Annotated in this window: 55 protein-coding genes (2 of these 55 cut by a window edge); 44 read left to right on the forward strand and 11 right to left on the reverse strand. The window is 50.0% G+C overall.

The window, feature by feature from the left end; genetic code table 11:
• From FGS84_RS14345 to FGS84_RS14355, 3 genes are all read right to left on the reverse strand, one after another.
• Nucleotides 1-208, reverse strand: the 5' portion of a protein-coding gene (locus FGS84_RS14345) for a (2Fe-2S) ferredoxin domain-containing protein (RefSeq protein WP_002568573.1). It extends 170 nt beyond the left edge of the window; the window shows 208 of its 378 coding nt (coding positions 1-208); the start codon lies at nt 206-208; the stop codon falls past the left edge of the window.
• Nucleotides 209-389: 181 nt separating this feature from the next.
• A complete protein-coding gene (locus tag FGS84_RS14350) occupies nt 390-947 on the reverse strand; it encodes an ATP-binding protein (protein WP_002575933.1) in 558 nt (185 codons plus the stop codon).
• A 4-nt stretch (nt 948-951) separates the two neighbouring features.
• Complete coding sequence (locus FGS84_RS14355) at nt 952-1,446, reverse strand: NAD(P)H-dependent oxidoreductase subunit E (RefSeq protein WP_138309225.1); 495 nt, start codon at nt 1,444-1,446, stop codon at nt 952-954.
• 214 nt (nt 1,447-1,660) lie between these two features.
• Here FGS84_RS14355 and FGS84_RS14360 point away from each other — a divergent pair, with 214 nt between their 5' ends.
• The 11 genes from FGS84_RS14360 (at nt 1,661) to FGS84_RS14410 (ending at nt 10,182) form a co-directional block, all read left to right on the forward strand.
• The gene (locus FGS84_RS14360) at nt 1,661-2,008 is read left to right on the forward strand and encodes a DRTGG domain-containing protein (protein WP_138309226.1); all 348 of its coding nucleotides are present in this window, start codon (nt 1,661-1,663) and stop codon (nt 2,006-2,008) included.
• An 81-nt stretch (nt 2,009-2,089) separates the two neighbouring features.
• Nucleotides 2,090-2,512, forward strand: coding sequence for an ATP-binding protein (locus FGS84_RS14365; protein ID WP_138309227.1), 423 nt, complete (start codon nt 2,090-2,092; stop codon nt 2,510-2,512).
• Between the two features lie 35 nt (nt 2,513-2,547).
• Entirely contained in the window at nt 2,548-3,942 is a 1,395-nt protein-coding gene (locus FGS84_RS14370; RefSeq protein ID WP_138309228.1) for a [Fe-Fe] hydrogenase large subunit C-terminal domain-containing protein, read from the forward strand.
• Nucleotides 3,943-4,032: 90 nt separating this feature from the next.
• Nucleotides 4,033-4,365 (forward strand): hypothetical protein, encoded by a 333-nt coding sequence (locus FGS84_RS14375; protein WP_138309229.1) that lies wholly within the window; start codon nt 4,033-4,035, stop codon nt 4,363-4,365.
• The gene (locus tag FGS84_RS14380) at nt 4,362-5,072 is read left to right on the forward strand and encodes a PHP domain-containing protein (protein ID WP_138309230.1); all 711 of its coding nucleotides are present in this window, start codon (nt 4,362-4,364) and stop codon (nt 5,070-5,072) included. The genes FGS84_RS14375 and FGS84_RS14380 overlap by 4 nt, the downstream gene beginning before the upstream one ends.
• Nucleotides 5,073-5,247: 175 nt before the next feature.
• The gene (locus FGS84_RS14385) at nt 5,248-6,267 is read left to right on the forward strand and encodes a phosphate ABC transporter substrate-binding protein (protein ID WP_138309231.1); all 1,020 of its coding nucleotides are present in this window, start codon (nt 5,248-5,250) and stop codon (nt 6,265-6,267) included.
• Nucleotides 6,268-6,320: 53 nt separating this feature from the next.
• Nucleotides 6,321-7,190 (forward strand): phosphate ABC transporter permease subunit PstC, encoded by an 870-nt coding sequence (gene pstC / locus FGS84_RS14390; protein ID WP_138309232.1) that lies wholly within the window; start codon nt 6,321-6,323, stop codon nt 7,188-7,190.
• Nucleotides 7,191-7,203: 13 nt separating this feature from the next.
• The gene (gene pstA / locus FGS84_RS14395) at nt 7,204-8,046 is read left to right on the forward strand and encodes a phosphate ABC transporter permease PstA (RefSeq protein ID WP_138309233.1); all 843 of its coding nucleotides are present in this window, start codon (nt 7,204-7,206) and stop codon (nt 8,044-8,046) included.
• Nucleotides 8,031-8,780: a phosphate ABC transporter ATP-binding protein gene (locus FGS84_RS14400; protein WP_138309234.1), complete on the forward strand. Its 750-nt coding sequence runs from the start codon at nt 8,031-8,033 to the stop codon at nt 8,778-8,780. The genes pstA and FGS84_RS14400 overlap by 16 nt, the downstream gene beginning before the upstream one ends.
• A 31-nt stretch (nt 8,781-8,811) precedes the next feature.
• A complete protein-coding gene (locus FGS84_RS14405; protein ID WP_138309235.1) occupies nt 8,812-9,279 on the forward strand; it encodes an HAD family hydrolase in 468 nt (155 codons plus the stop codon).
• A gap of 309 nt (nt 9,280-9,588) precedes the next feature.
• A complete protein-coding gene (locus tag FGS84_RS14410; RefSeq protein WP_138309236.1) occupies nt 9,589-10,182 on the forward strand; it encodes a hypothetical protein in 594 nt (197 codons plus the stop codon).
• A 130-nt stretch (nt 10,183-10,312) separates the two neighbouring features.
• Here the strand turns inward: FGS84_RS14410 and FGS84_RS14415 are convergent, their stop codons facing one another.
• The gene (locus tag FGS84_RS14415) at nt 10,313-10,546 is read right to left on the reverse strand and encodes a hypothetical protein (RefSeq protein WP_138309237.1); all 234 of its coding nucleotides are present in this window, start codon (nt 10,544-10,546) and stop codon (nt 10,313-10,315) included.
• 287 nt (nt 10,547-10,833) lie between these two features.
• Between FGS84_RS14415 and FGS84_RS14420 the strand changes: the two genes are divergently transcribed.
• From FGS84_RS14420 to FGS84_RS14465, 10 genes are all read left to right on the forward strand, one after another.
• A complete protein-coding gene (locus FGS84_RS14420) occupies nt 10,834-11,976 on the forward strand; it encodes an exonuclease SbcCD subunit D C-terminal domain-containing protein (RefSeq protein WP_138309238.1) in 1,143 nt (380 codons plus the stop codon).
• The gene (locus FGS84_RS14425; RefSeq protein WP_138309239.1) at nt 11,973-14,909 is read left to right on the forward strand and encodes an SMC family ATPase; all 2,937 of its coding nucleotides are present in this window, start codon (nt 11,973-11,975) and stop codon (nt 14,907-14,909) included. Before FGS84_RS14420 ends, FGS84_RS14425 begins: the two co-directional genes overlap by 4 nt.
• A 93-nt stretch (nt 14,910-15,002) precedes the next feature.
• Nucleotides 15,003-15,467: a pyridoxamine 5'-phosphate oxidase family protein gene (locus FGS84_RS14430; RefSeq protein ID WP_138309240.1), complete on the forward strand. Its 465-nt coding sequence runs from the start codon at nt 15,003-15,005 to the stop codon at nt 15,465-15,467.
• A 25-nt stretch (nt 15,468-15,492) separates the two neighbouring features.
• Nucleotides 15,493-15,747: a DUF3795 domain-containing protein gene (locus FGS84_RS14435; RefSeq protein ID WP_138309241.1), complete on the forward strand. Its 255-nt coding sequence runs from the start codon at nt 15,493-15,495 to the stop codon at nt 15,745-15,747.
• Nucleotides 15,748-15,765: 18 nt separating this feature from the next.
• Nucleotides 15,766-16,368, forward strand: coding sequence for a pentapeptide repeat-containing protein (locus tag FGS84_RS14440; RefSeq protein WP_138309242.1), 603 nt, complete (start codon nt 15,766-15,768; stop codon nt 16,366-16,368).
• Nucleotides 16,369-16,428: 60 nt separating this feature from the next.
• On the forward strand, nt 16,429-17,055 hold the full coding sequence (locus tag FGS84_RS14445; protein ID WP_138309243.1) for a cyclodeaminase/cyclohydrolase family protein: 627 nt from the start codon (nt 16,429-16,431) through the stop codon (nt 17,053-17,055).
• 29 nt (nt 17,056-17,084) lie between these two features.
• Nucleotides 17,085-17,930 carry a bifunctional 5,10-methylenetetrahydrofolate dehydrogenase/5,10-methenyltetrahydrofolate cyclohydrolase gene (locus FGS84_RS14450; RefSeq protein WP_138309244.1) on the forward strand — a complete coding sequence of 282 codons (846 nt, stop codon included), beginning with the start codon at nt 17,085-17,087 and terminating at the stop codon, nt 17,928-17,930.
• 137 nt (nt 17,931-18,067) lie between these two features.
• Nucleotides 18,068-18,937 (forward strand): basic amino acid ABC transporter substrate-binding protein, encoded by an 870-nt coding sequence (locus tag FGS84_RS14455; protein ID WP_138309245.1) that lies wholly within the window; start codon nt 18,068-18,070, stop codon nt 18,935-18,937.
• A 161-nt stretch (nt 18,938-19,098) separates the two neighbouring features.
• Nucleotides 19,099-19,791 (forward strand): amino acid ABC transporter permease, encoded by a 693-nt coding sequence (locus FGS84_RS14460; RefSeq protein ID WP_138309246.1) that lies wholly within the window; start codon nt 19,099-19,101, stop codon nt 19,789-19,791.
• Nucleotides 19,781-20,539 (forward strand): amino acid ABC transporter ATP-binding protein, encoded by a 759-nt coding sequence (locus FGS84_RS14465; protein WP_138309247.1) that lies wholly within the window; start codon nt 19,781-19,783, stop codon nt 20,537-20,539. The genes FGS84_RS14460 and FGS84_RS14465 overlap by 11 nt, the downstream gene beginning before the upstream one ends.
• A gap of 98 nt (nt 20,540-20,637) precedes the next feature.
• Here the strand turns inward: FGS84_RS14465 and FGS84_RS14470 are convergent, their stop codons facing one another.
• Nucleotides 20,638-21,132: a MarR family transcriptional regulator gene (locus FGS84_RS14470; RefSeq protein ID WP_138309248.1), complete on the reverse strand. Its 495-nt coding sequence runs from the start codon at nt 21,130-21,132 to the stop codon at nt 20,638-20,640.
• Nucleotides 21,133-21,347: 215 nt separating this feature from the next.
• Between FGS84_RS14470 and ftsH the strand changes: the two genes are divergently transcribed.
• The 6 genes from ftsH to FGS84_RS14500 all read left to right on the forward strand — a co-directional run bounded on the left by ftsH (nt 21,348) and on the right by FGS84_RS14500 (nt 29,030).
• Nucleotides 21,348-23,228, forward strand: a complete 1,881-nt coding sequence (gene ftsH / locus FGS84_RS14475) for an ATP-dependent zinc metalloprotease FtsH (RefSeq protein WP_138309249.1) — start codon at nt 21,348-21,350, stop codon at nt 23,226-23,228.
• Between the two features lie 201 nt (nt 23,229-23,429).
• Entirely contained in the window at nt 23,430-23,714 is a 285-nt protein-coding gene (locus FGS84_RS14480) for a DUF6809 family protein (protein ID WP_138309250.1), read from the forward strand.
• A gap of 251 nt (nt 23,715-23,965) precedes the next feature.
• Nucleotides 23,966-25,249: a BMP family ABC transporter substrate-binding protein gene (locus FGS84_RS14485; protein ID WP_138309251.1), complete on the forward strand. Its 1,284-nt coding sequence runs from the start codon at nt 23,966-23,968 to the stop codon at nt 25,247-25,249.
• Nucleotides 25,250-25,384: 135 nt separating this feature from the next.
• Complete coding sequence (locus FGS84_RS14490; protein ID WP_138309252.1) at nt 25,385-26,917, forward strand: ABC transporter ATP-binding protein; 1,533 nt, start codon at nt 25,385-25,387, stop codon at nt 26,915-26,917.
• Nucleotides 26,910-28,037, forward strand: coding sequence for an ABC transporter permease (locus FGS84_RS14495; protein WP_138309253.1), 1,128 nt, complete (start codon nt 26,910-26,912; stop codon nt 28,035-28,037). Before FGS84_RS14490 ends, FGS84_RS14495 begins: the two co-directional genes overlap by 8 nt.
• A 12-nt stretch (nt 28,038-28,049) precedes the next feature.
• On the forward strand, nt 28,050-29,030 hold the full coding sequence (locus FGS84_RS14500; RefSeq protein ID WP_138309254.1) for an ABC transporter permease: 981 nt from the start codon (nt 28,050-28,052) through the stop codon (nt 29,028-29,030).
• Nucleotides 29,031-29,120: 90 nt separating this feature from the next.
• On the opposite strand, the gene FGS84_RS14505 is transcribed toward FGS84_RS14500, so the two are convergent.
• From FGS84_RS14505 to FGS84_RS14515, 3 genes are all read right to left on the reverse strand, one after another.
• Nucleotides 29,121-30,596 carry a glycoside hydrolase family 1 protein gene (locus FGS84_RS14505; protein ID WP_138309255.1) on the reverse strand — a complete coding sequence of 492 codons (1,476 nt, stop codon included), beginning with the start codon at nt 30,594-30,596 and terminating at the stop codon, nt 29,121-29,123.
• Between the two features lie 122 nt (nt 30,597-30,718).
• The gene (locus FGS84_RS14510) at nt 30,719-32,626 is read right to left on the reverse strand and encodes a beta-glucoside-specific PTS transporter subunit IIABC (protein WP_138309256.1); all 1,908 of its coding nucleotides are present in this window, start codon (nt 32,624-32,626) and stop codon (nt 30,719-30,721) included.
• A gap of 136 nt (nt 32,627-32,762) precedes the next feature.
• Complete coding sequence (locus tag FGS84_RS14515; protein ID WP_240305573.1) at nt 32,763-33,608, reverse strand: PRD domain-containing protein; 846 nt, start codon at nt 33,606-33,608, stop codon at nt 32,763-32,765.
• Between the two features lie 521 nt (nt 33,609-34,129).
• Between FGS84_RS14515 and uvrA the strand changes: the two genes are divergently transcribed.
• A complete protein-coding gene (uvrA, locus tag FGS84_RS14520) occupies nt 34,130-36,955 on the forward strand; it encodes an excinuclease ABC subunit UvrA (protein ID WP_138309258.1) in 2,826 nt (941 codons plus the stop codon).
• A 132-nt stretch (nt 36,956-37,087) separates the two neighbouring features.
• The gene (locus FGS84_RS14525; protein ID WP_138309259.1) at nt 37,088-37,825 is read left to right on the forward strand and encodes a GntR family transcriptional regulator; all 738 of its coding nucleotides are present in this window, start codon (nt 37,088-37,090) and stop codon (nt 37,823-37,825) included.
• A 100-nt stretch (nt 37,826-37,925) separates the two neighbouring features.
• On the opposite strand, the gene FGS84_RS14530 is transcribed toward FGS84_RS14525, so the two are convergent.
• Nucleotides 37,926-38,999: a DegT/DnrJ/EryC1/StrS aminotransferase gene (locus tag FGS84_RS14530; RefSeq protein ID WP_138309260.1), complete on the reverse strand. Its 1,074-nt coding sequence runs from the start codon at nt 38,997-38,999 to the stop codon at nt 37,926-37,928.
• Nucleotides 39,000-39,353: 354 nt separating this feature from the next.
• Here FGS84_RS14530 and FGS84_RS14535 point away from each other — a divergent pair, with 354 nt between their 5' ends.
• The 8 genes from FGS84_RS14535 (at nt 39,354) to guaA (ending at nt 49,045) form a co-directional block, all read left to right on the forward strand.
• Nucleotides 39,354-40,301, forward strand: a complete 948-nt coding sequence (locus FGS84_RS14535) for an ABC transporter permease (protein ID WP_002568537.1) — start codon at nt 39,354-39,356, stop codon at nt 40,299-40,301.
• Nucleotides 40,302-40,310: 9 nt separating this feature from the next.
• On the forward strand, nt 40,311-41,219 hold the full coding sequence (locus FGS84_RS14540; protein ID WP_138309261.1) for an ABC transporter permease: 909 nt from the start codon (nt 40,311-40,313) through the stop codon (nt 41,217-41,219).
• 48 nt (nt 41,220-41,267) lie between these two features.
• Complete coding sequence (locus FGS84_RS14545; protein WP_138309262.1) at nt 41,268-42,236, forward strand: ABC transporter ATP-binding protein; 969 nt, start codon at nt 41,268-41,270, stop codon at nt 42,234-42,236.
• A gap of 17 nt (nt 42,237-42,253) precedes the next feature.
• Entirely contained in the window at nt 42,254-43,228 is a 975-nt protein-coding gene (locus tag FGS84_RS14550; RefSeq protein WP_138309263.1) for an oligopeptide/dipeptide ABC transporter ATP-binding protein, read from the forward strand.
• A 79-nt stretch (nt 43,229-43,307) separates the two neighbouring features.
• On the forward strand, nt 43,308-44,912 hold the full coding sequence (locus FGS84_RS14555) for an ABC transporter substrate-binding protein (RefSeq protein WP_138309264.1): 1,605 nt from the start codon (nt 43,308-43,310) through the stop codon (nt 44,910-44,912).
• Between the two features lie 24 nt (nt 44,913-44,936).
• Nucleotides 44,937-45,698 (forward strand): creatininase family protein, encoded by a 762-nt coding sequence (locus FGS84_RS14560; RefSeq protein WP_138309265.1) that lies wholly within the window; start codon nt 44,937-44,939, stop codon nt 45,696-45,698.
• 248 nt (nt 45,699-45,946) lie between these two features.
• On the forward strand, nt 45,947-47,038 hold the full coding sequence (locus tag FGS84_RS14565; RefSeq protein ID WP_138309266.1) for a M20/M25/M40 family metallo-hydrolase: 1,092 nt from the start codon (nt 45,947-45,949) through the stop codon (nt 47,036-47,038).
• Nucleotides 47,039-47,503: 465 nt separating this feature from the next.
• Complete coding sequence (guaA, locus tag FGS84_RS14570) at nt 47,504-49,045, forward strand: glutamine-hydrolyzing GMP synthase (RefSeq protein WP_138309267.1); 1,542 nt, start codon at nt 47,504-47,506, stop codon at nt 49,043-49,045.
• A gap of 89 nt (nt 49,046-49,134) precedes the next feature.
• Here the strand turns inward: guaA and FGS84_RS14575 are convergent, their stop codons facing one another.
• Both FGS84_RS14575 and FGS84_RS14580 read right to left on the reverse strand, forming a co-directional pair.
• Entirely contained in the window at nt 49,135-51,618 is a 2,484-nt protein-coding gene (locus tag FGS84_RS14575; protein WP_171042635.1) for an SIR2 family protein, read from the reverse strand.
• A gap of 13 nt (nt 51,619-51,631) precedes the next feature.
• Nucleotides 51,632-52,186, reverse strand: coding sequence for a helix-turn-helix transcriptional regulator (locus FGS84_RS14580; protein WP_138309269.1), 555 nt, complete (start codon nt 52,184-52,186; stop codon nt 51,632-51,634).
• Nucleotides 52,187-52,531: 345 nt separating this feature from the next.
• Between FGS84_RS14580 and FGS84_RS14585 the strand changes: the two genes are divergently transcribed.
• The 7 genes from FGS84_RS14585 to FGS84_RS14615 form a co-directional block, all read left to right on the forward strand.
• Nucleotides 52,532-52,720 (forward strand): DNA-binding protein, encoded by a 189-nt coding sequence (locus FGS84_RS14585; protein WP_138309270.1) that lies wholly within the window; start codon nt 52,532-52,534, stop codon nt 52,718-52,720.
• 16 nt (nt 52,721-52,736) lie between these two features.
• Nucleotides 52,737-53,822 (forward strand): site-specific integrase, encoded by a 1,086-nt coding sequence (locus FGS84_RS14590; RefSeq protein ID WP_138309271.1) that lies wholly within the window; start codon nt 52,737-52,739, stop codon nt 53,820-53,822.
• Entirely contained in the window at nt 53,819-54,187 is a 369-nt protein-coding gene (locus tag FGS84_RS14595; protein ID WP_138309272.1) for a hypothetical protein, read from the forward strand. The genes FGS84_RS14590 and FGS84_RS14595 overlap by 4 nt, the downstream gene beginning before the upstream one ends.
• Nucleotides 54,188-54,301: 114 nt before the next feature.
• Nucleotides 54,302-55,276, forward strand: coding sequence for an AAA family ATPase (locus tag FGS84_RS14600; RefSeq protein ID WP_138309273.1), 975 nt, complete (start codon nt 54,302-54,304; stop codon nt 55,274-55,276).
• A 120-nt stretch (nt 55,277-55,396) separates the two neighbouring features.
• On the forward strand, nt 55,397-55,600 hold the full coding sequence (locus tag FGS84_RS14605) for a hypothetical protein (protein WP_138309274.1): 204 nt from the start codon (nt 55,397-55,399) through the stop codon (nt 55,598-55,600).
• 282 nt (nt 55,601-55,882) lie between these two features.
• Complete coding sequence (locus tag FGS84_RS14610) at nt 55,883-57,172, forward strand: MobA/MobL family protein (protein WP_347563836.1); 1,290 nt, start codon at nt 55,883-55,885, stop codon at nt 57,170-57,172.
• A 2-nt stretch (nt 57,173-57,174) separates the two neighbouring features.
• Nucleotides 57,175-57,435, forward strand: partial view of a hypothetical protein gene (locus FGS84_RS14615; RefSeq protein ID WP_138309276.1) — the 5' portion only. Its footprint extends 105 nt past the window's final position; the window shows 261 of its 366 coding nt (coding positions 1-261); its start codon is at nt 57,175-57,177; its stop codon lies off the right edge, out of view.

Below are 57,435 nucleotides of genomic sequence, written 5' to 3' on the forward strand. Positions count from 1 at the left end.
AGCCTGTCTGGGTAACGGAAATTTTATTGGTAAGTCCTCTTTTCTGGACTTCGTCTGCAAGCGTATTCAGAACCGGCCTGGCGCCGGCAGCGATACCGCAGGTAGCCATACCTACAACCACACGGATATGGTCATGGTCTTCGGCACGCATGTTTACCTGGCTCTGCATCTTTTCTCTGATTGCCTGTAATTCAGCAAGAGTTTTCATATGCGATTATCCTCCTCGTTATGAGCACTTAGTGACCGTACTTTGGTCACTTATGTGCGATACATGTCATCTCCACTTGGTGAGGTGTTTCACGAACCTAGTGGAGTGGCTCGTTATGAGCACTTAGTGACCGTACTTTGGTCACTTATGTGCGATACATGTCATGTTCGTCGATACCCCTTTAAATCAGGGCACCTCCGTCAGTTTCCTGTTGATTCTCTTTCAGATATTCCATTATGTAAGCAGACACTTCAGGGGTATTAAGCGGGATTCCGCCAAGAATCTCCCTCATCTCCCGGGTGTCCAGGGTGAATGATGCATCGTTGTATGTATAGGTATAAAGAAAATCCGTGTCAGGATGATATACGATTAAATTGTGTATGGTGGCGTTCATGTCGCCCAAAGGCATCCTGTCAATATGGGACAGTCCAAAGACTGCTGTCACGGTGGTTCCCTTACCTGGTTCCGATTCAATATGGAAGCTGCCGCCAGTGCTTTCCGCGGCATATTTGAAAAATGGAATCCCAAGCCCTACCTTTCGGGTGGTTCTGGTGGTAAAGAAAGGGTCCGTCACATGGGCTGCCTGTTCCGGCGTCATCCCGCATCCGTTGTCGGCTATGACAATGGTCAGCTTGTCAGCGCTTGTATCAGCGGTTACCAGGATGGTCACCAGCGAGGCGCCTGCCCGCGTGGAATTCTCCGATACATCTAATACATTCAGGGAAATCTCTGTCATCATAGGCTTAGTTGTACTTGGCTAAAATGCCTGGTATGTCATCAACAGTAAGCCTTCCGTATACCTCGCCGTTAATCATCATGACGGGCGCAAGTCCGCAGGCGCCAACGCATCGGCAGGAGTCCAGGGAGAATTTGCCATCTGCTGTGCACTCACCATTGGTGATGCCCAGCAATTCTTCCAGTTTCCTGAAGATTTCACCGGAGCCTTTAACGTAACATGCGGTACCGAGACAGACAGATATCTTATACTTACCCTTTGGCTGTAATGCGAACTGGGCGTAAAATGTGGATACTCCGTAGACTTTTTCCAGCGGAATACCCATTTCGTCAGATATCATGGTCTGCACTTCGATAGGAAGATAACCATAAATTTCCTGGGCCTTCTGCATAACCGGCATCAGTGCGCCTGGCTGGTCACCCAGCTCGGCAATCACTGATTTCAGCGCTGCTTCCTGCTCAGGCGTCCCCATAAAGGGAACAGTTTGTTTTTTGCAAGCCATCTTTTTATTACCTCCTCACTAGTTGTACATTGTGCAATGTATCAATATTTTATCACGTATAGAAAAAAAAATCTACCATTAATGTGAAAATTCTAACGATAAAAAACATGTAAAAAAACGGAATTATATTGAAAACAGACAAAATGGATGGTATGCTATAATGTACGGAAATATGTACAATTGACAAGTAATGATAGCAAGGAGAGACAAGGGTATGACGGTTAGGGATGTAAAAGATGTATTAGGGGCCAGGGTTCTGGCAGGGGAAGAATTCCTGAATCGGGAGGTAAAGTCGGCCTGCGGTTCGGATATGATGAGCGATGTACTGGCATTTTCCAAAGACCACTCTGTACTTCTGACAGGTCTGTGCAATCCGCAGGTTATCCGGACAGCGGAGATGCTGGACATTGTCTGTATCATTTTTGTAAGGGGAAAGAAACCCGATGAATCCATGTTGGAAATGGCCAGGGACAGGGGGCTTGTAGTCATGGCCACGGGCCACCGCATGTTTTCTGCCTGCGGTATGCTGTACCAGGCAGGGCTGCACGGCGGGGCTGTCTGATGCTCCCGGCATCCGGGAATGCCGCAGGATGTCCCGGAAGGCACTGGGAGAGAATACATATAATAATGAAGGGAACCAATTATGGAGGAAGCAATTGTATTAACATATGACATATCGGCAGACGACTTCACAAGGGCAGGTGAAGCCAGCAGCGATGTGAAACGAAAATTGAAACAGATGGGTGTAAGTCCCGATGCCATCCGCAAGGTGGCCATAGCCATGTACGAAGGAGAAATCAACATGGTAATCCACGCCAAAGGGGGCGTCATTACTGTGGAGATTACAACGGAAAAAATCAGGATGATACTGGCTGACGTGGGTCCCGGCATACCGGATGTAAAGCTGGCCATGCAGGCAGGCTATTCCACTGCGCCGGATGAAATCCGTTCCCTGGGTTTCGGGGCAGGTATGGGCCTGCCGAATATGAAGAAGTATTCTGATTCCATGGATATTGACACCAGAATCGGAGAGGGGACCACCATTACCATGGTAGTGAACCTGTAGTATGCTTCGCAAGAATAAGAGAATGAGGTGGTAAAATGGATAAATTTTATCATTCCGTAAGGCTGGACGAATCACTGTGCAAGGGCTGCATCAACTGTATCAAGCGGTGTCCCACGGAGGCCATCCGGGTACGGGGCGGCAAGGCCAGTATCAATAACAAATTCTGCATTGACTGCGGGGAGTGTATCCGGGTTTGTCCCCATCATGCAAAGCTTGCGACCTATGATAAGCTGGATGTGATGAAGAAATATAAATACACGGTGGCCCTTCCGGCCCCGTCCCTGTACAGCCAGTTCAACAACCTGGATGATGTAAACATTGTGCTCAACGCATTGCTGCGCATGGGCTTTGACGATGTGTTTGAGGTCAGCGCTGCCGCCGAGCTGGTCAGCGAGGCTACCAGGCAGTATATATCGGAGCATGAGGGGCAGCTGCCCTTAATCAGCACGGCATGTCCTTCTGTGGTGCGTCTGATTCGGGTGCGTTTTCCCAATCTGATTCCCCATCTCCTTCCCATCAATCCTCCGGTGGAGGTGGCGGCTGTTCTGGCTGTCAGAAAGGCTATGGAGGATACGGGACTGCCAAGGGAGCAGATTGGCATTATGTTCATTTCCCCCTGCCCCTCCAAGGTGACCTATGTAAAGTCACCCCTGGGAACTGAAAAGAGCGAAATCGACCAGGTGCTGGCCATCAAGGATGTATATCCCAAGCTGCTGGCCTGTATGAAAACCGTTGTGGGCGAGGATTATCCTGTCATCGGCACATCGGGTAAGATTGGAATCAGCTGGGGACACAGCGGCGGAGAGGCCAGCGGTCTATTTACGGAGAATTACCTGGCGGCGGACGGCATTGAAAATGTGATTCGCGTGCTGGAGGACATGGAGGACCAGAAATTCACCAATCTGCGGTTTGTGGAGCTGAACGCCTGCAACGGCGGATGCGTGGGCGGCGTCCTGACAGTGGAGAATCCATATGTTGCAGAGGTCAAGCTGAAACGCCTCCGCAAATACATGCCTGTGGCCAGGAGCCATATGCATGAGAGCGAGGAAAATGTAATCAAATGGACCACCGGCGTCCAGTACGAACCGGTTTTCCGCCTTGGCAACAATATGATGGAGAGCTTTTCCAGGCTGAACCAGGTGGAGCGCCTCATGAAGAAGTTTCCCGGACTGGACTGCGGTTCCTGCGGTGCTCCTACCTGCAAGGCCCTGGCAGAGGATATTGTCAGGGGGGATGCCAATGAGACGGACTGCGTTTACTACCTCAGGGAAAACCTCCACAAGCTGTCTGAGGAGGTGGCTGTGCTGGCGGACGATTTGCATAACGGCGACAGGGGAGGCCAGGAGACACTGCGCATCCTGAAGGAATACATACAGAGAATCTCGGACGAGATGTCCGTGCTTGATAAGAAGGACGAGGATGAAGAGTGAAAGCGCCGTCATCCGGAGTTTCGGAAATGATTGTGCTTTATGGGAAATTACCCTAAATGGGAAAATGCTCTGGGAGCAAAGGAGGTTTTTATGACAGTTCAGGAATTGATTGACAAACAGATATTCGGCGTGGTGAACCTGGGGGACAGCCTGGACCGGCAGATTACGGTCCCGTTTTGCTGCGACCTGCTGAGCATTGCCATGGGCCGCGCCCCGGCAGGATGTGCATGGGTGACGGTTATGGCCAACATGAACACCCTGGCAGTGGCGGCCCTGACCGATACGGCCTGTGTCATTCTGGCAGAAGGTGCGGTTCTGGACGACGCTGCCAGGAAAAAGGCCATTGACCAGGAGATAACAGTGCTGTCCACGGATATGCCCATCTTTGAGGCGGCCCTTGAGATTCATGGTATGCTGTCATGATGAACCTGGCTTATGACCTGCACATCCATTCCTGCCTGTCGCCCTGCGGGGATGATGACATGACGCCTGCCAATATTGCAGGCATGGCGGCATTAAAAGGATTGGATGTGGCGGCCCTTACAGACCATAATACATGCCGCAACTGTCCGGCCTTTATGGCCGCTGCTGCGGAGTACGGCGTGCTGGCAGTGCCTGGCATGGAAATTAATACGTCCGAGGAAGTCCATGCAGTGTGCCTTTTCCCTACCCTGGAGAAGGCACTTGATTTTGACGCCTATGTCTATGATAAGCTGATTAAATTTCCGAACAGGGAAGAAATATTCGGAAAACAGCAGATTTACAATACCCAGGACCAGGTGTGCGGCACAGAGCCCAGCCTGCTGATTAATGCAACGGAAATATCCTTTGACAGCCTGTGGAACCTGGTCCGCTCCTATGACGGCGTCATGTTTCCGGCCCATGTGGATAAGTCAGCCAACAGCCTGATTGCAAACCTGGGCTTTATACCTCCGGACAGCTGTTTTAAGACAGCGGAGGTCAAGGACCTGAAGAAGCTCCATCAGCTGAAGCGGGATAATCCGTATCTGGAGCAGTGCCGGATTATCAGCAATTCGGATGCCCATTATCTGGAGCATATCAATGAACCCAGCCTTACCATACAGGTGGAGGAACGGTCCGCAGAGGCAGTGGTAAGGGCTTTGCTGTAGGATTATCAGAATAGGATTGAACCGTCTGCTTGCCTGCAGCGGCAATATTATAGAAAAAAGCAATGAGTACATAAAACATATAGAAAAATTGAATTTGAGCCCTTTTGTCATATGTGCTATTCTTGATTTGCAAAAAATGTCCATTTATGGAATATATGACAATGGGAGGAATAAAATGAAAAAGTTTTTAGCAGTAGTTACATCCGCAGCCATGGCGCTCAGTCTACTGACTGCCTGCGGCTCAAATTCATCCACAACTGAAACAACCCAAGCTGCCACCGAAGCTGCATCTGAAACAACGTCCGCGGACAAAGGGGAAGAGACAACCGGGGCTGAAACGGCAGAAGTAACCGAGGCAGCCTCCCCGCAGTTCCAGTCATCCATTCTGTTCTGCGGCTCCACTTCCCTGTATCCGATTCTGTCATCCCTGGCATCGTCCTTTACTGAGAAGTATGTGACCTGGGATGCAGTGGATTCATCCTTCCCGGATTCCAATATCTCTGTTTACGTTGCACCGGGCGGTTCCGGCGTAGGTGTGAGCGCTGCCATTGACGGCACAGCTGATTTCGGTATGCTGGCCAGGGATATCAAGGATTCTGAGATTGAAGCATTGGGACAGCATTACCAGGAATTCGTGGTGGCAAAGGATGCCCTTACCGTGTCTGTCAATACGGAGAACCCAATCTGCGCCATCATGGACGATATGCCCGCTGATACCATCCGCCAGATTTTTGCAGGTGAGATTGCTGCCTGGGACCAGGTGGATTCCTCGCTGCCTGCAGAAACAATCAATGTCTATATCCGCGATTTATCCGGCGGCGCTTATGAGGTGTTCCAGAAGAGCGTTATGGGCGACAGTGAGGTGACTGCATCCGCAACCCAGTCCGCATCCATGACAGAGCTGGCTACCAATATTGCCGGTGACAAATGGGGAATCGGATATGCAGGATTCGGAGCTTACAATAAGGCCAATGCAGAGGGACAGGTACTGACTGCCATGAAGGTGGACGGAGTGGAGGCAACGGCCGAGAATATCATAAGCGGCGCATACACCATCCAGAGACCGGTTATGTTTGTTACCGGAGCAGAGGTTACCCCGTCTGAGCAGGCATTCATTGACTACATCTTCTCACAGACAGGATATGACGTGGTGGAAGCCAACGGATACATACCTGCATTCACCCCTGAGGCTTAACCGGCATCAGGGAAAACGTCAGGGAAATACTCCCTTGAAATGGAGTTAAAATAATGAACAAACAGCTGAATGCAGTATTCTCAGTTCTGATAAAGGCCCTGACCGCCCTGACCGTGATGGTCCTGGCCTTTGTCATATACTTTATTGTCAAGGAGGCACTGCCCACATTTGATGAAGTGGCAGTGCCTGATTTCCTGTTAGGCCAGAGATGGATGCCCATCGCCTATACAGGGGAGCCGTCCTTCGGCATTTTTAATTTCATAGCGGCTACGCTTTATGTATCCCTGGTGGCAATGGTCCTGGCAGTGACGGTGGGACTGGGAGCCGCCATTTATCTTTCCTGCGTTGCAACGGAACGGATGCGCGGGATTCTCTATCCCTTTGTAGACCTTTTAGCCGGTATCCCATCGGTGATATACGGTTTTATGGGCCTGACCCTTCTGGTTAAGTTCTTCATCAAGGCGGGAGTCCACACCGGGTCCTGTGTCCTTGCAGCCGGAATCCTTCTGGCCGTTATGCTGCTTCCGTTTCTGATATCCTCCTGCAGTGAGACTATGTTAAAGGTGAGGGAACGGTATCAGCCCGCCGCAGATGCCCTGGGCATCTCCAGGTGGCATATGGTGGCTACCATTGTTCTGCCCGGGTCATGGAAGAACATACTGCTGTCCATGATACTGGCCATTGGCCGGGCCATGGGGGAGACCATGGCAGTGATGATGGTCATTGGAAATGCAAACCTGTTTCCCTCCCTTCTTGGCAAGAGCGAGAGCATTGCGGCAGTGATTGCGCTGGAGATGGGAACAGCTGTGGCGGGAAGCACCCATTACCATGCGCTGTACGCGGCCGGGCTGGTATTGATGCTCTTATTGTTCCTCATTAATTCCGGCATTACCCTGCTGCGCAGCAAGCTGGAGCAGGTTTAAAGGAGGGAGAGCCATGCATCTGCGGGCATCAATTACAAAATTCTGGGCGTATTCCAGTATGATTTTAGTGGCAGGCGTCATATTGTTCCTGTTCGGATATGTTTTTTACCGGGGAGCAGGCACCATCAGCTGGGAATTTCTGTCCCAGTCCCCCAGGGGAGCTGTCCTGGGAGAGGAAGGCGGTATCTGGCCAGCCATTGTGGGAAGCCTGTGTTTTACGGCGGCCGCCATTGTCCTGGGAAGCATTCCGGCTGTTGCCACAGCGCTTTTCATGGTATTTTACTGCAGGGGACGCAGGACGGCGGGATTCATCCGCATGGTTATCCAGTGCATTTCAGGAATCCCTTCCATTGTCCTGGGCCTGTTTGCTTACAGCTTCCTGGTGCGGGACCTGGCCTGGGGGCGCTGCATCCTGTCCTCGGGCGTGGCTCTTGCCGTGATGATTCTTCCCTTTATAGAGGTCAGGGCGGAGAAAACATTCCGGGAGCTGCCAAAACAGCTGGTACAGTCCTCCTATGCCCTGGGCTGTTCCCGGTTTTATACCATATGGAAGATTGTGCTGCCGGCCTGCAAAGGGGAAATCGTGTCAGGCGTAATACTGGGAGGGTGCTATGCCATGGGAGCCACTGCCCCCCTTATTTTCACGGGAGCAGTGGCCTATTCCAGCCTGCCGGCCCGGCTTACTGCCCCGGCCATGGCCCTGCCCATGCATCTCTACCTGCTGGTGGCCCAGGGAGCCACTTCCATGGATGCAGCTTACGGGACAGCCTTTGTCATGATGGCTCTGATTTTAATCAGCAACCTGTTGGCAACCATTTACGCAAGGAGGAGCCAGAAAAAATGGAACATATCATGACGCTTCACAATGTCAGCGCATCCTATGACGGCAGGGAGGTGCTCTCTGATTTGTCCTTAGACATACCGTCCAACCAGATTACAGCCATCATCGGCCCGTCGGGGTGCGGGAAAACCACTCTTTTGCGGTGTATGAACGGATTGCTGGCGGAGGAAAAGGGCGTGTCTGTATCGGGAAGAATTTTACTGGACGGCCAGGAGATAAAATCCATGCAGAAGGATATGCTGCGCCGCAGGGTGGGTCTGGTATTCCAGACACCGGCCCCTTTTCCGTTTTCCATCTATAAGAACATGGCGTATGCGCCCAGATATTACGGCATCCGGGATAAGGCGTCCCTGGAGGCCCTGGTGAAGGAAAAACTTGAGATGGCCGGACTTTATGATGAGGTCAGGGACGATTTGGGCAGGAATGCCCTTAAGCTCTCAGGAGGACAGCAGCAAAGGCTTTGTATTGCCAGAGCCCTGACCGTGGACCCGGAAGTGCTGCTGCTGGACGAACCATGTTCTGCCCTGGATGTTAAGTCTTCTGCCGTGATTGAGGAAATGCTGACAGAGCTTAAGAAACAGTACACCATTGTCATTGTCACCCATAACATTGCCCAGGCCCGCAGGATATCAGATTATGCAGCCTTCCTCTTCGGAGGCCGTCTGGTGGAGTGGGGGAAATCGGAAGATTTGTTCGGGTGTCCGAAGGAAGAGGAGACAAGGGCATTTCTGGCGGGAATTTACGGATAGATGGATATGGGATACAGGGAGGAGTCAGACTGTGATTGTAATAGAGATACCTGGGCGGGAGCCCTTGAGAATTGACCATGTGGTTCTGGATTATAACGGGACAGTGGCAGCGGACGGCATGCTGCTGGAGGGAGTGGGAGAACGTATCAACCGGCTCAAGGAGCAGGTATGCGTGTATGTTCTCACCGCCGATACCTACGGCACGGTGACGCGCCAGTGTGAACCGCTGGGCGTGACGGTAAGAACCTTTCCAAGGGAGGGGGCTGCCGGCTGCAAGGAAGAAATCGTAAAAGGACTGGAGGGCGGCGTGGCCTGCCTTGGAAATGGCTTCAACGATATACAGATGTTTGACGCGGCCCAGCTGTCCATAGCGGTGCTGGAACAGGAGGGGATGTGCGCCGCCCTGTTGGGCCATGCATCTGTGCTGGTGAACTCCATTCAGGACGGTCTGGACCTTCTGCTGAAACCGGACCGGCTGCGGGCAACCCTGAGAAGCTGAGACATTCCGGGAAACATATAATCAGCGGAAGATTGGGTTAAACTGAAAGAAATCCAAAAAGTTGCATGGTAAATTATGAAATTTTAGGAAAAGGATAGAAACAGTTTTTTAAGTTTCATTACGGAACCATTAATGTTGGCCTGGCTGCCTTGACAAAAGGAGCCAGGCTCTTTATGTTAGAGTGTATCACCGGACGCGGTGGGGAAATGCTTGTTTCCCGGGGATGCATGCACATACCGGACCCTGGAAATCCAGCTTATACATAAAGAAAACCATACCGAAAAATCAAATAGATGAGGAGATGCAATTATGAAAAGAAGATTAGCAGTTTTAGGAACAGCCATCATGGCGGCGGCAGCCATCACAGCCTGCGGCGGCAAGGACACCAAGACCACTGCAGCGGCGGAGGTTGTCACCGGCGCGGATACGGCCGGGGAGACGGAGGAACCGGGGACAGAGGATGCAGGCGCTGCCTCAGACGCTGAAGCCCCCAAGGATTCCCTTGCAGCTGATTCCGGCTCCCAGGAGGCCGCGCTGCTGGAGGAGGCCGAGGATGTGTCCCATGCAGGGGCGGAACTGGAGCAAAGCGAGATTAAGCCGTTTGCGGAGAAGGTGCAGAAGGCGGTGGCGGATAAGGATATGGAAGCATTGGCAGGTCTGTGCGCTTATCCGGTCTATGTCTCCCTTGGAGAAGGACAGGGCGAGGAGATTGCTGACGAGGCAGCCTTTATGAAGATGGATGCAGACAGGATTTTTACAGAGAGCCTGTTAAAGGAAATCGCGGACACGGATACGGACACGCTGGAACAGTTTGGCGCCGGAGTCATCATGGGCGGGGAAAACAGCATTATTTTCAACAATGTGGACGGACAGGCAGCCATTACCGGCATTAATCTGAATTAAAATGACACAAGGCAGAATGAAGCATGGCAAAATGAAGCCAAGCAGAATGAAGCAAAGTGAAACAGAACAAAATATGAGATGAATTAACAGGGCGTCCTCCTGCCGCAAGGCAGGGCGGCGCCCTTTGCATCTAATCTTCCAGGGCATCCTTAAGCGCTCCCAGGAATTCCAGGTCGGATTGTTTGACCCGGATGTTGGAAGCAATGGTCTGGCCAGCGCTGGAAGTGACGGTGATTTCAATCAGGGTTCCTTCATCCATGACCCCATCCCTGGATGCGGCTTTTACAAATGAAAGCATCTTGGGGTGATTGGCCTTGAATTGGTTCCAGGCTGGTTTTAATTGAAGAAGATTCATTGGATTCATATGTTTACCTCCTGATACATGTAACGCAGTTACTAGTTTACCACATTTTAAAGGCGGCAGTCCAGTCTGATATTTCTCAGTGAATCCCTATTGGGGAATCCGCTTAAAAGGTATCTGCCGGCCGGATGGTCTTGTAAAGGATGTCTGGCTCTGGTATTATGGTAAAAGATGCGTATCTGTTCGCCCATGGGATTTTTGCCTGCAAGCCTGGATTTTCGTACGGTCAGCGCAGCAAGTGCGCAGACCTGCTGAACAGTTACAAAGATGCACCTGAAAGAGGAAGAAATATGAAGTTCATTCATTTATCAGACCTTCACATCGGAAAACGGGTCAATGGCTTTTCCATGCTGGAGGACCAGAAATATATATTGGACCGGATACTTGCCATTGCAGAGGAGGAAAAGCCTGACGGAGTGCTCATAGCCGGGGATGTATATGATAAACCGGTGCCTCCGGCTGAGGCCGTGCAGGTCTTTGATGCTTTCCTGACCGGATTGGCGGACCGGAGCCTGCCTGTGTTCGTCATCAGCGGCAACCATGACAGCCCGGAGCGTCTGGCCTTCGGAGGGCAGCTCATGAAGGACAGGAAAGTCTATATGGCGCCTGTGTATGACGGCCATGTGGAGCCGGTCCGCATGGAGGACCAATACGGAAGCCTGTGGGTGTATATGCTGCCCTTTGTAAAGCCTGCCGCTGTAAGGAAATGCTACCCGGAGGAAGAGATTGAAACCTTTGACCAGGGGGTCCGCTGCGCGGTGGGTCATATGACAGAGAACAGGGAAGGGGAAAATGACCGCAATATCCTGATTGCCCACCAGTTTGTCACTGGTGCGTCCTGCTGCGACTCAGAGGAGCTGTCCATCGGCGGCCTGGACCAGGTGAGCGCTGATTTGTTCGATTATTTTGATTATGTTGCCATGGGACACATCCATGGGCCGCAGAAGGTGGGAAGAGATACCCTGCGCTATTGCGGGACACCCCTCAAATATTCATTTTCAGAGGTGAACCACAGGAAGTCCGTGACCGTGGTGGAGCTGCTGGAGAAGGGGAATGTGACGGTGGACACCCGGCCTCTTAAGCCCCTCCATGATATGCGGGAGCTGAAGGGAAGCTATGAGGAACTGACCAGCCGTGATTTTTATCAGGGCACGGCTGTGGACGATTACCTGCGCATAACCCTTACGGACGAGGAGGATATACTGGATGCCATAGGAAAGCTGCGCTCCATTTATCCCAATGTGATGAAGCTGGATTACGATAATAAGCGTACCAGGCAGGGGCAGGTGGTGGAGGCTGCTGCCAAAGCGGACAAGCCGCCCCTTGTGCTGCTGGAGGAGCTGTACCGGCTTCAAAACAACCAGCCCATGACAGAGCAGCAGGCTGACTTTGCCGGGAAACTGATGGAAGAGATATGGGAGGGGAGCAAATGAGGCCGACAGAGTTGATAATATCCGCATTTGGACCATATGCAGGTGAAGTCACCCTGGACATGGCTTCACTGGGGGACCGGGGCCTTTATCTTATTACAGGGGACACGGGCGCTGGAAAGACTACCCTGTTTGACGCCATTGCATTTGCCCTTTACGGCAATGCCAGCGGGGACAGCCGCAAGCCCAGGATGCTGCGGAGCAAATATGCCAGGCCGGATGCCAGGACCTATGTGGAGATGGCTTTTTTCTACAATGAAAAGGAATACAGGGTGAGGCGCAACCCGGAATACATGAGGGCAAAGCAAAGGGGCGAAGGGGAGACAAGGGAGAAGCCTGACGCACAGCTTTATATGCCGGACGGCCGGATGGTTACAGGTGATAAGGCGGTAACTGTGGAGGTGGAAGGGCTGCTGGGCCTTAACCGGGAGCAGTTTTCCCAGATTGCCATGCTGGCCCAGGGCAGTTTTTCCAGGCTTCTGTCAGGACGGACCGAGGACAGGGGCGTCATTTTCCGGGAAATATTTAAGACCAGGCCCTATCAGCTGTTCCAGGAAAAGTTAAAGGACCGGGCCAGGAGCCTGTATGGCCGGTACGCGGACAGCAGGAAGAGCATGGAACAGTATGCCGGGGGAGTGATTGCGGATGGACAGGATGAGGAACTTAAGCTTCGGTGGAATGAGGTGCCCCAGGGGAGCCTGGAAGCCCTTTTGGAGGTGCTGGACCAGCTGATTGCGGCAGATGAAGCGCGGCAGCAGGAGGAAGACAAGGGACTGGCCCTTGTCCGGGATGAGATGGCTGCCCTGGGAATGGACCTGGGAAAGCTTAAGGGTGATGCGGCGGTCTGCCGGGATATGGCTGCGGCCGCGGATATCCTCAGGGAAAATACTCCGGTTCTGGAACAGGCAAAGGTCCGGTATGAGCTGGAGAAAGAACGCCAGGCTGACAGGGACGGGCTTATTGGCTCTGTTACCAGGATGGAAGAAAATCTGAAAGCCTATGACCGTTATGATGCATTGCAGGAGAGCCTGAAGGCATGCAGGATGGAATCAGGGAAGCTTGTCAGCAGGCTGGAACAGGCAGCCCTGGAGGAAAGGCAGTGGAAGGAGCGGATTGACAGCGACGAGAAGACCCTGGAAACCCTTCGCCAGGCAGGAGAAGCGTATCAGGCAGCCCTGACAGCAGGAGAGAGGCTGCAGGAATACGGTGCGCGCATTGGGCTGCTGGCAGGAGAACTGGAGGAATACGGGCAGGAGAGAGAAAAGCTTGAGGCAGCCAGGGAGCGTTACAGGGCAGCGGATGAGGAGCGCCGGAAGGCGGATGATGCCTACCGGGACATGTATCAAAGGTTCCTGGATAATCAGGCGGGAATCCTGGCTTCACGGCTCATACAGGGCGAGCCCTGTCCTGTATGCGGCTCCGTCTCCCACCCGTCGCCTGCCCGGTATCTGGAGGACGGAACAGAGGCGTCCAAGGACAAGGTAGACCGGCTTAAGGCCATTGCAGTGGAAAAGGACCAGGCAGCTGCCGGGCTCAGCCTGGAGGCTGGCAGGCTGGCAGGAAGTCTGGATGCCCGCTATGAAAGGATGAAGCAGCAGATTGATACTGAGGTAGCTGCCTGGAAGGAGGATTGGCAGCAGAGGATTCGCCAGGCGGAAACCCGGGCAGAGGCATTGGCCCTGGAGACAGGGGATGTCCGCCGGGGGCGAAGGGTTTTTCTGGAGCAGTGGGAACAGATGATGGGGCGGCTGAAGGACCAGCTGGAGCGCCAGGCTGCTGCCCAGAAGGATAAAATTCAGGAGCTGAAGAAGAAAAAGGAATATAAGGAGGCCATTGAGGGCAGAAGGGCTTCAGGCCGCCAGTCCCTGGAAGCTGCCTCGGAAAGGAAACACCAGGTCCAGAGAATGCTGGCGGAGAACCAGGCAAAGGAGAGGGAGCTGGTAAGCCGCCTTAAGGAGACGGAATCCGCCCTGCCCTATGAGGACAGGAAGGCTGCCCAGGCAGAGCTGGCGGAGAAGAAGGCTCTTCTGTCCGCACTGGAACGGGCGTTTAAGGAGGCGGAGGAATCCTTCAACCGTGTAAGCCGCAGGGTGTCGGACGCACAGGCCCGGATGGAGGCGCTGCGGGGACAGACAGCGGAGGCGGAAAAGGCGGACGGCTTGGATTTCCGGACAGCCATGGACCGACTGGAAGCCCGGATGCAGGAAAACCGGCAGCGCCAGTCAGAGGCAAGGGAAAGGCTGACGTGCCTGGAACAGGAAATGAGCAGGCTCCACCACAGGCTGGAAACCAACCGGATGGCCAGGGAACGCATTGCAGAACAGAAGGCGTCCATGGAAGAAATACAAAAGGAGTGGACATGGGTCAAGGCGCTTTCTGATACAGCGGCAGGAGAAGTGGGGGGCAAGGAGAAAATCACCCTGGAGACCTACGCGCAGATGGCATATTTTGAACGTATCATTGCCAGGGCAAACACCCGGTTTATGGTTATGAGCGGAGGACAGTACGAGCTGAAGCGGTGTACGGAGGAGGACAACCGGGGAAAGAACGGGCTGGGGTTAAATGTCATCGACCACTACAATGGAACGGAGCGCAGCGTCAAAACGCTGTCGGGCGGGGAATCCTTCCAGGCGTCCCTGTCCCTGGCACTGGGCCTGTCGGATGAGATACAGTCAGCAGCAGGGGGAATCCGCCTGGATACCCTTTTTGTGGACGAGGGATTCGGATCCCTGGATGAGGACACCCTGAACCTGGCCATGAAGTCCCTGGGGGACCTGGCGGAGGGAAGGCGTCTGGTAGGTATTATCTCCCACGTGGGGGAGCTGAAGGAACGGATTGAACGGCAGATTATTGTGGTTAAGGACAAGACCGGCGGAAGCAGGGCATATATTGAACCGGCTGTATTGACTGAAACAGCTGCTGCCGGAATAGAATAGGGATAAAAGTACGGATAAAAGATGGATAAAAAACAGATAGACGCAGACGGACGCGGATAAAAAACCAATAAGGACAGGGGTAAGGAGGACCAGATGAGAAGAAAGGACAGGGAAATCAGGGATACATACGGTGTAAGGGAAATCATAGGGGAGTGCGACTGCTGCAGGCTGGCTTTTTCCGATGGAAAAGGCGCCTATATTGTTCCTCTCAGCTTTGGTTACGATGAGGAGGAAAACGCGCTCTATTTTCACGGGGCGGCAGAGGGAAAGAAGATAGACCTGGTCAGGCGGAATGGGTATGCAGGGTTTGAGATGGACACGGCCCATGGCCTGACGGAGGCGGAACAGGCCTGCGGATATTCCTTCCGGTACAGAAGCGTGGTGGGGGAAGGGAGCATACGGGTGGTGGAAGGGGCGGATGAAAAGAAAAAGGGCCTGAACTGCATCATGGGCCACATGTCGGGAAAGGACAGCTGGGAGTACCCGGAAGCCATGCTGGAGAGAACCGCGGTGCTGCGCCTGGATGTGGAGCAGATGTGTGGAAAAGAGCATATTTAAAAGGTTGTGACAAAGGAGGAAGGATATGTTTGAGTCAAGATGCGGGGTCCGCTGTAATCAGTGTGAAAGAAAGGAAGCAGTCCGCTGCACGGGCTGCGTGACCATGGAAAAACCCTTCTGGGGCGGTGAGTGCGGGGTGAAATCCTGCTGTGAGGCCAGGGGGCTGGACCACTGCGGGAAATGTCCGGATTTCCCCTGTGAGATGGAGGCGGCCATGGGAACGGATATGGGCTTTGACCCGGAGCCAAGGTTAAACCAGTGCAGGGAATGGGCAAAATAAAATCACCATGGAGGGCATATGCTGTCAGAAGATATGGCGGAAGCAGCCGAACAGGAATATCCGGTTATGGATAAGGTCTATGAAGACCAGGAAGTTGTAAGGGTTTCAGGGAAAAAGGTGGAGTTTGATACGGTGAAGTTCGTCAGGTGCAGGCTGGAGGAATGTAATCTAAACGGCGCATCCTTCTGCAATGTGATATTTGACAAATGTGATTTCTCCAACTGCTCCTTCCGGGATTCTTATTGGAAAAATGTAACGGTGACAGACTCAAAGGGGGATGGGAGCCAGTTCTGCAATTCCACATTTAAGTGGGTGAAGCTTCTGGACAGCCAGTTCCACTATGGGAATTTCTCCAATGCCTTCTGGGAATTCGGAGAAATAAGAGGCTGTAATTTCCGGGAATCCTTTCTGTCTGAGGTAAAACTGAAAAAAACGGTTTTTTCATCCACGGACCTGACGGGAACAGATTTTTTCCGCACGCCGTTAAAAGGACTGGATTTATCGGAATGTGTCATTGACGGCATCATGGTTTCGGACCGGTATACGGAGCTGGCAGGCCTGAAGGTGAGCCTGCTGCAGGCCGCGGAGCTGGCCAGGCTGATGGGAGTTAAAATCGTGTAAAAAAGGTGTATAATAGAAACTATATATAAAAACTATATATAAAAACAGGAGGATATTATAATGGTAGAGAATATGACGATTCAGGGGTTTCTGGATGTATTGTCTTCAAAGGAGCCGGTGCCGGGCGGCGGAGGCGCTTCCGCCCTGGCCGGCGCCCTGGGCAATGCCCTGGGACAGATGGTGGCCAACCTGACCATGGGCAAGAAAAAGTACGCAGAGGTGGAGGATGAGATTAAGGAACTGACAGAACGGATGGTGAAAATCCAGGGACAGTTTACGGTCCTGGCAGACCGGGATGCAGAGGTATTTGCCCCTCTGGCCAGGTGCTACAGCCTTCCCTCAGGCACAGAGGAGGAAAAGGCATACAAGGCAGAGGTTATGGAAACCCGTTTGCTGGATGCCAGCTTCGTACCCATGGAAATCATGGAGAGGGCGGTGGAGATGCTGGACATCATGGATATCCTTGCTGATAAGGGAAGCAGGATGGCTGTCAGCGACGTGGGTGTGGGAGTCCAGTTCATCCGCACCGCATTGCTGGGAGCTGTGATGAATGTGTACATCAATACCAAGTCTATGAAAAACAGGGAAAAGGCAGAGGAACTGAATGAAAAGGCGGAGCGCATGATTAAGGAAGGTACAGAGGCGGCGGACCGCATATACCAGAAGGTGTTGGAGCAGCTCAGGTAAAGAACCGGCAGACAGGAAGGAGAAGGAAGATGAAAGTATTAAAAGGCGCCGAGGTTTCGGCAAAAATCAAGGAGCAGGTATCACAGATGATGGAAGGCCTGGAAGGCCCGGCTCCGAAGCTGGCTATTGTGCGGGTGGGGGAAAAACCGGATGACATGTCATATGAACGGGGGGCTGTAAAGAAGATGGAGAACTTCGGCCTGCGGGTCCGGTCCTATGTGTTCCCGGAACAGATAAGCGACAGGGATTTTAAGGCTGAATTTGATAAGATAAACAATGACCCGGATGTGGCGGGAATCCTGCTGCTGCGTCCCCTGCCAAAGCAGATTGCGGAAACAGACATTGAGAAGATGATTGACCCGGAAAAGGATTTGGACGGGATTTCCCCGGCCAATATTGCCAAGGTGTTTGCCGGGGACAAAACAGGCTTTGCACCCTGTACGGCCGAGGCAGTCATAGAGGTGTTAAAGGCCAACGGGATAGACATGACAGGCAAGAACGTGACCATAGTGGGCCGCAGCATGGTGGTGGGCCGTCCGCTGTCCATGCTGATGCTGAAGGAAAATGCAACGGTAACCATCTGCCATACCAGGACCAGGGACCTGGAGGCAGAGTGCCGCAGAGCTGATATCCTGGTGGCGGCGGCAGGAAAGGCCAGAATGCTGGATGGCCGCCACACAGGGCAGGATGCCATTGTCATCGACGTGGGCATCAATGTGGATGAAAATGGAAAATTATGCGGGGATGTGGATTTCCAGTCAATCGAGCCCCTTGCATCCATGGCAACGCCTGTGCCGGGCGGCGTGGGGGCGGTGACCACGGCCGTGCTGGCAAAGCATCTGGTGCTTGCAGGCCAAAGACAGAGAAGGGATTAGACGGAATCTTTGCTGATTCTTTGTTGATTCCCGCATTTTCCTCTTGCTAAACTAAAAAAATGCATTATAATATAAAATGTTGAATGTATTTATAGTTATGCAATTTGATGCATAAAAGAAAAGAGGAGAATATTATTATGAAGAAGAAGGTTTTAGCAATCACCATGGCAGCACTGATGGCTGCTTCCCTGACAGCCTGCGGCGGCGGTGCAAAAGAGACAACAGCAGCTGACACCACAGCAGCAACAGCAGAGGAGAAGACAGAAGACACCACAGCAGCCGGGAGCAAGGATGAGACCAGCGCAGAGGCAGCTGAGACTGAGGCAGCTAAGGAAGCCGCAGGCGGCAAGCTGGTCATGGCAACCAATGCGGAGTTCCCTCCTTATGAGTTTCATGACGGAGATTCCATTGTAGGTATTGACGCGGAAATCGCAAAGGCCATTGCCGATGAGCTGGGCATGGAGCTGGAGATTGAGGATATTGCTTTTGATTCTATTATTCCTGAGATTGTATCCGGTAAGGCTGATATGGGTCTGGCCGGTATGACTGTTACGGAAGACCGTATGCAGTCCGTAGATTTTTCCGATACCTATGCAAAGGCATCCCAGAAGATTATCGTGACAGAGGACAGCGAGATTGCATCTCCTGATGACTTAAAGGGCGTAATCGTAGGCGTGCAGCTGGGAACCACAGGCGATATCTATGTATCCGACCTGGAGGCTGACGGAACCACGGTTGAGCGTTACAACAAGGGCTTTGAGGCTGTTCAGGCACTGAGCCAGGGCAAGATTGACGCGGTTGTAATCGACGGGGAGCCTGCCAAGACCTTTGTTGCCGAGACAGCAGGATTAAAGATTCTGGAAGAGTCCTTTACCGACGAGGAGTATGCCATTGCTGTTAAGAAGGGGAACACAGAGCTGCTGGAGAAAATCAACGGCGCCCTTAAGACCCTGAAGGACAACGGGACACTGGACGAAATCGTGGCTAAGTATATCAAGGCTGAGTAAGCGTACAGAGTATAAGACTGCCGCAGGCTGCAGAAAGGGAGGTGCATTGACGCACCGCATCCCCGTTCCTGCAGGGCGGCAGTTTTTGACTGTATGGCAAAGGAGAACAGGGCGTCTGCCCTGGCTTACGAATCATAAAGAAAGAGCAGAGGATGATGAGCATGTGGAAGACATTTACAGATGCGTTTTACCTGAACTTTGTGGCGGACAACCGGTGGAAATATCTGACCGAGGGCCTCAAGACAACGTTGATAATTACCTTTTTTGCCTGTCTTATGGGAATTGTGCTGGGATTCCTGGTGGGAATGATACGTTCCACCTATGAAAAGACCCATAAGCTTAAGGTGCTCAATGCTATCTGTAAAGTGTACCTGACCGTAATCCGCGGTACGCCAGTGGTGGTGCAGCTGTTAATCATCTACTTCGTGGTATTCGGAAGCGTCAGGGTAGACAAGGTCATTGTGGCCATCCTGGCCTTTGGCGTCAACTCCGGAGCCTATGTGGCGGAGATATTCAGAAGCGGCATCATGTCCGTTGATGCGGGGCAGATGGAGGCCGGCCGCAGCCTGGGCTTCAACTATGCCCAGACCATGTGGTACATTATCATGCCCCAGGCGTTTAAGACAGTGCTGCCCACCCTGTGCAACGAGTTCATTTCCCTGTTAAAGGAAACCTCGGTATCCGGCTACATTGCCATCCAGGATTTGACCAAGGGCGGGGATATTATCCGGAGCAGGACCTACAGCGCCTTTATGCCTTTGATTGCGGTGGCCGTCATTTACCTTATTATTGTTATGATATTTACAAAGCTGATTCAGATACTGGAAAGGAGGCTGAGACAGAATGAGCGGTAATTCAGGAGTGTTTAACGGACAGTCTTTAATCCGGGTGGAGAACCTGGGAAAGAGTTTTGGCTCCATTGATGTCTTAAAGGGAATCACTGTGGATATCCACAAGGGGGATGTGGTCTTTGTGGTCGGGCCTTCCGGTTCCGGCAAAAGCACCTTCCTCCGGTGTCTGAACCTGCTGGAGGAACCCACAAGCGGACATATTTTCTTTGAGGGCACTGACATCACGGACCCCAGGACGGATATTGACAAGCACCGCCAGAAGATGGGGATGGTGTTCCAGCAGTTTAATCTCTTCCCCCACATGGATATCATGAAGAACCTGACCATTGCCCCCATGAAGCTTCAGGGAAAGGGACAGAAGGAAGCTGAGGATGAGGCCATGGAGCTTCTGGAACGAGTGGGACTGGCGGACAGGGCCCATGCATATCCCAGCCAGCTTTCAGGCGGTCAGAAGCAGCGTATTGCCATTGTACGCGCCCTGTGCATGAAGCCGGATGTGATGCTGTTTGACGAGCCCACCTCCGCCCTGGACCCTGAGATGGTGGGAGAGGTTCTCAGCGTTATGCGCGATTTGGCCAGGGAAAAGATGACCATGGTGGTGGTGACGCATGAGATGGGCTTTGCCAGGGAGGTGGCCACCAGGGTCATGTTTATGGACGAAGGACATTTCATGGAGGAAGCCGGACCGGAGGAATTTTTCTCCAACCCTAAAAATGAGCGTTTGAAATCTTTCCTGAGCAAGGTGCTGTAGGCATATCTGTATCCTGTGCCTGTATGGGAAAAGCCGCTGCTGTCAGCCGTAACATGCATTGCCTGCATGACGCGGCTGACGGCAGCGGCTTTTGTTTGTTACAATTCAGGAAAATCCCCGCAGGATGTATCATCCGAGGCGGCGAATTTTTCCAGCAGTACGCCCAGGCGCATCAGGCAGTGGTCCAGCTCCGCCAGTTCTTCCTGATTATAGGAGGAAAGGCGGGATACTGTGCACTCCAGCATGGCCTCCTTCAGCTGCTTCATAATGGAGGAGCCCTCCGGCGTAATCGTCAGGTATACATGGCGCCGGTTCCTGGAATCGTGCTGTCTGAGCACCAGGTTTTTTTCCTCCAAGTCATTGACCAGCTTGGTAAGCTGCTGCTTGGTTATGCCCAGATGCAGGGCCATCTCCGACATGGTCGGCGCCGGTCTGCCCGGCTGGTTTAACTGCATCAGAACCTGGAAAGCAGCGGAATTGGCCCGTATCTGGTTCTGCTGATGGTAGCTGTTCTTTGCCAGGTTAAAGAATTCAATGGCAAAATCCATGAAATGTTCCCCTACATGTCTGCTGTCTGCCGGTTCACGGTTCATGCCCATTACCTCCTCGCTATGTTCTGTAACCGTTTTATCACACCTGTGGAGAAAAGTCAATAAATATTAAAAGTAAATAAAAACTTACAATTAACCATTGACAAAAGTTGCAAATGGTATTATCTTACATGGTGTACAGCGGGATATGGACGAGGCGGCAATGAAGCCGGGAATATCCCGGTCCATGAGTATGAAGTAAGAAAAGGAGACCTGGTATGGGTGCGAATGAAGAGAACGGAAAGAGAAACCTAAAAAGCGGCACGCCTAAAAAGCCGTTCATCTATTATTATTTTCTGGTGATATTGGTGGTGATGGTGCTAAATGCCCTGGTATTTCCCATGATGGAGCATTCGGTGGAGGTGCCGTACAGCGAGTTCCTGAAGGAACTGGACGCCGGGAATGTGAAGGATGTGTATGTCAGCAACGGGGAATCACAGATTCAGTTCACGAAAAAGGACCAGAAGCAGTGGAATGTCAGCTATAAGACAGGGCCGATTCCGGGGGACGACCTGGTCGGACGGCTGCAGAATGCGGATGTGGAGAACTTTACAGGGGAAATCCAGACCAAGGCTTCACCGCTCTTAAGCTTCCTGATGTCCTGGGTGGCGCCCATTCTGATGTTTATTGTCATTGGAAACATCATGGGCCGTATGCTTTCCAAGCGGATGGGCGGCAGCAACGCCATGACCTTCGGAAAGTCCAATGCAAAGATATATGCTGAGAACGAGACAGGAATTACCTTTGCCGACGTGGCAGGGGAGGAGGAAGCCAAGGATGCCCTGAAGGAGATTGTGGACTTCCTGCACAATCCCCAGAAGTATGCGGATATCGGAGCCAATCTTCCCAAGGGAGCCCTGCTGGTGGGCCCTCCCGGAACCGGCAAGACGCTCCTTGCAAGAGCCGTGGCAGGGGAGGCCCATGTGCCCTTCTTCTCCATCTCAGGTTCAGAATTCGTGGAAATGTTCGTGGGCATGGGCGCTGCCAAGGTCAGGGACCTGTTTAAGCAGGCCAATGACAAGGCGCCGTGTATTGTATTTATTGATGAAATCGACACCATCGGCAAGAAGCGGGACGGCGGCGGCATGAGCGGAAACGATGAGCGCGAGCAGACCCTGAACCAGCTGCTGACCGAGATGGATGGCTTTGACGGAAAGAAGGGCGTGGTCATCCTGGCCGCCACCAACCGTCCGGAATCCCTGGACAAGGCCCTTCTGCGTCCCGGCCGTTTTGACCGCAGGGTGCCGGTGGAGCTGCCTGACTTAAAGGGCCGTGAGGCCATCTTAAAGGTCCACGGGCAGAACGTGAAGATGTCGGATGATGTGGATTACAACGCCATTGCCAGGGCCACGGCAGGGGCCAGCGGCGCGGAGCTGGCCAATATCATCAATGAGGCTGCCCTGAGGGCGGTGCGCATGGGCCGCAGCGCCGTTGTGGAGGCCGACCTGGAGGAAAGCGTGGAAACGGTTATCGCAGGTTACCAGAAAAAGAATGCGGTCATTTCCCAGAAGGAACGCAGAATCGTGGCGTATCATGAGGTGGGCCATGCTCTGGTGGCTGCCTGCCAGAGCCACAGCGCCCCGGTCCAGAAGATTACCATTATACCCAGGACATCGGGAGCATTGGGATATACCATGCAGGTGGACCAGGGAGAACGCTACCTTATGAGCAAGGAGGAGGCTCTGGATAAGATTGCCACCTTTACAGGCGGCCGTGCGGCGGAGGAGCTGATTTTCCACTCGGTCACCACTGGAGCTTCCAACGATATTGAGCAGGCCACCAAGATTGCCCGTTCCATGGTGACACGGTTTGGCATGACCGATGAATTTGATATGGTGGCCATGGAAACCGTGAACAACCAGTATCTGGGAGGGGACACATCCCTGATTTGCGCTCCCGACACGGCAAAACGCATCGACGAGCAGGTGGTGTCCATTGTGAAGGAGCAGCACCGCAAGGCCCTTTCCATACTGAAGGAAAATGAAGGAAAGCTCCATGAGATAGCAGCCTATCTCCTGGAAAAGGAAACCATCACGGGAGACGAATTCATGGAAATCTTCAGCCGTGCAGGTGAGGAGCAGGTCCGGGGAGAAGTTTAGTTGCATTTGGCCCCGGGCTGTGCTATCCTGGATATATAGACAGGTGGGGGAGCCATAGCCCTGCGCTGCGTATATCCTTTACAGATGATGAGAGAAGATGATTGGTTGATGAGAGAATGAGTTGAGAGCGGATGGAGCATGCGGCGTGACGCCCCGCCTTTCTGTGAAACTAATACGACAGAAGAAAGGCAGGAAAAAGGTATGGGAAAGATTTTGCAGCAGTTGTACAGAGGGGATTTATGCCCGGCGGAAAACGCCATATGCGGTAATGCGGAATACGATGGGCTGTCCAGGCAGTCCATGGATGATTTCAACCGGTTCACCGATAAGCTGGACCGGGCTATGAAGGAAGAATTCGACCTTCTGATGGAACATTACCTGGAGCTTACCTTCATTGAGAAGACCCAGAGTTTTACGGACGGGTTCCGTATCGGCGCAGGTGTCATGTGTGAAGTATTTTATGAAAATGCAGGGGAAAGAAACTGAATTATAAGCATAGCTTAAGAATCAAAGGCAGGATTGCTGATAAATAAAAGCAATCCTGTCTTATTGTGTAAAAATGGGTCGAAATCCCTGGTTAATATTGACAATAGAAGAAAAAATAGATATACTTAACTGGTATTTGTGTTACTTTTTAATGGGTAGGACAACGATGGAACGTCAGGTGTAATGGAGCAGCCAGTACCTGACGTATTTTAATCGGGTCCTGCAAACTACACTTCATGGAGGAGAGTAATATGAAATTAAAAAAGTTAGCAAGCGTAGCCATGGCGGGCGTGATGACCGTGTCACTTGCGGCCTGCGGCGGCTCTAACACGGCAGAGTCCACCACGGCAGCCGCATCCACAGCAGCAGAGGCGGAAACTAGCGCAGCAGCAGAGGGAGCGGAGACAGAGGCGTCCGAAGCACCGGCAGCAGGCGGCATCGCCAAGGAAGATTTAAAGATTGGTTTTGTCTACATAGGCGATGAGAACGAGGGCTATACGGCCGCTCATTATAACGGCGCCATGGAGATGAAGGAAGCCCTGGGACTGTCCGACGACCAGATTATCGTTAAGTGGAATATCCCTGAGGATGAGACTGCAAAGGATGCAGCCATGGACCTTGCAGACCAGGGATGCCAGATTGTATTTGCAAACAGCTTTGGACATGAGTCCTATGTGATTGAGGCGGCAAAGGAATACCCGGACGTCCAGTTCTGCCATGCAACCGGCTTCCAGGCAGCTTCCAGCGGCCTGAGCAACATGCACAATTATTTCACATCTATCTTTGAGGCACGCTACGTATCCGGTGTTGTGGCCGGACTGAAGCTGAACCAGATGATAGAGGACGGCACCGTGAAGGCAGATGCCTGCAAGATTGGTTATGTAGGCGCTTATCCCTATGCTGAGGTTATCAGCGGATATACATCCTTCTTCTTAGGCGTGCGTTCCGTATGCCCGGACGCCACCATGGAAGTTAAGTACACCAACAGCTGGGCAAGCTTTGACCTGGAGAAGGAAGCGGCAGATGCCCTGATTTCCGACGGATGCGTCCTGATCAGCCAGCACGCAGATACCACAGGCGCTCCTACTGCATGTGAGGCAGCAGGCGTTCCCTGTGTGGGCTACAACATTTCCATGATTGCAACCGCGCCAAACCAGGCTCTTACATCTGCTTCCAATAACTGGGGCGCATATGTGACCGAGGCTGTACAGCATGTTGTTGACGGAACCGAGATTCCGGTTGACTGGTGCAAGGGCTTCTCTGACGGCGCAGTTCTGATTACAGAGCTGAACGAGGCTGCTGTTGCTCCCGGAACAAAGGAAAAGGTGGAAGAGGTAGAGGCTAAGCTGGCATCCGGCGAGCTTCATGTATTTGATACCTCCACATGGACTGTTGGCGGCGAGACACTGGATACATATAGGAAAGACGGCAGCGATATCGAGTATATCTCCGACGGATATTTCCATGAGTCAGAGTTCGGTTCCGCGCCATCCTTTGATATCCTGATTGACGGCATCACCACAATTGACAACTAAGATAGAAAATGCGATAATTTCCCGCTGGAAATTAAAGGCTGTAAAAGCGGAGCCATCCATATCTGGCTCCGCTTTTTTCCAGCCGGCTATGAGCCAACAGCACACAACCAATTACAAAGAACGGAGGTTTGCCGGGTGAGCGACGAATATGCAATTGAACTGAAAAATATTACAAAACGGTTCGGCAAGGTAACTGCCAACGACAAGGTATGCCTGTCTGTGAAGAGGGGGGAAATCCTGTCTGTCCTGGGTGAGAACGGAAGCGGTAAGACCACCCTCATGAACATGATTTCCGGTATCTACTACCCGGATGAGGGACAGATATTCGTAAACGGAAAGGAGGTTACCATTCGTTCGCCCAAGGACTCCTTTGCCCTGGGCATCGGCATGATTCACCAGCATTTTAAACTGGTGGACGTGCTGACAGCGGCTGAAAACATTATCCTGGGACTGTCCGGCAGGGAAGTGCTGGACATGAAGGCCGTCTCCGCCAGAATCAACGAGCTGACATCCAAATACGGATTTGAGCTGGACCCGGACCAGAAGATATACACCATGTCCGTATCCCAGAAGCAGACCGTGGAAATTGTCAAGCTTTTGTACCGCGGGGTGGATATCCTGATTCTGGACGAGCCCACGGCTGTTCTGACGCCCCAGGAAACGGACAAGCTGTTCGCCGTGCTGCGCAACATGCGCGAGGCAGGCCATTCCATCATCATCATCACCCATAAGCTTCATGAGGTGCTGGCTCTGTCAGACCGGGTGTCCGTACTGCGCAAGGGCCAGTATATCGGCACTGTATTTACGGCGGACGCCACCGAGGAATCCCTGACTGAGATGATGGTGGGAAAGAAGGTGAGCCTGAACATTGAACGGCCGGAGCCGGTGAACCCGGAACGCCGCCTGGCGGCGGAAGGCGTCACCTGCGTGGACAAGGAAGGGGTGACGACCCTGGACCATGCTTCCTTTACTGCTTACAGCGGTGAGATACTGGGAATCGCGGGTATTGCAGGAAGCGGCCAGAGGGAGCTGCTGGAGTCCATTGCAGGACTTCAGCCAATGGCAGGCGGCACCATCACCTATTATCCGCCGGAGGGCGGTGAAAAGCAGCTGTCCGGCATGAGCGCCTCAGCCATCAATAAGCTGGGGGTCAGGCTCTCCTTTGTGCCTGAGGACCGCCTGGGCATGGGGCTGGTGGGCGCCATGGACATGACGGACAATATGATGCTCAGGGGCTACCGCAGGGGGCGTTCTTTCTTTACGGACAGGAAAACGCCAAAGAGCCTGGCTGAGCAGATTATAGAGGAGCTGGAAATCGTGACCCCGGGTGTCACCACACCGGTGCGCAAGCTGTCAGGAGGAAATGTACAGAAGGTGCTGGTGGGAAGGGAGATTTCCTCCAATCCAAAGGTGCTTATGGTGGCTTATCCGGTCCGGGGACTGGATATCAACTCATCCTACACCATTTACCATCTTCTGAACGAGCAGAAGAAACAGGGGGCGGCCGTTATCTGTGTGGGCGAGGACCTGGATGTGCTGCTGGAGCTGTGCGACCGCATTCTGGTGCTGTGCGGAGGACAGGTAAACGGAATTGTGGACGCTAGGACAGCGACCAAGGAACAGGTGGGACTGATGATGACCAGGACAGGAGGTGGCTTAAGTGAGTAAGGAGATGACGGCAGTATCCAACAAGGAGCCTCTGATGCATATATCCAAGAGGGACGAGATTGACATGTGGAAGGCCTGGGCCATCCGGCTGGGAGCGGTCCTGCTATCACTGGTGGTCTGTGCAGGGGTCATCTATGCCCTTACAGGGCTTAATCCCCTGGAGGTATACAAAGGAATCTTTGACGGGGCAGTGGGTACTAAAAGGCGTACCTGGATGACCATCCGGGACACCCTGGTGCTGCTCTGTATTGCAATCGGCATCACGCCTGCATTTAAGATGCGGTTCTGGAACATCGGCGCAGAGGGGCAGGTACTGATTGGCGGCGTCACATCCGCGGCCATGATGATTTACCTTGGCAATTCCCTGCCTCCCCTGGTCCTGTTTCCGCTGATGCTGCTGGGAAGCGCCCTGTCAGCCATGGTATGGGCGGCCATCCCTGCATTTTTCAAGGCATACTGGAACACCAACGAGACATTGTTTACATTGATGATGAACTATGTGGCCATGCAGGTCATCACATACTGCATTATTTTCTGGGAGAATCCCAAAGGCTCCAACTCCGTGGGAACCATCAATTCCTCCACAAAAGGAGGATGGCTTCCAAAGCTCTTTGGCCTGGAATACGGCTGGAACCTGGTAATCGTGCTGGCTCTGACCCTGGCTGTTTTCATTTATCTGAAGTACAGCAAGCAGGGGTATGAGATTGCGGTTGTGGGAGAGAGCGAGAACACGGCCAGATACGCGGGTATCAATGTGAAGAAGGTTATCATCCGGACCATGGCCCTGTCCGGCGCCATCTGCGGTATTGCGGGTTTTATCATTGTCAGCGGCGCCAGCCATACCATATCCACCAGCACGGCGGGCGGCAGGGGATTCACGGCCATCATCGTATCATGGCTCAGCAAGTTTAACGCCTTTGCCATGATACTGGTTTCATTTTTCCTGGTGTTTATGCAGAAGGGAGCAGGACAGATTGCCTCCCAGTTTAACCTGAATGAAAATGCCTCTGATGTAATAACAGGCATCATCCTCTTCTTTATCCTGGGCTGCGAATTCTTCATCAATTTCAAGGTGGGAGTCCGCGGCAAACGGAAAGAAGCAGGGGCAAAATTGTCATAAGGAGGCGAGATTATGGGTTTTTGGGTTATATTTATTCAGAAAGCAATCGGTCAGGGCATCGGCATTCTATACGGAGCCCTGGGAGAAATCATGACAGAGAAATCCGGCAACCTGAACCTGGGTATTCCCGGTATGATGTATATGGGCGGTATAGCCGGACTGATTGGGGCCTTCCTGTATGAGAACGGGACAGTGAATCCAAACGGTCTGGCGGGACTTTTGATTTCCTTTGTGTGCGCCTTTGCGTGCGCTGCCCTGGGAGGACTGGTATACAGCGTCCTGACCATTACGCTGCGGGCCAATCAGAACGTGACCGGTCTGGCCCTCACCACCTTCGGCGTTGGCTTCGGCAATTTCTTCGGCGGTTCCCTGGCAAAGCTGGCTGGCGGCGTGGGCCAGATTTCCGTGGCAGTGACAGGAGCAGCCTATAAGAAGCCCATACCCGGATTATCCGGGCTGGGCGTCATTGGACAGATTTTCTTTTCCTACGGGTTCCTGACTTATCTGGCAATTGTTCTGGCCCTGGCTCTGGCATTTTTCCTGGCTAAGACCAGGAAGGGACTGAACTTAAGGGCAGTGGGAGAGAGCCCGGCGACCGCGGATGCGGCAGGCATCAATGTAACGGCCTACAAGTACCTGGCCACCTGCCTCGGGGGCGGCATCAGCGGCCTGGGCGGACTCTATTTTGTCATGGAGTACTCCGGCGGTACCTGGACCAACAACGGATTCGGGGACAGAGGATGGCTGGCAATTGCCCTGGTTATTTTCGCCCTGTGGAAACCGGTCAATGCCATCTGGGGCTCCATCCTGTTCGGTGGCCTGTACATCCTTTACCTGTATATTCCGGGCCTGGACAGAGGCGCCCAGGAGATATTCAAGGCGCTGCCCTATGTGGTCACCATTGTGGTACTGGTTATAACCAGCCTGAGAAAGAAGAGGGAATACCAGCCGCCCCAGAGTCTGGGACTTCCGTATTTCAGGGAAGAGCGGTAGGGATTTGAAACGGCAGGGACTTGGAACGGCAGGAATTTAAAACGGTATTCATTCTCCGTCCGGTCCCTGTTATTCCTGCCCCTGATTGTCCTATCCCTGATTGTCCTGTCCGCGGTCTGACAGATTTGCGCCGTTTGTCCTTATGACTTCCTGATACCAGTAATAGCTGTCCTTTTTATAGCGGTTCATGGATGCCCCTTCTTCCTCGCCCCGGTCCACGTAGATGAAGCCGTAACGTTTCTGGTATCCGTTGAGCCAGCTCAGCAGGTCCGTAAAGGACCAGGTGCAGTAGGCCAGAACCTGACAGCCCTCATCCAGGGCTTCCGCCAGGGATTTCAGATGCTCTTTCAGGTATTTGATGCGGTAGGGGTCATGAATCCGGCCGTCCTCCTCCTTTTTGTCAAAGGCTCCAAGGCCGTTTTCGGAAATAATGACAGGAAGGGCATAACGGCTGGTGATTTCCCGGCAGCAGTACTTAAGACCTGCAGGGTCAATGCTCCAGTCCCAATCCGTGGTCATGAGATAGGGATTGGCGGGGTTTTTGTAAATGCCGGGAATTCCGGTTTCCTGGGAGGAGCCCTTTACCCCCGTGGTGTTCATGGAGCCGTAAGGGGCGGCGCCGTCCGGGGGATTGTACTCGCATACACAGCTCTGGTAGTAGTTTACGCCCATGAAGGATATTCCGGCGGCAGCCTCTTTGAGGATGTCCTCGTCGCCGTCCTCCATATGAGGGGCGGTTCCCTGCTTTTTCAGGTAAGCCATGGTGGCTTTGGGATAGCGTCCGTATGCATATACATCCATCCACCAATAGTTTTTCATATCATCGTAATTGCATTTTGCCATTGCATTGGACGGCCGGCAGTCCAGGGCATAGGATGGGGTGTAGGCAAAGCTGGCGCCAATCATGCCTGTGCCGCCCATCCGGCGGTAGGCCAGAACAGCTTTTGCATGGGCCATGAATGCATGGTGGTTGACCTGATAAAACATTTTCCTGTCGTCGAATTTTCCCGGAGGATGCTGGGCAGTGAGCCAGCCCAGGGAGGTGAAGATATTCTGTTCATTCAGGGTAATCCAGTATTTTACCTTGCTTCCGAAGCGGGCAAAGAGGGTTTCGGCATAGGCTGTATAATCATCAATGATTCTGGGATTCTCCCATCCGCCGTAGGCTTCCACCAGCGCCTGGGGAAGGTCCCAGTGGAATATGGTCACTATAGGTTCAATATTATGTTTTAAACATTCGTCAATCAGGCTCTCATAGAAAGCCAGTCCGCTTTCGTTGGGAGTTCCTGTGCCTTTTGGGAAGATTCTGGCCCAGGATACGGAGAAACGGTAGGTTTTAAGGCCCATTTCCGCCATAAGGCCAATATCCTCCCTGTACCGGTGATAGTGGTCCACTGCGGTGTCTCCGGTGGTTCCTTTATATGTTTTCCCGGGAATCCGCACAAATGTATCCCAGTTTGTCAGTCCTTTTCCGTCTTCCAGATATCCGCCTTCCACCTGGTAGGCGGCGGAAGCGCTTCCCCACAGAAAGTCTTTTGGAAAAACAGGCAATTCTTTGCAGTTCATATGGTTCCTCCTTTTTTTATAAAATTGAATGTACTGTCTTATGCGGTAAAACAAAAGCTTACCGTGTATAAGGTATGAGTGTGCTGTGTTTGAAATAGGTATGCTGTGTTTGAAATAAGGGTCTAGCGTATGTTCAAAAGCGGCTCCAGGGGCTGGACCCTGCCGCTGCGGACAGGAACCACATCTGAATAATCTCCGGTATTGGATACGATAACCGGTGTGGTAATGTCGTATCCGGCCTTCTGTATTTCTTCCCGGTCAAAGGTCAGAAGGACTTCGCCCCTGCGGACGCTGTCTCCGGTCCTTTTGACCGGATGGAAGAACTGTCCGCCCAGGTTAACGGTGTCTATGCCCACATGGATTAAAAGCTCCACTCCGTCCCTGCTTATAAGACCCACTGCGTGGCCTGTCTCAAACATAACTGCGACCGTTCCGTCAAAGGGGGAGAGGATGGTATTTCCCTCAGGCAGGATGGCTGCGCCTTTTCCAAGGATTTCTTTTGCGAAGGTGGCATCCTTTACCTGGGATATGGGGATGCATCTGCCTTCCAGGGGGCTTGGAACGGTTATGTCAGCAAGGGTCTGAGATGCGTCAGATGAGGATGTCCCTGCGGGGACAGGCATGAGGTTATCATCTCCGTCTTCCTCTTCATCCGCCACATCCTCAAAACCAATGAGCAGGGTGGCGATAAAGGTGACCACCACGGTCAGAAGGATGGTAAGGGCTGCAATCATCAGGCTCATGGGGCGGCTTTCTTCCACATACTGTACAATGGTTACAATGGCAGGAGTGGCGATTCCGAAACACTTCATCTGGAAGAACCCGCCAAAGAGTCCTCCGGCCATGGCACCGATACATGCGCCCAGCATAGGGCGTTTTAAACGAAGGGTAACGCCGTAGAGGGCGGGCTCCGTGATTCCTGCTACCAGGGCGGAGAAGGCAGAGGAACCGGCTACCTGCTTGAAATCCTTGTTCCGGCTCTTTAAAGCCACTGCTGCGGAGGCAGCGCCCTGGGCCATGTTGGAACAGAGCTCTCCGATACAGATAAAGTTTTCATATCCCGTGGTGGCAAGCATTCCCAGTTTGATGGGTGTGAATGCATGGTGCATCCCTGCCATGACCACAAAGGGATAGATACCGGCGATGAGGCCGATGGCAATGAAGCCCAGCTTATCATGTACAAAATAAACCACGTCGGACAGTACATTTCCGAAAATCGCACCCAGGGGCCCAAGGATGATTAAAGCAATGGGAGCCTCTATGAGCACCACCAGCATTGGTTTCAAAAAGTTCTTTGTAATGACCGGGGTAATCCGGTCCGCCAGCTTTTCCACGTATTTAAGGGACCATACGGCCAGGATAATGGGTATGACGGAATAGGAGTAGGAGGCATAGGATACAGGCAGGAATCCCAGGAATTGTATGGTTTCCCCGGCATCATGGGCCGTGTTCATCATGGTGATAAAATTGGGATGGAGCATGATAAGGGCAATGCTTACGCTGTAATAAACATTGGTGCCGAATTTTCTGGATGCAGATACGGCAATCAGCACCGGCATAAAGAAGAATGCCCCGTCGCCCATCACGCTCAGCAGGCTGTAGGTGCTGCCGGTCGTGTCCAGGATGCCCAGCATGGGAAGGAGGGTCAGAAGGACCTTAATCATGGCAGCGCCTATGATGGCCGGAATGACCGGGGTCATAACGCCCGAGATGGTATCCATCAGCATGGACAGTATGTTCTGCTTTTCTTTTTTGGGAGCTGGTCCGGCAGGGGATTTATCTGAAAAACTGCCCAGCCTGCACAGTTCCTTATAGACAGTGCCCACATCGTTGCCGATGATGATTTGATACTGGCCTGCCTTCTTCATTATGCCCATGACTCCTTTTGTACTCCGCACAGCCTCATCGTCCACAATGGATTCATCCTTCAGCGTAAAGCGCAGCCGTGTCATGCAGTGTATCAGGCTGACCACATTTTCTTTTCCGCCCACCCGCTGTAATATCTTTTTTGCCACATTTTCGTAATCCATAAATTTCACCTCATCATAATATTTGGTTATTTGAAATATAAAAAGACCTGACTGCAGAAGGCACAACTTCCCGGGCTGTGCGCCTTCTGCAATCAAGTCTTGCTTAACTGAATAATAACAAACTTGGGTTTCCCTATTAAGTTTCCTGTTCCTCATCCAGGATGCGTTTCAGGTGAATCAGCAGATACAGCTGTTCATCCATGCTGAGGGTGTAGTCATACTGTCTCTTTATCAAATCAGCCACCTTTTTCACGCCGGAATATGCATGTTCATTCTGGGACACCAGGACCTGGTATATTTCCTGCATGGTATCCTGATAGGGAGTCCTGTCGAATATCCTGGCAGAGAAAAATTTCAGGTGCGTGATGAAGCGCTGGTATGAAACGGAGTCTTCGTGAAACTGTATCTTAAAATGAAGCCGTATAATTTGAAGGATGGAGCTGATTAAGTCCGTGATGTTCTGCAGCTGGGAACAGGCGCTGCCCTCTAATTCAGAGGCAGTGATATGCATGGCGATAAAGGCTGCCTCATCCTCCCCAAGGTCAATTCCGGTGTCCTCCTTTATCCAGGCCACGGCCTTCCGGGCCACGGCATACTCCCTGGGATAAAACTTGCGGATATCAATCTTCATCATGTTTTTCAGAAAGATGCCGGCCTGGTACCGTTCCAGGGCTGAGTTGATATGGTCCGTAAGGGTTACATACAGTATGTCGTTGACTTTCAACCCTTCCTGGTTTCTGGCTTCATCCACCACCTTTCCGGCGATTTCAAGGTATCGTTCCGACACAGAGCATACAATGTCCTGAAGCCGTCTGCTGGCCTCGCCGCTCTGCAGGCAGTAGGTTTTATCAACCAGCTTCTCATCCAGGCAGTCTCCCTTTTTCTTGCTGAATCCGATTCCGGGGCCTGTGAGGATAACCTCCCTGCCGCTTAAGTCCAGTGTCACTACTGCATTTGTATTCAGGACTCTGATGATTTTCAATGGTTTTCCCTCCGCTATATCTGAAACAAATGAATACAGGAATTTCATGATATAAAAAAACTGCTTATAATACCCCCTGTGAAAGTATTATAAACAGTCTTGCTTACCCTTACGTAATAACAAACTTGTTTTCTGTATTTACTATAACAATCAAGTTCTTTTTTGTAAATAGAGAATTTTATTTTCGGTAAAACAACTATTTTAATATATGGTTTTTTGTGCAGGTTATACAATGTGTGTTCATATCTGCCCATCTGCGGCCTGCCATGGACCGTTTGGAGCGGGGGGACTGGATGGAGCAGGTCCTGCCAGGAGCCTGCTGGAAGAAGTTCCAGTAATTTTGCAGTATTTTACCGAACAAATGTTTGCAAATAAACAGGGTATGTGCTATACTAAAGGCTGTCAGCGCTGTGCATTAGCGCATACTGGAAGATTAGACTGCCAGAAGCATTTCACTGCTCCGGGCAGCGGGATGAGTCGTATAAAGAAACAATCAAGATAAAAGACAAGGAGCATGTTCGATGGCAAAGCAGTACATTAAAATCCGCGGGGCGAATGAGCATAATCTGAAGGATATTTCCGTGGATATACCAAGGAATGAGCTGGTGGTCCTTACCGGACTGTCCGGTTCGGGAAAATCATCCCTGGCTTTTGATACTATTTATGCAGAAGGGCAGAGACGTTATATGGAGTCTCTGTCTTCTTACGCCAGGCAGTTCCTGGGACAGATGGAGAAACCGGATGTGGAGAGCATAGAGGGGCTTTCTCCGGCCATTTCCATTGACCAGAAATCCACCAACCGGAACCCACGTTCCACCGTTGGAACGGTTACGGAAATCTATGACTACATGAGGCTTTTATATGCCAGAATCGGTATACCCCACTGTCCGAAATGCGGTAAGGAGATACACAAACAGACCATTGACCAGATGGTGGACCAGATTATGTCCATGCCTGAACGGACCAAAATCCAGCTGCTGGCCCCGGTGGTCAGGGGACGCAAGGGCGAGCACGTGAAGGTGCTGGACCAGGCCAGGAAGAGCGGCTATGTGAGGGTGCGCATTGACGGCAGCCTTTATGAGCTGAGCGAGGAAATCAAGCTGGAGAAGAATATCAAGCACAACATCGAAATCGTGGTGGACCGCCTGATTGTGAAGGAAGGAATTGAGAAAAGGCTGACGGATTCCATAGAGACAGTCATGGCCCTGAGCGGCGGACTGATGATGGTGGATGTAAGCGGCGGGGAGCCGGTGAATTTCAGCCAGAGCTTTTCCTGTCCGGACTGCGCGGTCAGCATTGACGAGGTGGAGCCCAGAAGCTTTTCCTTCAATAATCCCTTCGGAGCCTGTCCGGAGTGTTTTGGCCTTGGCTATAAGATGGAATTTGACGAGGACCTGATGATTCCGGATAAGTCGCTGTCCATTGACCAGGGGGCAATCGTGGTCATGGGATGGCAGTCCTGTACGGATAAGGGAAGCTTTACCAGGGCTATCCTGGAGGCGCTGTCGGAAGCCTATGATTTCAGACTGGATACGCCTTTCCAGGATTACCCCAGGGAAATCCACGACGTGCTTTTATACGGAACCGGAGGCCGGGAGGTAAAGGTCCATTATAAGAGCCAGAGAGGCGAGGGAGTTTATGACGTTGCCTTTGAGGGGCTGATTGAGAATGTAAACCGCCGCTATAAGGAAACCTTTTCCGAGGCGTCCAAGGCGGAGTACGAGACTTATATGCGGATTACGCCCTGCCCGGTTTGTAAGGGGCAGAGGCTTAAGAAGGAGTCGCTGGCTGTTACGGTGGGCGGGATGAACATATACGAAGCCACCAACATGTCCATTGTGCGGTTCAAGGAATTCATGGACGGGCTGACGCTGACTCCTATGCAGGAAACCATTGGCGCGTCCATCCTTAAGGAAATCAGGGCCAGGATATGTTTCCTCATTGACGTGGGCCTGGATTACCTTTCCCTGTCGCGGGCAACCGGCACCTTATCGGGGGGCGAGGCCCAGCGCATCCGTCTGGCTACCCAGATAGGCTCCGGCCTGGTGGGAGTGGCCTATATCCTGGACGAGCCCAGTATCGGACTCCATCAGAGGGATAATGACAAGCTCCTTAAGACGCTGACCCATCTGCGGGATTTGGGCAACAGCGTATTGGTGGTGGAGCACGATGAGGACACCATGCGGGCTGCCGACTGTATCGTGGATATCGGCCCCGGGGCAGGTGAGCACGGCGGAAAGGTCATTGCCATGGGCACGGCAGAGGAAATCATGAAAAACCCGGATTCCATTACCGGAGCTTACCTAAGCGGACGCTTACAGATTCCTGTTCCTTCCCAGCGAAGGAAGCCCACGGGCTGGATTACGGTAAAGGGCGCTGCGGAGAACAACCTGAAGAACATCAATGTGGACATACCTCTGGGAATCATGACCTGTGTAACCGGTGTATCCGGTTCCGGCAAAAGCTCCCTTGTCAATGAAATCGTCTATAAATCCCTGGCCAGGAAGCTGAACCGGGCCAGGACCATTCCGGGCAGGCACAAGTGCATTGAGGGCGTGGAGCAGCTGGACAAGATTATCGACATTGACCAGTCCCCCATCGGGCGCACCCCCAGGTCCAATCCTGCCACCTATACAGGCGTATTTGACCTTATAAGGGATTTGTTCGCCTCCACCACGGACGCCAAGGCAAAGGGGTATAATAAGGGAAGGTTCAGCTTCAATGTAAAGGGCGGACGGTGCGAAGCGTGCAGCGGAGACGGTATCATCAAGATTGAGATGCATTTCCTGCCGGATGTCTATGTACCCTGCGAGGTCTGCGGCGGCAAACGCTACAACCGTGAGACGCTGGATGTGAAGTACAAGGGAAAGAGCATCTATGACGTGCTGAACATGACCGTGGAGGAAGCCCTTAAATTTTTTGAGAACGTACCCTCTGTCACCAGAAAGATTCAGACCCTGTATGATGTGGGACTGGGGTACATCCGTCTGGGCCAGCCGTCCACGGAACTGTCCGGCGGTGAGGCGCAGAGAATCAAGCTGGCCACGGAGCTGTCCAAGAGAGGCACGGGCAAGACCATTTACATCCTGGACGAGCCCACCACAGGACTTCATTTTGCGGATGTCCATAAGCTGATTGACATCCTGCACAGGCTGTCGGAGGGCGGCAACACGGTGGTGGTCATTGAACACAACCTGGATGTAATCAAAACAGCGGATTACATCATTGATATCGGCCCGGAAGGCGGGGACAAGGGCGGTACGGTTATTGCCAAGGGCACCCCGGAGGAAGTGGCCCAGTGCCCGGTATCCTACACGGGAATGTATGTAAAGAAATATCTAAATTGACAACCGTTATAACTGAAGCACGGAGGCGGGGATGAGGCGAATCCCCGCCTTTTTGCAAAAGCCTTTGACATTTACGCGGGGCCTACGTTATAATGGACAGGTTAAAGAGCAGTGCTAGGAGCGGGGATTGTAATGGATAAGGAACGGAAACGCAGTCTTTCAGAGGTGGCGGCTGATTATGTGAGGGAGCAGATTCTTCAGGGTGAGCTGGCTCAGAAAGAAAAGCTTGTTGAAAATGATATAGCCGTAAAGCTGGGAATGAGTCGGGGACCGGTGCGGGATGCGCTGAAGCAGCTTATGTACGAAGGATTCCTGGATTATGAGACGAATAAAGGGTACTCGGTTTCCATGCTTTCGCCCAGGGATGCCTATGAGATATTTTTCCTGAGAGGGAATCTGGAGAACCTGGCCCTGGAACGGTGCGGGGGACGCCTGCTGAGCGACAGCATTTTTCTCATGGAGGATGCGGTGCTGGCCATGAAGGCCGCGGTGGCGGAGGACGATATGGGAAAAATCATCAAGTATGATGAGATATTCCACAAACAGATTTTATTATCAGGCCAGATGGAACGCCTCACCAGTCTGTGGGAGACACTGAGCCCCTTAAACGGAGCCATGTTCTATACCATCAAACAGATTAATGGATATGTATCTGATAAGCAGATGGATTTGGACCTGGAAGATGTTGCTGCCCAGGCAGGACGGCGGGGAAATAACTATCTGGAGCATAAATGGCTTCTGGAAATCCTCCAGCGGGGGAATCTGGAACAGTCCAGAAACGCAATCAACACCCATTACATAGCCAACGGTGAGAGAATTTACCGGATTGGTATGAAGATGAAGAACCAGGAACTGTTTTATCATGTATAAGCGGGGATGCAGAGATAAAAAGATATAGGCGGAAATGCGAAAGCGGAAATGCAGGATGTGAAGACAATCATATCACGTTCCGGTCATTTCCGCTTTTTCTTTATTTTACAGGCATGTTTTCTATCTGTCTGCAGATATACTCCATATCCCGGGTTCCATATCTCTGGTCACAGGTAAAGGACAGCACATGGCTGTAGATGTAAGCCGCGTCGCCATGGCCTTGCGTGTCAACCATGGGACCCTGGGGCCAGTAGGTGGTGGTCTTGACGCCGCGGCCGGCCAGATACTCCTGCACCATGGTCCTGTCCTCTGCATATACGGTAAAGTGACTGGGAACCGCTGCTTCCGGCAGAACCGGGAATATCACTGTAAGCTGGGGATGCTTCGGCATGTGTTCCAGAAGATACTGATAATTGATACGGCGCTGCTGTTTCATCCGTTCAAAGTCATAGTGACGGATAATGTACTCTGAATCCGGGTCGCTTCCATAGGAATCAAATATGCGGCGCAGCATTATCTCCGCCTCCCAGAACGTATCATTGAAATTCTTCATAGCCTCAGGGTCAGGATTCCCTGATTGGAGCAGCTGCTGTTTGCCCCTCATGGACATACTGCGCATGGAAAGATGGGTTTGGTCAGGCGTCAGAACAGGGAGGGAAAAGCTTCCCTTCCTCTTAATGGCGAATCCGCCTGACGGCACCCCAATCCACTTGCGCATGCTGCCCACCACGTAGTCGCAGCGTGGGTCAATGCCGTTGTCTGAAAAGATGGAGTGGGTCGTATCCTCGACTATGATGACGCCCCGCTCAGAACATTTCTGTATGAAATTCCGGTCGTAGCTGCAGAATCCGTAATAGCCGCAGAGATTGATTACGCTGATGCGGTCCAGAACCTTTTCATCGAATATGGGCGTTAAATCCTTTGATACATCATAGAATAAAAGTTCATAGCCCGCCTTGAGGAAAGGGGCCAGGACTGTCTCGCAGGTGTAGACAGGAACATAGGCCACCTTCCTGGTGTCGGTCAGGCAGATATCCTGAAGGGCGTAGTAGTTGGCGCACCTGCCGGACATGAAGAAACGCAGGCTGCCTCCTGGCGGGCACAGGTTTTCCAGGTAATGGTTCTCAGTTTCGGGCAGTGGTTCATATGTGAAAAATCCGCCGATTTGTTTCATGGTTTGTTACCTCCCGGGCATGTGTCCGGCCCTGCTGCGTGTGCGCGTCAGGGAGACACTTAGATTTAGTATACAGACAAGTATAGCACAGATATGAAAAAAGCACAATAGAAATGTTGACAAAATATATAAAGTGTAAATTTTACACAATGATTGTTGACAATAATGATATATTGTTTTATAATTTGAATGAAGCGAGGGAGTTTTGAATCCTAAGGCTTCTTTTTTGTTATTATGGTTTCTCACCCCTTTCCGGGGTTGTGAAATATGTATGCTGCTTCGCTGCAATTGAGCATATGGGAACATTCATTCCAGCTCTGACGCAGCAAATACAAGAGGATTGGAGAGAGAAAAATGTACAAGTATGTGTTAAAAAGACTGCTTATGCTGATTCCGGTTATCATCGGCGTGACGTTCATTGTGTTTTTCATTCTGAACCTGTCGCCAGGCGACCCGGCGGCAATCATCCTGGGCGACCAGGCATCAGCCGAGGCCCTGGCCATGAAGAGGGAGGAGCTGGGACTTAACGACCCTCTGCTGGTCCGTTATGGCCACTACATGATTAACATGCTGCACGGCGACCTGGGCACATCCTATAAGAATAACCTGAGTGTATGGTCGCAGGTCATGGAGCGGTTTCCTAACACAGCAGTGCTGGCAGTTGCCGGTATCCTGGTTGCCATCCTGATTGGAATTCCCACGGGAATTATTTCCGCCAAGAAACAGTATTCCATGATGGATAATACAGCCATGCTGCTCTCCCTGATTGGCGTTGCCATGCCGAACTTCTGGTTCGGCCTGCTGATGGTCATTCTGTTTGCGCTGACCCTGGGCTGGCTGCCTTCACAGGGTATGGGAGAGGGATTCATACCTCTCATCAAGAGTCTGGTCCTTCCGGCAGTGACACTGGGTACGGGGGCGGCTGCCATGATTACGCGTATGACCCGCTCGTCCATGCTGGAGGTCATCCGGCAGGATTACATAGACACGGCCAGGGCAAAGGGTGTTTCCGATAAGAAAATCACCACCCGCCACATGCTTAAGAATGCCATGATTCCAATCATCACAGCTGTGGGCCTTCAGTTTGGAACCCTTTTGGGAGGGGCCATGCTGACAGAGACCGTATTTTCCTGGCCCGGCCTGGGACGTCTCATGGTGGATTCCATCAAGTCAAAAGATATTCCCATGGTATTGGGGTCTGTTATCTTTCTGGCAATCATGTTTACCGTGGTTAACCTGGCGGTAGACATCATATACGCCTTTGTGGACCCGAGAATTAAATCACAATACAAGAGAAAGTAGGTGCAGTTCATGGGAAAGAAACATCTGATTGCCGCGGAAGCGGAAGGCGACCAGCGCTCCCTGTGGGGCGAGGCCTGGCGCAGATTTAAAAAGAACCGGCTGGCCATGATTGGCATGTATTTTATCCTGGCGCTGGTAATCATAGCAGTGGCAACTATCATCATTGACGCTGTCACAGGCAAATCCATCTACCTGAATTACGTGGTAAAGCAGAACCTGAGGGGACGTCTTCAGACTCCCAGCCTGGCGCATCCCTTTGGATTGGATGAGTTCGGCAGGGATATGCTGCTGCGCATGCTGTGGGCAGTCCGCTACTCCCTGTTCATGGGCACGGTGGCCATCATCATTTCATGTATATTCGGCGGCCTTCTGGGAGCCTTTGCAGGATATTACGGCAGGACGGCCGACAATATCATCATGAGAATCATGGATATCCTTCTGGCCATTCCCTCCATGCTTCTGGCCATCGCCATTGTGGCAGCCCTGGGAACCAGCATCACCAATGTGCTGATTGCCATTGCCATATCCTATGTTCCCACCTTTGCCAGGACGGTCCGGGCATCGGTGCTTACGGTAAAGGACCAGGAGTTCATTGAGGCAGCCCGCTCCATTGGCTGCAGCGACTGGCGTATCATCATCAAATATGTGATTCCCAATTCCATGGCGCCCATTATCGTGCAGGTGACCCTGGGAATCGCAGGAGCCATCCTTTCCATCGCAGGACTTTCCTTCCTGGGACTTGGCATCCAGCCGCCCACTCCTGAGTGGGGCGCAATGCTGTCCAACGCCCGAAGCTATATCCGCGACGCATGGCACGTCACCATCATCCCCGGCATGGGAATCATGCTCACCATCCTGGCCCTTAACCTGGTGGGAGACGGACTGAGGGATGCCCTTGACCCGCGCCTTAAGAGCTAATGGCGGGAATGAATGTTCAAACACGCTATAAGAAAGGATGAGTATGACATGGCAGATAAACCATTATTGGAAGTAAAAGACCTGGTTATCCACTATGAGACGGATGACGGAGTGGTAAAGGCGTTAAACGGCGTCAATATACATATCGGTGTGGGAGAAACCCTGGGACTGGTGGGGGAGACCGGTGCGGGAAAGACCACGCTGGCAAAAGGAATCATGAGACTGATTCCCCATCCTCCGGGCAGGATTCTGGGCGGAGAGGTGATATTTGAGGGACAGGACCTGCTGAAGCTTTCCACCAACGGCATGGAGGCCATTCGCGGCAGGGATATCTCCATGATATTCCAGGATCCCATGACCTCCTTAAATCCGGTGCTCACAGTGGGTGAGCAGATTATGGAGGTAATTGAGAACCATAACACAAACCTTTCCAAGCAGGAGGCCAGGAAATGGGCTGAAAACATGCTGGAGAGGGTAGGAATCCCGGCAGAGCGTTTTGGGGAGTATCCCCACCAGTTTTCCGGCGGCATGAAGCAGAGGGTGGTCATTGCAATTGCCCTGGCCTGCAATCCAAAGCTGCTTATAGCGGACGAGCCGACCACGGCCCTGGATGTTACCATACAGGCCCAGGTGCTGGAGATGATATACAAGCTCAAATCCGAGAATAACACATCCATGATTCTCATTACCCACGACCTGGGAGTGGTTGCCCAGAACTGTGACTATGTGGCAATCATCTATGCGGGGGAAGTGGTGGAATACGGAACCCTGCGTGAGATATACAAGGACACGAAGCATCCGTACACGGAAGGACTCTTTGGTTCCATTCCCAGCCTGACAAGCGATGTGAAGCGGCTCCAGGCCATTGACGGCATGATGCCCGACCCCACCAGGCTGCCTGAGGGCTGTGTTTTCTGCGAGAGATGTAAGTATGCGGTTCCTGAATGTTCCAAGACCCATCCTGAGATGGTGACTGTAGGCGGAACCCACCAGGTCCGCTGCATCCGCTACCGCTAAGAAAAGGAGATAGACATATGCAGGAACAGAAAACAGAGATTTTACGTGTGGAACATCTGAAAAAATATTTTACAACGCCAAAGGGCACCCTCCACGCGGTGGATGATGTTAACTTTTCCATCCGTACAGGGGAAACCCTGGGCGTGGTAGGGGAGTCCGGATGCGGGAAATCCACCATGGGAAGAGCCATCCTGAGACTTCATGAGCCCACAGGCGGCAAGGTTTATTTTGAAGGCAGGGATATCCTGGGCTGCAACAAGAAGCAGCTCAAGGATTTAAGAAAGGATATGCAGATTATATTCCAGGACCCCTTTGCTTCCCTGAATCCCAGGATGACGGTCAGCGAGGCAATTATAGAGCCGCTGCTGGTGCAGGGCATTTACAAGGCCAATGAAAGGGCGGCCATCACCGGGCAGGTGGAGAAAATCATGAACCTGGTGGGGCTGGCCAAGCGTCTGGTCAATACATATCCCCATGAGCTGGACGGGGGAAGGCGTCAGAGAATCGGAATCGCCAGGGCATTGGCAGTCAATCCCAAGTTTATTGTGTGCGATGAGCCTGTGTCCGCCCTGGACGTATCCATCCAGGCCCAGATTCTCAACCTGATGCAGGATTTGCAGGAGGAGCTGAACCTTACCTATATGTTCATCACCCATGACCTGTCGGTGGTAAGGCATTTTTCCAATGATATTGTGGTTATGTACCTGGGACAGATGGTGGAGTCAGCACCGGCCAAGGCGCTGTTTAAGAATCCCATGCATCCCTACACAAAGGCGCTGCTGTCAGCCATACCGGTTCCGGACCCTGACTTTAAGATGGAGCGCATTCCGTTAAAGGGCGAGCTCACATCGCCAATCAACCCGGAGCCGGGATGCAGGTTTGCAAAACGCTGTCCGTATGCCACAGAGGCATGTACCAGCAGTGAGATGACCTTAAAGGAAATGGAGCCAGGGCACTTTGTGAGCTGCCGTATGGTGCAGGAACAGAAATAAATTCCGGGCGGGCATCCGGAGAGGGCGCCTGAAATCCGGCATTTATAGAGAGTATTTTAATGAAGAGAGGAGCACTAGTATGAGAAAAACATGGAAAAAAGTCATTGCATTATCCTTAGTGGCAGCAATGGCAGTAAGTGCAGCCGGTTGTTCCAAGTCGGGACAGACCTCAACAGAGGGAGGCAGCGCGCAGACAGAGGCTGGTTCCCAGGGAGCACAGGGAGGAGACAGCAGCAGCGGTTCCGGGGAATACAAAGACACACTGGTATGGGCACAGGGAGCTGACGTTACATCCTTAGACCCCCATCAGGGCAAGGAGACGCCGGCCGTGGAGGTTACAGACCAGATATTCGATACCCTGACCGTGGTAGACGCTGCCACCGGAGAGCTCCAGCCGCAGATTGCAGAGAGCTGGGACCAGAATTCCGACACTTCCTATACCTTCCACATCCGCAAGGGCGTGAAATTCCACGACGGTTCCGAGTTAAAGGCCGAGGACGTAAAGTTCTCCCTGGACAGGGCCATCAGTTCCGCTGCTGTTTCCTACATTGTTGACTTTATCGACAAGGTGGACGTGGTGGATGAGTATACGGTTAATGTGGAGCTGAAGGCTCCCTATGCGCCGGCCCTCAGAAACCTTTCCGTACCATTTGCAGCCATCGTGCCAAAGGCAGTGGTGGAAGCAGACGAGGAAGGCTTCAAGCTTCATCCCATCGGCACTGGCCCATATAAGTTCGTAGAGTGGAAACAGGGCGATTCCGTTACCCTGGAGCGCTTTGACGATTACTATGCAGGACCGGCGGAAACGCAGAAACTGGTTATGAAGGTTATTCCGGAGGCATCCCAGAGAACCATTGCCCTGGAGACAGGAGAGGTGGACCTGGCTTACGACCTGCTTCCAAACGATTTGGAGAAGGTAAGGAGCAATTCCGACCTGCAGCTGTTCGAGGCTCCGTCCCTGACCTGCTATTACATTTCCATGAACATGAACAAGGCGCCGTATGATGACCAGAAGGTAAGGGATGCCGTCAACTATGCCATTGACCGCCAGCTGATTATCGACACCATTGCCAGCGGCTCCGGAGAGCCGGCTGACGCCATCATTGCTCCGGCTGTGTTCGGATACTTCAGCCCCGGCGCTTATGAGTATGACCCTGAGAAGGCAAAATCCCTTCTGGCTGAGGCCGGATATCCAAATGGATTCGAGACCAGTATCTGGGTGAATGACAACCAGACCCGTGTGGAAGTATGCCAGGCTGTACAGGCCATGCTTCAGGACGTGGGCATCACCTGCAACATAGAGGTAATGGAATTCGGCAGCTTCATTTCCAGAACTTCCGCAGGCGAGCATGACATGGGATACTTCGGCTGGGTGACCTCCACCACAGACGCAGACTACACCTACTATTCATTGGAGCACTCCTCACAGCAGGGAGCAGCCGGAAACCGCAGCTTTATCGCAGACCCGGAGGTTGACAAGCTCATTGAGACAGGAAGGACAAGTGCTGACGAGTCCGTGAGACTGAAAGCATATGAGGACCTGGCTGTGAAGTTAAAAGAAGTGAACAATAACGCACCTATCTACTACAGCACCATCACCGCAGGCGCCAATGCCAAGGTGGAAGGTTTCGTCATGGACCCAATTGGCTACCACAAGCTGGAGCATGTAAAGGTTGCAAAATAAGAGAAGTCAAAGGAGATATGCATCATGAGATTATCAAAGATTACATGGCCAACAGCGGAACGGTATTTTAAGGAAAATGACATGGTTATCCTTCCAATCGGAAGCACGGAGTGTCATGGACGCCATATGCCGCTGGGAACCGACACCCTGATACCTGACAAAATCCTGGAACTGATTGAGGAGAAAAATGACAACATCCTCATTGCGCCCATGATTCCCTACGGAGCATGCCAGTCACTGGCTGATTATCCGGGTACCATCAACATTGATTCCGACGTACTGTACCAGTATGTATACCAGATTGTAGACGGGCTGTACAAGCACGGCGCACGCAAGATTCTGGTGCTGAACGGACATGGGGGGAATATCAAGACCATTGAGCGCATTGGCCTGGAATTTGACAAGAAGGGCGCCATGGTCGTGATGCTGAACTGGTGGCTGATGGCCTGGGATATGAAGCCTGAGTGGAAGGGCGGACATGGCGGCGGTGAGGAGACTGCAGGCATCATGGCAGTTGACCCCTCACTGGTGGACATGAGCCAGATTGACCTTCCTCTGGAGATGACCAATCTCACAGACAACCTGGTGGCAACCGGCTTCCGTACCGTGCGCTTCAAGGGCGTTGAGATTGAAATTCTCAGGAACACGCCAAAGGTAACGGACAACGGATGGATTGGACCGGACCATCCAAACACCGCTACCGTGGAGTGGGGACAGGAAATGGTACAAACCACAGCCGACTATATCCTGGATTTGATTGAAGAGCTTAAGAAGGTAACGGTTTAGGGGAGTGTTTTATTCGCTGCTGACGGCAGGGAGATGCGGGCAGGCAACATGCGGCAAAAGATAGATGAGTATGGAAGATTCGGATACGGCAGATATGAATACGGGAGTATAAGTAAAGAAGTATGAGTAAGGAAAGCCGGGTCCGGATAAAGCAGATATAAGTAAGGCAGATGCAGTGCCGCAGGCATGGTATGGCAGGAGCGGTACCATGTGATGCGGCACTTTGCGTCTCATACCTGGAGGAAATCATGGCAAATATAAAAGAAATTGAAGCATTGACCAATGCCTTTGGTCCAAGCGGATTTGAGGACGAGGTCATCCGGGAAGTAAAGAAATGGTGCGCGGATTTGGATGTGGCAAATGACGCCATGTACAATGTTTACGCCACCATGAAGAAGAAAAAGGCCGGGCGCCCGGTACTCATGCTGGACGCCCATCTGGATGAGTGCGGATTCATGGTGCAGTCCATTCTGGAAAATGGGCTTTTGAGCATCCTTATGCTGGGAGGGTTCCATCTCACCAGCCTGCCCGCCCACTCTGTCATTGTAAGGACGAGAGAAGGGAAAAAGCACCGGGGTATCACCACATCCAAACCAGTTCATTTCCTGACAGCAGCCCAGAAGAGCGACAACTCCCTGGCAATCGAAGATATCCTGGTGGATGTGGGTGCCAGCAGCCGGGAGGAAGTGACGGAGGTCTATGGAATCCGTTCGGGCGACCCCATTATGCCGGATGTAAGCTTTGAGTATCATGAGGAAAATGGAATTCTGTACGGCAAGGCCTTTGACAACCGTCTGGGCTGTGTGAGCATCATTGACACCATGCAGGCCCTTAAGGATGAGGCGGACCAGCTGGCAGTGGAAGTGGTGGGCGCATTTGCAGCCCAGGAGGAAGTGGGCACCAGGGGGGCGACGGTGACTGCCCAGCAGGTACAGCCGGATTTGGCCATTGTGTTTGAGGGGTCACCGGCAGATGATTTTTATTTCCGGGCCGGTATTGCCCAGGGCTGCTTAAGAAGCGGGGTGCAAATCCGCCATATGGACAACAGCTATATATCCAATGTGGAATTTATCCGTTTTGCCCAGGAGACAGGAGACAGGCTGGGAATTAAATACCAGGATGCTGTCCGCAGGGGCGGCAGCACGGACGCCGGAAAAATCAGCCTTACAGGAAAGGCAGTGCCGGTGCTGGTGCTGGGCATTCCCTCCAGGTATGTGCACAGCCATTATAACTTCTGCGCGGAAGAGGATGTGGACGCTGCTGTCAGAATGGCCGTGGAGGTCATCCGGGGGCTGGATGAGGAACGGATTGCAAGGATTCTGCGGAAAGATGCTGTTTAATTGAGCCAGATGGGGACGGATGGCATGTGCGGCAGATACAGCCGGAAGAAACCGGAGGACTGGGATGAGGCGGCAGGATAGGGGATAAGGGCAGGAGACAGCTAAAAAAATTTAAAAAAGTATCGAAATAGCTTGATATTTGTCGGTCCCTGTTTTATAATAGATACATACGAAAGATAAAAAAGAGATTGTACTATTCTGTACAATCTCTTTCAATTTATAGAGACATAAATATTTTTCGTTAAATTGGGTCAAGGTATATAATAAGGGCGGGTTTGGAAATGGTTTGTATCTGGTTAAACCTCCGGTGCCGGCAGCGGCGCAAGCAGGCGGTTTACGGACAGCTGGCAGCAGACAATCTGTTGCAGCCATCCGATACAGGGTATTTTCAAACCCGTTCTGGGATACAGTTTTACTATAATTGTTTTGGTGGGAAATCCGTAAAATAATGGAGGAACGAATCTCATGGACAGAGAGATGATTATCGTACTGGACTTTGGCGGCCAGTACAACCAGCTGATTGCACGCCGTGTCCGCGAATGCAGCGTATACTGTGAAGTGCATCCTTATGATATGAGCCTGGAGAAAATCAAGGAGATGAATCCCAAGGGAATCATTTTTACAGGCGGACCGGATGTTGTGTTTGAAGATGGAGCGCCGCGCTGCTCAAAAGAGATATTTGAACTGGGAATCCCGGTCCTGGGAATCTGCTACGGTGCACAGCTTATGAGCTACCTGCTGGATGGTGTTGTAAAGAAGGCTGTAGTAAGCGAATACGGACATACGGAAGTGGATGTGGATACTTCTTCCAAGCTGTTTGAGGGCGTTTCTCCCAAGACCGTATGCTGGATGAGCCATGGTGTGTACATTGCAGAGGTGCCGGAAGGCTTCCGCATCACTGCGCATACAGATTCCTGTCCCGTAGCCGGCATGGAGTGCGCTGAGAAGAACTTTTATGCGGTACAGTTCCATCCTGAGGTGGTTCACACAAAGGAAGGCACCAGGATGCTTTCCAACTTTGTATATAATGTATGCGGATGCTCCGGCGACTGGAAGATGGATTCCTTTGTAGATACCACTATCAAGGCTCTGAGGGAAAAGATTGGAAACGGCAAGGTGCTGTGTGCGCTTTCAGGCGGTGTGGATTCCTCTGTGGCAGCTGTTATGCTGTCCAAGGCCATTGGCAGGCAGCTTACCTGCGTGTTTGTGGACCACGGTCTGCTGCGCAAGAATGAGGGAGACGAGGTAGAAGCTGTATTTGGTCCGGAAGGCGCATATGACCTGAACTTTATCCGTGTCAATGCCCAGGAACGGTTCTACGCCAGGCTGAAGGGTGTGGAGGAACCGGAGGCAAAGCGCAAGATTATAGGTGAGGAATTCATCCGCGTATTTGAGGAAGAGGCAAAGAAGATTGGGGCAGTGGATTACCTGGTACAGGGAACCATTTACCCGGATGTGATTGAATCCGGCCTGGGCAAATCCGCTGTTATTAAGTCCCACCACAATGTTGGCGGACTGCCGGAACATGTGGATTTCAAGGAATTGGTAGAGCCTTTAAGGCTGCTTTTCAAGGACGAGGTGAGAAAGGCAGGACTGGAACTGGGAATTCCCGAATATCTGGTATTCAGACAGCCATTCCCGGGACCCGGACTGGGGGTCAGAATCATCGGTGAGGTGACGGCTGATAAAGTCCGTATTGTACAGGATGCGGATGCGATTTACAGGGAAGAGATTGCAAAGGCCGGAGTGGATAAGAATCTGGGACAGTATTTTGCGGCCCTGACCAATATGCGGTCTGTTGGCTGCATGGGCGATGAGAGAACCTATGATTATGCCATTGCCCTGCGGGCTGTGCTTACATCTGATTTCATGACCGCTGAGTCGGCTCAGATTCCCTGGGAAGTGCTGGGGAAGGTGACCAGCAGGATTGTGAATGAGGTGAAGGGCGTGAATAGGGTGTTGTATGATTGCACGGGGAAACCGCCGGCTACGATTGAGTTTGAATAGTAGACAGGGAGCCGGGAAGCCGCTTAAACAGCAGACTTTCCGGCTCTTTGTTTGGGGCGTGATACCTGTTTGATACCTGAATGTATAAATTATGATATAGATTTCAACAGTTTTTTAGCTTCTTCTAAGTTTTGTTCAATCTTTAACTCCCATTTATGAGTACTTGGGTATAAATCGCTTTCTGGTGTTTGCTGGTATTCCACTATTTTTTGTAATAAATCATTCGCTTTCTCGATATATATTGAAAATTGTCTTTTGGTCATTGAGGATTTTATCTTATCAAATATAGTAATGTATTTGATTGCGCAGCTAAATATATGATAATGGTTATTTTCAGGATGAGTGTAGTGTTTTGTAAATAAATTATGCGCAGTTACTATAGTATCTATACAGCTATCGTTTGTCCCGCTTTCAATTTTAATATTGAGAGAGTATATTGATTCATCTAGTAACAACTCACCTTCCAGTGTCGAAATTTGAAAGGGAGTAAAACCAGGAATTCTTTTTGCAGCAGCGTAAGAGCTACTAATACACTGGTGAGCAGTAATAAAATCTTTTGCTGTTATGCATACAGAGGCAAATTGTTCCCAATAAAAAGGGTTATTAATACAAAACTCTTTATTTCTAATATTATTATAAAAATTAATAATATATTTTAGATTATTAGAGTCATTTTTAATTAGTGGTTCAAAGTTTGTATGAGATAAAATAGCCTTTAATAGTTCGGTATATTTTACATCATGAGGATATAGTGTATTAGCGATATCTACTATTTTACTTAAAACATTCATTATATCAGAAGTCGGTATTATTGAATAAAGTAGGGATTTAGAAATTATAGAAGAAGATATTTCTAGGGAATCCCCGTTAATATTAAATAACTCTGTTATTATGGGATTATTTGTATAAGATAATCTCAAATAATCAATACTTAATAATGATAACATATCCGAAAAAGACAGTTCTAAATTCATAACAGAATTAGCTAGTGCTAAAATACAGAGGTCATGAATATCATTATTATCGCTCTTGGTAGCTATTTCGATTAAGGTAGTTAATTCATTTCTGATAGCACTTGAATTATATAAATCTAAAACTATATTAGCAATTGAGTTCTGACACTCAGTTTTAAAATAGTCCATAATGTAGGAAGTGGATTTACCTGCAAGTTTTTGTGGAAGTAAACTATTGTTAATTAAAACATTGGCTAAGGTTTCTGGTTCATCATTTACTAATGAATATAAATATAATGGCTGAATATCAGATTCGGATATGTGCAAGGTGTTAATAAGTTTTCGGTAATTTGTTGCTAATTTAGATTGTCTAGATGTTAATAGGAAATATATATTATTACAACCATTAATATAAAAACTATTGAGTATATCTAAATGTTTATAATAATCATCTATAATAACTAAACTACGTTTTGTAGACTTACATATTTCTGAAATCTCAAACTCTATATCAACAAGATTTTTTTGATATGTATACACATTGATGTCAGTTTGACGTAATGTATTCCTAACCATTTCGCAGAAAATTGTTTTTCCATTTCCTAATGTAGATGTTGCAAGATAAACTTTTTTTGAGAACAAATTTCTCATAAGTATATCTAATGCTTTGCGAGAGACAATATACTTATAAGTACCACTTAAATCTTGAGAAAATAGTGAATCTCGTTTTTCACCCAAACAGTAGAAATGAGTTAAATCTTTTAAACTTGTTGTATCTGGTTCTTCAGCCTGCATATATTCATATTTAAATGATTCATACGCTATCGTAGTCATTGGAGATGGAACAAAATGCTGTTTTTGTAAAATTATTTCATCAGAAAAACCATCGACACCTATTTCATATACAGGTGCATATTTTTTTAAAACATTTCTGTCAACTGGATCCATATCGGGCTTATTAACAAAAACTATTTTTGAAGAAATAGAAGGATTCGATAGTATCCTTGAAATATCAATGTCACTTCCCATAGAAAAACCGATAATGATAATAGCTTTTGAAGATAAAAAGTCTTTTTCCATAAAGTCAAACCATGGTTTGCCACGCAAAATCTCAGAATCATAACTAGTATCAGTTAATTTGAATTCTTTTTTTAAAGTATTATCATTTAACTTTTTAATATATCCATTAATATGCACGCATGCATATTGGCTTGCAGGATTGCTACAATCAGAAGATAGTGTTACTGGCTTTACAAAAAAATTATTTTGGGCCGCAGCGTATTCAGCAATTTCATCGTAGTTTGTTGTATATATTCTTTTCCATTTCACAGACATTATCGTTTTGTGAGAGGGTGAGATACTTTTAACTGTAAATAATTTGCAAAGTGTATTAATCAATTTTTCGGAACCATGGTTATGTTCAATATGATAATCTGAAACAGAGGAAAGTGAACTTTGAGTAGAAGTTATACCACAATCGTTTGCTAAAAAATCCCTTAAAGCTAATCCAGTAATAAAGCCATTATTATCAATATTAGCAGCACCGTATGAAAAACCAGAACCAGTAAATAAGATAGCAGTTCCATCTAAAGCATAATTAATTGCTTCTTGTAAATTCATAATAAAGGTCTCCTTATCGCATATGTCTATTTTTCTTTGTTTCAAATTTTCCACATTCATCACAAGTTTCCGGCCAGTTCAATTTCCACTCCAAATATTCCTCTCTGGTAATCTCCCCAGCTTTCAACTCATTTTTCCTAACCAGCCATTCTCGCATAAAATCATCCACAACGCCATATTTAAACCACAATCCCACAGGCGGGTGAGCTGGCCAGTCATCACTATCATTATAGTGTACAGCGGTATCATCCGAAGCGTTACACTTCCCCGGATTTCTTACAAGCTGAAAAAGGTTGATTGCGCCCGGATTATCTTCATCCAGCCAAAAGAAGGTCTGCATAATATCTTCCGCAGAACCGGAAACCTCACTAATGAAATTCAACGGATTCACGTCTAAAACCTTTGCTATCTGCAATAATGTATCTTTTTTAGGCACTCGATAATTCGTTTCATATTGGGCTATCCGGTTATCGGCTCCTTTTTCATCAAAGCCTATTCCAACACCTAACTCTTTTTGTGTCATGCCCCGGAAGTTACGGATAAACTTGATTTTTTCGCCTACTGTCATCTTCTATTCACCGCCTTTTCCCTTATTATAATGGATAATCTAAAAATAGTAAATAGAAATATTAACATTTTTGCGAAATAAATACTTGACATTAACATATAAGCGAATGTATAATATAGATATAACATTAACAACAATGTTAATGAAACTAAATGAGCTGTATTGTTTGCCAACAGACTTTCGCCAAGACCCCGTAAGGGTGAGCAAAGAAAGACACTCCTGTAAATGGTGGGAATCTCGAAAAGGAGCAATCCCATAGCCGCATAAGCGGTTGAGGTCAGTTGAAACACTGGCAACAGGCGATACAAACGGAAGCCATAAATCAAAAAGGAAGGAGATTCATGATTGAATAACACTTTATTTGTAACAGCCGGGGAAATTGCAAAAGAATTAGGCATTTCAAAACCATTTGCCTACAAACTGGTACGACAGATGAATGAAGAATTAGAAGCAAAAGGTTTTCTTACTATCGCAGGAAGGGTAAGCCGGAAGTATTACGAAGAAAAGTTTTATGGAATAACAAAAGCGGATTAAGAAAGGAAGTGGCAGCATGGCAGCCTATAAAGACGAGAAGCGGGGAACGTGGTTCGTGTCGTTCCATTATAATGACTGGACGGGAAAGAATTGCAGGAAGGTCAAGAGGGGCTTTAAAACAAGGCGTGAGGCGGTGGAGTGGGAGCAACATTTTCTGATGAAAGAAGGTTCCGATTTGGATATGACATTTTCTGAATTTGTGGCCGCTTACACCAGAGATATGCAGCCTAAGTTAAAACACAACACATGGCTCACAAAGGAACACATTATTCGTACCAAATTGCTTCCCTATTTTAAAGATAAGAAAATGCGGGATATTAAGCCAAAAGATATTATCCAGTGGCAGAATAAACAGATTTCCTATCGAGATGAAAAAGGGAAACCCTATGCACCTACATATTTAAAAACGCTGCAATCAGAGTTAAGCGCCCTATTCAACCATGCGGTACGGTTTTATGAACTGAAAAGTAATCCGGTGACAAAGGCCGGCCCTCTAGGTAAAGGCCGGGCAGAAGAAATGTTATTCTGGACAAAAGAAGAATACTTAAAATTTGCTGAAGCTGTCAAAGATAAACCTTATTCTTATTATGCGTTCCAGATATTGTACTGGTGCGGTTTGAGATTAGGAGAACTGTTGGCCTTAACTCCGCAAGATATTGATTTTGAAAACAAGGTTATCAGAATTACAAAATCTTATCAGCGTTTACAGGGCGAGGACATTATAACAGACCCCAAAACACCAAAAAGTAAACGTATGATCAGTATGCCGGATTTCTTATGTGAGGAATTACAGGATTATATCAGCAGATTATACGGTGTCCTTCCCACAGACAGAATCTTTCATATGACAAAAAGTTTCCTGCACCATGAAATGAGCCGGGGAGCCAGCCTGGCAGGCATAAAACGGATAAGAGTGCATGATTTACGTCATTCTCATGTATCGTTACTTATCAGTATGGGCTTTTCGGCGGTATCAATCGGGAACCGGGTAGGCCATGAAAGCGTAGATATAACTTACCGGTATGCACATATGTTTCCGACAGAGCAAAGTCAAATGGCTATGAAACTTAACGAAGAATTTAAGGAGGGAACAGAGAAATGAGCGGAACACATAAATATCCTACTATCAGCTTCCGTATTTCGCCCAGAGAGAGGCAGGAAATAGAAGCTAAGATATTTACCAGCGGTATGAAAAAGAAAGATTATTTTATCCGCTCCTGCATTTACAACAGAGTTTGTGTGGTAGGTAAAAAAGAAACGGTGTACCAGATAGTTGAAAAGTTACAGGACATGGAAAAGCATTTGACTGAATTGGCAGAAGATTTTACAGAGAATAAGGCAGAACTTACAGTGCAGGAATTAGAGGAAACGAAAGAAAGTTATCTCGATTTATTAAAAGCAGTTTTATGGATGTTAGACGGGGCGAAATATCTCTGGCAGGGAAAAGAAAATACCCCGGAGGATTGAACCGGAGCATTTTCGTGATAACAAAAGCCGAAGCCTTTGTACCATATCTCGCAAATATAGTGTACCAAAGGCTCCGGCGAATTTCAACGAAAATCGCACAGGAAGGAGCAGGAAATGGAACAGTTACAGGAGCAACAGGAAATAAAACTTATTAGTATGGATATGATTCAGAGCCAGCAGGTAGAATGGCTCTGGTATCCGTACATTCCTTTTGGAAAAATAACAATCGTACAGGGTGATCCGGGTGAAGGTAAAACTACATTCGCTTTGAATCTGGCGGCACGTATTTCTAAAGGAGAAAGGTTCGGACAGGAGAATACAACAGGCGTTCCTTTATCTGTCATTTATCAGACCGCAGAGGACGGCTTATCGGATACGGTTAAGCCCCGGCTTGAAGAAGCAAAGGCAGATTGCAGCCGGATTCTTGTTATTGATGACCGGGAGAAATCTTTAACTATGGATGATGACCGACTGGAAAAAGCTATCAATGCTACTGGGGCGAGACTGCTTATCTTAGACCCTATTCAAGCGTATTTAGGCGGCGGTGTAGATATGAACCGGGCAAATGAAGCAAGAGATATGACAAAGAAATTAAGTCAGCTCGCAGAGCATACAGGGTGCGCCGTACTTCTTATCGGTCACATGAATAAAGCCAGCGGTGTCAAAGCCGCTTACCGGGGAATCGGCTCCATAGATTTTTTTGCGGTGGCAAGAAGTGTGTTATTGGTGGCGCGAGTAGCAGAGCAGGAAAATATACGGGTTATGGCGCAGATAAAAAACAATCTGGCCGAAGAAGGACAGCCCATAGCATTTGAGAGACGTAAAGATGAATTTCGTTATATGGGAGCCTATGATATTACAATAGATGAATTATTGGGCGGCTACTGTAAAACAAATAAGATACAACAGGCGAAGCAGCTTATCAAAGGTTTATATGGAAAAAATGTGTTGATTTCCAGTACGGATATGGAGCAGAAAGCGGAAGCAATCGGCGTTTCTAAAAGAACACTGGACATGGCTAAAAAGGAACTGAATATCAAATCAAAACGACAGGGAAGTGGCTGGTACTGGGATTTAGATAAATCATAAAATTCAAGAACGCAACAATGTAAGTCTTTCGTAATTGCAAGGTTAGGTCTGCAAACATAACAGTGCAATTTATAAAGAAATACAATGTTGCGTTCTTACTTTCGGAAGGAGATTAACGAGATGATTAGACAGCCGGAAAAAGGAAGCAGAAATGTAAATGATACATTTTATGCAGCAGAGAAAAGAAGAATAGATTTGCTCAATCAAGTATTAGGGGAAGCGGAGCTAACCACACAGGAAGAGAATACGTTAATATGGCTTGCCGGGTGGGAGGATAGCACGGTACGACATATTATATCGGCATTCGAGAAGGCAAAACGATAGCTTTTTAAAAGCCCTCGGCGTTTGAGAGCGAAATACACCCGTCGCACAAACCTCCGGTTTATGCTCTAGGTATATTTCGCCCTTGCAGGGGGCTGTTGCCCGGTAACGGGCAGAGTTCGTAAACGGACACCTTATGGTGTCCACTCACGGAAAGGAGCGTCATCTATCGCAAGAAATTCATTTATTCAAATATCCAAGCTGCATGATGTACGGGGAAGGATAGATTACATATCCAGCCATGCCAGACAGGAAAATTTGTATGCTACCTATCAGACAGCAGACATGGAATTTTGGAAGAATCTTGCAAAAGAAAATCAGCAGGAGTTTATAAAAAGCGGAACAGAGGGAAAATGTATTGAGGCAAGAGAATTGATTATTGCCCTACCCGAAAATTACACTAAATATGATCCACAGCGGGTACTTGAAACATTTACGGAAGCATTTAAAAACAGATACCATATTGAATGTGTATCTGCCTTGCATCACAATAAGCGAAAGACCAATTATCACATTCACTTGATTTTCAGTGAGCGGCAGCTATTGCTGGAACCGGATATTAAAATTGCTTCCAGAAATATGTTTTATGATGAACAGGGTAAGCACGTAAGAACCAAAAAAGAGATTTTAGACACAGAAGGGAAAGTAAGGGAAGGATGTAAAATTATCCCGAAGGGTTCTGTTTATGAGAGCAGGATGTTTACGAATAAAAATCAATATTTTAAAAGCGAAGAATTTCTGACAGAGGAAAAGAAAAACTTTACGGAATTGATTAACCAATACATAGATAATCCGAAAGAGCGTTTACAGGTATTTGACCGGAATAGCGTTTGTCTTCCCACCAAAAAGATTGGCAAACATAATCCCAAAGCGGCAGAAATTGAGAAGGATAATCAGACAAGGCAGGAATGGAATTATATCGTGGATGAAGCGCTTATAGCGGGAGTGGATGAAAAAGAAATACAAAAGATCAAGAAGCAGGAAATTACTACACAGGTTTCTAAATCTATCGCTGATAATGGCAGAAAGCCGTGGCTGTTCCATATTTTCGTAGAACAGGCAACAAAGCATTTAAAAACAGTTATAGAAAAATGGAGATTGCCGCCGAGGCCAGTTTTAAAAGTTGATATGATTGAATTTCGTAAAATGCAGGACACAAAGGAAAAGCTAGAAAAACAAATTGCTGTAATCCGTAATCTGGAACAATATGAAATTCCACAGCTAAAAGAAGAACTGGAAGAAGTCAAAGGTTGGTTTAGAGGAAAGGAACGGAAATCTTTAGAGAGCAGAATTGCTAATGCACAGGAACGATTATCTTCTATGAAAACATATCTGAATACTATCGTAAACAACAGTGGCTATAAGTCCGTACAGGGTTTCATGCGGGTATATAAAAAGGCAGAGGGAGAGGTATTAGCCTATCAAAAAGCGATGGAGCAGTACCGCACCCGTGGCGGCCAGAAACCACCGGAGGAAGAAAGTATTCGGCAACAGTTACGGCGATTGGCAGAGGAAGCAAAAAGAAATGAGTTTAGCAGAAAAATTTCAGTTAAAAAAGAAAAGGGAGATAGGTGACTATGACAGAAATGGAAAAGCAAGTCATGTTCCGAATGGCAGTTAAATTAGTGGAATTTGGAATTATTGAACAGGACAAAGAAGCTGAAAATCTGGTGCAGTGGTTTCTGTTAAGCAGCCGGATAAAAGAAAATAATGCCGAAATCCGGGAACTGATGAGAAACTATAAGGAAACGGAACTTCCAGCCAGAAACGGCGTGAAGGAAGCGATAATACGTAATCAAGAAATTTGCAGACGTAGAGACGAATTATACCACCAACAG

The sequence above is a fragment of the Clostridium sp. 1001271st1 H5 genome (genome assembly GCF_005845215.1).
Lineage (GTDB): Bacteria > Bacillota > Clostridia > Lachnospirales > Lachnospiraceae > Enterocloster.

What these genes read in the sequence shown, in the direction of transcription:
- FGS84_RS14450 (WP_138309244.1), top strand. Translation starts at nt 17,085, where the DNA reads ATGAAAGTATTAAAAGGCGCCGAGGTTTCGGCAAAAATCAAGGAGCAG.
- FGS84_RS14555 (WP_138309264.1), top strand. Translation starts at nt 43,308, where the DNA reads ATGAGAAAAACATGGAAAAAAGTCATTGCATTATCCTTAGTGGCAGCA.
- FGS84_RS14435 (WP_138309241.1), top strand. Translation starts at nt 15,493, where the DNA reads ATGTTTGAGTCAAGATGCGGGGTCCGCTGTAATCAGTGTGAAAGAAAG.
- guaA (WP_138309267.1), top strand. Translation starts at nt 47,504, where the DNA reads ATGGACAGAGAGATGATTATCGTACTGGACTTTGGCGGCCAGTACAAC.
- FGS84_RS14525 (WP_138309259.1), top strand. Translation starts at nt 37,088, where the DNA reads ATGGATAAGGAACGGAAACGCAGTCTTTCAGAGGTGGCGGCTGATTAT.
- FGS84_RS14370 (WP_138309228.1), top strand. Translation starts at nt 2,548, where the DNA reads ATGGATAAATTTTATCATTCCGTAAGGCTGGACGAATCACTGTGCAAG.
- FGS84_RS14595 (WP_138309272.1), top strand. Translation starts at nt 53,819, where the DNA reads ATGAGCGGAACACATAAATATCCTACTATCAGCTTCCGTATTTCGCCC.
- pstC (WP_138309232.1), top strand. Translation starts at nt 6,321, where the DNA reads ATGAACAAACAGCTGAATGCAGTATTCTCAGTTCTGATAAAGGCCCTG.
- FGS84_RS14455 (WP_138309245.1), top strand. Translation starts at nt 18,068, where the DNA reads ATGAAGAAGAAGGTTTTAGCAATCACCATGGCAGCACTGATGGCTGCT.
- FGS84_RS14580 (WP_138309269.1), bottom strand. Translation starts at nt 52,186, where the DNA reads ATGACAGTAGGCGAAAAAATCAAGTTTATCCGTAACTTCCGGGGCATG.
- FGS84_RS14540 (WP_138309261.1), top strand. Translation starts at nt 40,311, where the DNA reads ATGGGAAAGAAACATCTGATTGCCGCGGAAGCGGAAGGCGACCAGCGC.
- ftsH (WP_138309249.1), top strand. Translation starts at nt 21,348, where the DNA reads ATGGGTGCGAATGAAGAGAACGGAAAGAGAAACCTAAAAAGCGGCACG.
- FGS84_RS14440 (WP_138309242.1), top strand. Translation starts at nt 15,766, where the DNA reads ATGCTGTCAGAAGATATGGCGGAAGCAGCCGAACAGGAATATCCGGTT.
- FGS84_RS14500 (WP_138309254.1), top strand. Translation starts at nt 28,050, where the DNA reads ATGGGTTTTTGGGTTATATTTATTCAGAAAGCAATCGGTCAGGGCATC.
- FGS84_RS14355 (WP_138309225.1), bottom strand. Translation starts at nt 1,446, where the DNA reads ATGGCTTGCAAAAAACAAACTGTTCCCTTTATGGGGACGCCTGAGCAG.
- FGS84_RS14470 (WP_138309248.1), bottom strand. Translation starts at nt 21,132, where the DNA reads ATGAACCGTGAACCGGCAGACAGCAGACATGTAGGGGAACATTTCATG.
- FGS84_RS14610 (WP_347563836.1), top strand. Translation starts at nt 55,883, where the DNA reads ATGGAATTTTGGAAGAATCTTGCAAAAGAAAATCAGCAGGAGTTTATA.
- FGS84_RS14375 (WP_138309229.1), top strand. Translation starts at nt 4,033, where the DNA reads ATGACAGTTCAGGAATTGATTGACAAACAGATATTCGGCGTGGTGAAC.
- FGS84_RS14460 (WP_138309246.1), top strand. Translation starts at nt 19,099, where the DNA reads ATGTGGAAGACATTTACAGATGCGTTTTACCTGAACTTTGTGGCGGAC.
- FGS84_RS14410 (WP_138309236.1), top strand. Translation starts at nt 9,589, where the DNA reads ATGAAAAGAAGATTAGCAGTTTTAGGAACAGCCATCATGGCGGCGGCA.
- uvrA (WP_138309258.1), top strand. Translation starts at nt 34,130, where the DNA reads ATGGCAAAGCAGTACATTAAAATCCGCGGGGCGAATGAGCATAATCTG.
- FGS84_RS14565 (WP_138309266.1), top strand. Translation starts at nt 45,947, where the DNA reads ATGGCAAATATAAAAGAAATTGAAGCATTGACCAATGCCTTTGGTCCA.
- FGS84_RS14545 (WP_138309262.1), top strand. Translation starts at nt 41,268, where the DNA reads ATGGCAGATAAACCATTATTGGAAGTAAAAGACCTGGTTATCCACTAT.
- FGS84_RS14510 (WP_138309256.1), bottom strand. Translation starts at nt 32,626, where the DNA reads ATGGATTACGAAAATGTGGCAAAAAAGATATTACAGCGGGTGGGCGGA.
- FGS84_RS14590 (WP_138309271.1), top strand. Translation starts at nt 52,737, where the DNA reads ATGGCAGCCTATAAAGACGAGAAGCGGGGAACGTGGTTCGTGTCGTTC.
- FGS84_RS14530 (WP_138309260.1), bottom strand. Translation starts at nt 38,999, where the DNA reads ATGAAACAAATCGGCGGATTTTTCACATATGAACCACTGCCCGAAACT.
- FGS84_RS14485 (WP_138309251.1), top strand. Translation starts at nt 23,966, where the DNA reads ATGAAATTAAAAAAGTTAGCAAGCGTAGCCATGGCGGGCGTGATGACC.
- FGS84_RS14505 (WP_138309255.1), bottom strand. Translation starts at nt 30,596, where the DNA reads ATGAACTGCAAAGAATTGCCTGTTTTTCCAAAAGACTTTCTGTGGGGA.
- FGS84_RS14535 (WP_002568537.1), top strand. Translation starts at nt 39,354, where the DNA reads ATGTACAAGTATGTGTTAAAAAGACTGCTTATGCTGATTCCGGTTATC.
- FGS84_RS14425 (WP_138309239.1), top strand. Translation starts at nt 11,973, where the DNA reads ATGAGGCCGACAGAGTTGATAATATCCGCATTTGGACCATATGCAGGT.
- FGS84_RS14420 (WP_138309238.1), top strand. Translation starts at nt 10,834, where the DNA reads ATGAAGTTCATTCATTTATCAGACCTTCACATCGGAAAACGGGTCAAT.
- FGS84_RS14550 (WP_138309263.1), top strand. Translation starts at nt 42,254, where the DNA reads ATGCAGGAACAGAAAACAGAGATTTTACGTGTGGAACATCTGAAAAAA.
- FGS84_RS14575 (WP_171042635.1), bottom strand. Translation starts at nt 51,618, where the DNA reads ATGAATTTACAAGAAGCAATTAATTATGCTTTAGATGGAACTGCTATC.
- FGS84_RS14605 (WP_138309274.1), top strand. Translation starts at nt 55,397, where the DNA reads ATGATTAGACAGCCGGAAAAAGGAAGCAGAAATGTAAATGATACATTT.
- FGS84_RS14465 (WP_138309247.1), top strand. Translation starts at nt 19,781, where the DNA reads ATGAGCGGTAATTCAGGAGTGTTTAACGGACAGTCTTTAATCCGGGTG.
- FGS84_RS14365 (WP_138309227.1), top strand. Translation starts at nt 2,090, where the DNA reads ATGGAGGAAGCAATTGTATTAACATATGACATATCGGCAGACGACTTC.
- FGS84_RS14400 (WP_138309234.1), top strand. Translation starts at nt 8,031, where the DNA reads ATGGAACATATCATGACGCTTCACAATGTCAGCGCATCCTATGACGGC.
- FGS84_RS14480 (WP_138309250.1), top strand. Translation starts at nt 23,430, where the DNA reads ATGGGAAAGATTTTGCAGCAGTTGTACAGAGGGGATTTATGCCCGGCG.
- FGS84_RS14385 (WP_138309231.1), top strand. Translation starts at nt 5,248, where the DNA reads ATGAAAAAGTTTTTAGCAGTAGTTACATCCGCAGCCATGGCGCTCAGT.
- FGS84_RS14445 (WP_138309243.1), top strand. Translation starts at nt 16,429, where the DNA reads ATGGTAGAGAATATGACGATTCAGGGGTTTCTGGATGTATTGTCTTCA.
- FGS84_RS14430 (WP_138309240.1), top strand. Translation starts at nt 15,003, where the DNA reads ATGAGAAGAAAGGACAGGGAAATCAGGGATACATACGGTGTAAGGGAA.
- FGS84_RS14415 (WP_138309237.1), bottom strand. Translation starts at nt 10,546, where the DNA reads ATGAATCCAATGAATCTTCTTCAATTAAAACCAGCCTGGAACCAATTC.
- FGS84_RS14350 (WP_002575933.1), bottom strand. Translation starts at nt 947, where the DNA reads ATGATGACAGAGATTTCCCTGAATGTATTAGATGTATCGGAGAATTCC.
- pstA (WP_138309233.1), top strand. Translation starts at nt 7,204, where the DNA reads ATGCATCTGCGGGCATCAATTACAAAATTCTGGGCGTATTCCAGTATG.
- FGS84_RS14600 (WP_138309273.1), top strand. Translation starts at nt 54,302, where the DNA reads ATGGAACAGTTACAGGAGCAACAGGAAATAAAACTTATTAGTATGGAT.
- FGS84_RS14380 (WP_138309230.1), top strand. Translation starts at nt 4,362, where the DNA reads ATGATGAACCTGGCTTATGACCTGCACATCCATTCCTGCCTGTCGCCC.
- FGS84_RS14360 (WP_138309226.1), top strand. Translation starts at nt 1,661, where the DNA reads ATGACGGTTAGGGATGTAAAAGATGTATTAGGGGCCAGGGTTCTGGCA.
- FGS84_RS14560 (WP_138309265.1), top strand. Translation starts at nt 44,937, where the DNA reads ATGAGATTATCAAAGATTACATGGCCAACAGCGGAACGGTATTTTAAG.